Annotated in this window: 50 protein-coding genes and 1 pseudogene (1 of these 51 running past the window's edge); 15 read left to right on the top strand and 36 right to left on the bottom strand. The window is 41.4% G+C overall.

Features of this window, described 5'->3' with window-relative positions:
• Nucleotides 1–1,658, bottom strand: partial view of an ABC transporter ATP-binding protein gene (locus AY606_RS09020; RefSeq protein ID WP_067867267.1) — the 5' portion only. The gene continues 196 nt to the left of window position 1, outside the view; only the first 1,658 of its 1,854 coding nucleotides appear in the window; it begins with the start codon at nt 1,656–1,658; the stop codon falls past the left edge of the window.
• A gap of 206 nt (nt 1,659–1,864) precedes the next feature.
• Here AY606_RS09020 and AY606_RS09015 point away from each other — a divergent pair, with 206 nt between their 5' ends.
• Entirely contained in the window at nt 1,865–2,521 is a 657-nt protein-coding gene (locus AY606_RS09015; protein WP_067867265.1) for a division plane positioning ATPase MipZ, read from the top strand.
• 152 nt (nt 2,522–2,673) lie between these two features.
• On the opposite strand, the pseudogene AY606_RS09010 reads toward AY606_RS09015, so the two are convergent.
• Nucleotides 2,674–3,027 (bottom strand): annotated as a pseudogene (locus tag AY606_RS09010) (mechanosensitive ion channel family protein); the annotation flags it as partial.
• 758 nt (nt 3,028–3,785) lie between these two features.
• On the opposite strand from AY606_RS09010, the gene AY606_RS09005 reads away from it, so the two are divergent.
• Nucleotides 3,786–4,310, top strand: a complete 525-nt coding sequence (locus AY606_RS09005; RefSeq protein WP_067867261.1) for a hypothetical protein — start codon at nt 3,786–3,788, stop codon at nt 4,308–4,310.
• 944 nt (nt 4,311–5,254) lie between these two features.
• On the opposite strand, the gene AY606_RS09000 is transcribed toward AY606_RS09005, so the two are convergent.
• The 7 genes from AY606_RS09000 to plsB form a co-directional block, all read right to left on the bottom strand.
• The gene (locus AY606_RS09000) at nt 5,255–6,526 is read right to left on the bottom strand and encodes a mechanosensitive ion channel family protein (protein WP_067867259.1); all 1,272 of its coding nucleotides are present in this window, start codon (nt 6,524–6,526) and stop codon (nt 5,255–5,257) included.
• Between the two features lie 235 nt (nt 6,527–6,761).
• On the bottom strand, nt 6,762–7,298 hold the full coding sequence (locus AY606_RS08995; RefSeq protein WP_067867257.1) for a DUF2058 domain-containing protein: 537 nt from the start codon (nt 7,296–7,298) through the stop codon (nt 6,762–6,764).
• Between the two features lie 14 nt (nt 7,299–7,312).
• Nucleotides 7,313–7,987, bottom strand: a complete 675-nt coding sequence (locus AY606_RS08990; protein ID WP_067867255.1) for a YoaK family protein — start codon at nt 7,985–7,987, stop codon at nt 7,313–7,315.
• 33 nt (nt 7,988–8,020) lie between these two features.
• Nucleotides 8,021–9,214, bottom strand: a complete 1,194-nt coding sequence (gene sstT, locus AY606_RS08985) for a serine/threonine transporter SstT (protein ID WP_067867253.1) — start codon at nt 9,212–9,214, stop codon at nt 8,021–8,023.
• 312 nt (nt 9,215–9,526) lie between these two features.
• A complete protein-coding gene (locus AY606_RS08980; RefSeq protein ID WP_067867251.1) occupies nt 9,527–11,260 on the bottom strand; it encodes a SulP family inorganic anion transporter in 1,734 nt (577 codons plus the stop codon).
• A 101-nt stretch (nt 11,261–11,361) separates the two neighbouring features.
• On the bottom strand, nt 11,362–11,679 hold the full coding sequence (locus AY606_RS08975) for an ArsR/SmtB family transcription factor (protein ID WP_067867249.1): 318 nt from the start codon (nt 11,677–11,679) through the stop codon (nt 11,362–11,364).
• Between the two features lie 198 nt (nt 11,680–11,877).
• On the bottom strand, nt 11,878–14,379 hold the full coding sequence (plsB, locus tag AY606_RS08970) for a glycerol-3-phosphate 1-O-acyltransferase PlsB (protein ID WP_067867248.1): 2,502 nt from the start codon (nt 14,377–14,379) through the stop codon (nt 11,878–11,880).
• A gap of 254 nt (nt 14,380–14,633) precedes the next feature.
• On the opposite strand from plsB, the gene cysK reads away from it, so the two are divergent.
• Nucleotides 14,634–15,632 carry a cysteine synthase A gene (gene cysK, locus AY606_RS08965; RefSeq protein ID WP_067867246.1) on the top strand — a complete coding sequence of 333 codons (999 nt, stop codon included), beginning with the start codon at nt 14,634–14,636 and terminating at the stop codon, nt 15,630–15,632.
• An 82-nt stretch (nt 15,633–15,714) separates the two neighbouring features.
• On the opposite strand, the gene AY606_RS08960 is transcribed toward cysK, so the two are convergent.
• Nucleotides 15,715–17,145, bottom strand: coding sequence for a coniferyl aldehyde dehydrogenase (locus AY606_RS08960; protein ID WP_067867243.1), 1,431 nt, complete (start codon nt 17,143–17,145; stop codon nt 15,715–15,717).
• A 186-nt stretch (nt 17,146–17,331) separates the two neighbouring features.
• Nucleotides 17,332–18,939, bottom strand: a complete 1,608-nt coding sequence (locus tag AY606_RS08955) for a GMC family oxidoreductase (RefSeq protein ID WP_067867242.1) — start codon at nt 18,937–18,939, stop codon at nt 17,332–17,334.
• Nucleotides 18,940–19,235: 296 nt separating this feature from the next.
• On the opposite strand from AY606_RS08955, the gene AY606_RS08950 reads away from it, so the two are divergent.
• Nucleotides 19,236–20,171, top strand: coding sequence for a LysR family transcriptional regulator (locus tag AY606_RS08950; protein WP_067867240.1), 936 nt, complete (start codon nt 19,236–19,238; stop codon nt 20,169–20,171).
• Nucleotides 20,172–20,202: 31 nt separating this feature from the next.
• Here AY606_RS08950 and AY606_RS08945 read toward each other — a convergent pair whose 3' ends face one another.
• The gene (locus AY606_RS08945; protein WP_067867238.1) at nt 20,203–20,811 is read right to left on the bottom strand and encodes a TetR/AcrR family transcriptional regulator; all 609 of its coding nucleotides are present in this window, start codon (nt 20,809–20,811) and stop codon (nt 20,203–20,205) included.
• A 668-nt stretch (nt 20,812–21,479) separates the two neighbouring features.
• Between AY606_RS08945 and AY606_RS08940 the strand changes: the two genes are divergently transcribed.
• From AY606_RS08940 to AY606_RS08930, 3 genes are all read left to right on the top strand, one after another.
• Nucleotides 21,480–23,261: an acyl-CoA dehydrogenase C-terminal domain-containing protein gene (locus tag AY606_RS08940; RefSeq protein ID WP_067867236.1), complete on the top strand. Its 1,782-nt coding sequence runs from the start codon at nt 21,480–21,482 to the stop codon at nt 23,259–23,261.
• Between the two features lie 95 nt (nt 23,262–23,356).
• The gene (locus AY606_RS08935) at nt 23,357–24,526 is read left to right on the top strand and encodes a thiolase family protein (protein WP_067867234.1); all 1,170 of its coding nucleotides are present in this window, start codon (nt 23,357–23,359) and stop codon (nt 24,524–24,526) included.
• A 354-nt stretch (nt 24,527–24,880) separates the two neighbouring features.
• The gene (locus tag AY606_RS08930) at nt 24,881–25,036 is read left to right on the top strand and encodes a hypothetical protein (RefSeq protein WP_249409236.1); all 156 of its coding nucleotides are present in this window, start codon (nt 24,881–24,883) and stop codon (nt 25,034–25,036) included.
• A gap of 10 nt (nt 25,037–25,046) precedes the next feature.
• Here AY606_RS08930 and AY606_RS08925 read toward each other — a convergent pair whose 3' ends face one another.
• From AY606_RS08925 to AY606_RS08860, 14 genes are all read right to left on the bottom strand, one after another.
• Nucleotides 25,047–25,799, bottom strand: coding sequence for an HAD family hydrolase (locus AY606_RS08925; protein WP_067867232.1), 753 nt, complete (start codon nt 25,797–25,799; stop codon nt 25,047–25,049).
• 84 nt (nt 25,800–25,883) lie between these two features.
• Nucleotides 25,884–26,600 carry an SIR2 family NAD-dependent protein deacylase gene (locus tag AY606_RS08920; RefSeq protein ID WP_067867229.1) on the bottom strand — a complete coding sequence of 239 codons (717 nt, stop codon included), beginning with the start codon at nt 26,598–26,600 and terminating at the stop codon, nt 25,884–25,886.
• Between the two features lie 151 nt (nt 26,601–26,751).
• Nucleotides 26,752–27,528 (bottom strand): 3-oxoadipate enol-lactonase, encoded by a 777-nt coding sequence (gene pcaD, locus AY606_RS08915; RefSeq protein ID WP_067867227.1) that lies wholly within the window; start codon nt 27,526–27,528, stop codon nt 26,752–26,754.
• A gap of 88 nt (nt 27,529–27,616) precedes the next feature.
• Nucleotides 27,617–28,822 (bottom strand): 3-oxoadipyl-CoA thiolase, encoded by a 1,206-nt coding sequence (pcaF, locus tag AY606_RS08910; protein ID WP_067867225.1) that lies wholly within the window; start codon nt 28,820–28,822, stop codon nt 27,617–27,619.
• Between the two features lie 173 nt (nt 28,823–28,995).
• The gene (locus tag AY606_RS08905; protein ID WP_067867223.1) at nt 28,996–29,649 is read right to left on the bottom strand and encodes a 3-oxoacid CoA-transferase subunit B; all 654 of its coding nucleotides are present in this window, start codon (nt 29,647–29,649) and stop codon (nt 28,996–28,998) included.
• Nucleotides 29,650–29,666: 17 nt separating this feature from the next.
• The gene (locus AY606_RS08900) at nt 29,667–30,353 is read right to left on the bottom strand and encodes a 3-oxoacid CoA-transferase subunit A (RefSeq protein ID WP_067867221.1); all 687 of its coding nucleotides are present in this window, start codon (nt 30,351–30,353) and stop codon (nt 29,667–29,669) included.
• Entirely contained in the window at nt 30,350–31,591 is a 1,242-nt protein-coding gene (gene benE, locus AY606_RS08895) for a benzoate/H(+) symporter BenE (protein ID WP_067867219.1), read from the bottom strand. The genes AY606_RS08900 and benE overlap by 4 nt, the downstream gene beginning before the upstream one ends.
• Before the next feature lie 60 nt (nt 31,592–31,651).
• A complete protein-coding gene (benD, locus tag AY606_RS08890; protein WP_067867439.1) occupies nt 31,652–32,437 on the bottom strand; it encodes a benzoate diol dehydrogenase BenD in 786 nt (261 codons plus the stop codon).
• A gap of 16 nt (nt 32,438–32,453) precedes the next feature.
• Nucleotides 32,454–33,470, bottom strand: coding sequence for a benzoate 1,2-dioxygenase electron transfer component BenC (benC, locus tag AY606_RS08885; RefSeq protein WP_067867217.1), 1,017 nt, complete (start codon nt 33,468–33,470; stop codon nt 32,454–32,456).
• Between the two features lie 80 nt (nt 33,471–33,550).
• Nucleotides 33,551–34,042, bottom strand: coding sequence for a benzoate 1,2-dioxygenase small subunit (gene benB, locus AY606_RS08880; RefSeq protein ID WP_067867216.1), 492 nt, complete (start codon nt 34,040–34,042; stop codon nt 33,551–33,553).
• Nucleotides 34,039–35,424 (bottom strand): benzoate 1,2-dioxygenase large subunit, encoded by a 1,386-nt coding sequence (benA, locus tag AY606_RS08875; RefSeq protein WP_067867214.1) that lies wholly within the window; start codon nt 35,422–35,424, stop codon nt 34,039–34,041. The genes benB and benA overlap by 4 nt, the downstream gene beginning before the upstream one ends.
• 81 nt (nt 35,425–35,505) lie before the next feature.
• A complete protein-coding gene (gene catA / locus AY606_RS08870; protein WP_067867212.1) occupies nt 35,506–36,426 on the bottom strand; it encodes a catechol 1,2-dioxygenase in 921 nt (306 codons plus the stop codon).
• Between the two features lie 165 nt (nt 36,427–36,591).
• Complete coding sequence (gene catC, locus AY606_RS08865; RefSeq protein WP_067867210.1) at nt 36,592–36,882, bottom strand: muconolactone Delta-isomerase; 291 nt, start codon at nt 36,880–36,882, stop codon at nt 36,592–36,594.
• 15 nt (nt 36,883–36,897) lie between these two features.
• On the bottom strand, nt 36,898–38,007 hold the full coding sequence (locus AY606_RS08860) for a muconate/chloromuconate family cycloisomerase (RefSeq protein WP_067867208.1): 1,110 nt from the start codon (nt 38,005–38,007) through the stop codon (nt 36,898–36,900).
• Between the two features lie 115 nt (nt 38,008–38,122).
• On the opposite strand from AY606_RS08860, the gene AY606_RS08855 reads away from it, so the two are divergent.
• The 6 genes from AY606_RS08855 to AY606_RS16860 all read left to right on the top strand — a co-directional run bounded on the left by AY606_RS08855 (nt 38,123) and on the right by AY606_RS16860 (nt 43,022).
• The gene (locus AY606_RS08855; RefSeq protein ID WP_067867206.1) at nt 38,123–39,037 is read left to right on the top strand and encodes a LysR family transcriptional regulator; all 915 of its coding nucleotides are present in this window, start codon (nt 38,123–38,125) and stop codon (nt 39,035–39,037) included.
• Between the two features lie 321 nt (nt 39,038–39,358).
• The gene (locus AY606_RS08850) at nt 39,359–40,732 is read left to right on the top strand and encodes an MFS transporter (protein WP_067867435.1); all 1,374 of its coding nucleotides are present in this window, start codon (nt 39,359–39,361) and stop codon (nt 40,730–40,732) included.
• 77 nt (nt 40,733–40,809) lie between these two features.
• The gene (locus tag AY606_RS08845; RefSeq protein ID WP_067867205.1) at nt 40,810–42,054 is read left to right on the top strand and encodes an OprD family outer membrane porin; all 1,245 of its coding nucleotides are present in this window, start codon (nt 40,810–40,812) and stop codon (nt 42,052–42,054) included.
• Nucleotides 42,055–42,131: 77 nt separating this feature from the next.
• Nucleotides 42,132–42,542 carry a flavodoxin domain-containing protein gene (locus tag AY606_RS08840; RefSeq protein WP_067867203.1) on the top strand — a complete coding sequence of 137 codons (411 nt, stop codon included), beginning with the start codon at nt 42,132–42,134 and terminating at the stop codon, nt 42,540–42,542.
• Entirely contained in the window at nt 42,478–42,795 is a 318-nt protein-coding gene (locus AY606_RS16105; RefSeq protein ID WP_155858151.1) for a hypothetical protein, read from the top strand. The genes AY606_RS08840 and AY606_RS16105 overlap by 65 nt, the downstream gene beginning before the upstream one ends.
• An 83-nt stretch (nt 42,796–42,878) precedes the next feature.
• Nucleotides 42,879–43,022 (top strand): hypothetical protein, encoded by a 144-nt coding sequence (locus tag AY606_RS16860; protein ID WP_502692116.1) that lies wholly within the window; start codon nt 42,879–42,881, stop codon nt 43,020–43,022.
• Between the two features lie 338 nt (nt 43,023–43,360).
• Here the strand turns inward: AY606_RS16860 and AY606_RS08830 are convergent, their stop codons facing one another.
• The 8 genes from AY606_RS08830 to AY606_RS08795 all read right to left on the bottom strand — a co-directional run bounded on the left by AY606_RS08830 (nt 43,361) and on the right by AY606_RS08795 (nt 52,879).
• Nucleotides 43,361–44,770: a short-chain fatty acid transporter gene (locus AY606_RS08830; RefSeq protein ID WP_067867199.1), complete on the bottom strand. Its 1,410-nt coding sequence runs from the start codon at nt 44,768–44,770 to the stop codon at nt 43,361–43,363.
• A 132-nt stretch (nt 44,771–44,902) separates the two neighbouring features.
• Nucleotides 44,903–45,532: a CoA transferase subunit B gene (locus AY606_RS08825; RefSeq protein ID WP_067867197.1), complete on the bottom strand. Its 630-nt coding sequence runs from the start codon at nt 45,530–45,532 to the stop codon at nt 44,903–44,905.
• The gene (locus tag AY606_RS08820; RefSeq protein WP_067867195.1) at nt 45,533–46,240 is read right to left on the bottom strand and encodes a CoA transferase subunit A; all 708 of its coding nucleotides are present in this window, start codon (nt 46,238–46,240) and stop codon (nt 45,533–45,535) included.
• Between the two features lie 102 nt (nt 46,241–46,342).
• Complete coding sequence (locus tag AY606_RS08815; RefSeq protein ID WP_067867193.1) at nt 46,343–47,245, bottom strand: hydroxymethylglutaryl-CoA lyase; 903 nt, start codon at nt 47,243–47,245, stop codon at nt 46,343–46,345.
• A complete protein-coding gene (locus AY606_RS08810) occupies nt 47,242–49,236 on the bottom strand; it encodes an acetyl/propionyl/methylcrotonyl-CoA carboxylase subunit alpha (RefSeq protein ID WP_067867191.1) in 1,995 nt (664 codons plus the stop codon). The genes AY606_RS08815 and AY606_RS08810 overlap by 4 nt, the downstream gene beginning before the upstream one ends.
• A gap of 13 nt (nt 49,237–49,249) precedes the next feature.
• Nucleotides 49,250–50,050, bottom strand: coding sequence for an enoyl-CoA hydratase/isomerase family protein (locus tag AY606_RS08805; RefSeq protein WP_067867189.1), 801 nt, complete (start codon nt 50,048–50,050; stop codon nt 49,250–49,252).
• 13 nt (nt 50,051–50,063) lie between these two features.
• On the bottom strand, nt 50,064–51,665 hold the full coding sequence (locus tag AY606_RS08800; RefSeq protein WP_067867187.1) for a carboxyl transferase domain-containing protein: 1,602 nt from the start codon (nt 51,663–51,665) through the stop codon (nt 50,064–50,066).
• Nucleotides 51,666–51,706: 41 nt separating this feature from the next.
• On the bottom strand, nt 51,707–52,879 hold the full coding sequence (locus AY606_RS08795) for an isovaleryl-CoA dehydrogenase (protein ID WP_067867432.1): 1,173 nt from the start codon (nt 52,877–52,879) through the stop codon (nt 51,707–51,709).
• Nucleotides 52,880–53,025: 146 nt separating this feature from the next.
• Between AY606_RS08795 and AY606_RS08790 the strand changes: the two genes are divergently transcribed.
• Entirely contained in the window at nt 53,026–53,652 is a 627-nt protein-coding gene (locus AY606_RS08790) for a TetR/AcrR family transcriptional regulator (protein WP_067867185.1), read from the top strand.
• Nucleotides 53,653–53,752: 100 nt separating this feature from the next.
• The gene (locus tag AY606_RS08785) at nt 53,753–55,444 is read left to right on the top strand and encodes an AMP-binding protein (RefSeq protein ID WP_067867182.1); all 1,692 of its coding nucleotides are present in this window, start codon (nt 53,753–53,755) and stop codon (nt 55,442–55,444) included.
• 213 nt (nt 55,445–55,657) lie between these two features.
• Here AY606_RS08785 and AY606_RS08780 read toward each other — a convergent pair whose 3' ends face one another.
• Both AY606_RS08780 and AY606_RS08775 read right to left on the bottom strand, forming a co-directional pair.
• Nucleotides 55,658–56,095, bottom strand: a complete 438-nt coding sequence (locus AY606_RS08780; protein WP_416224582.1) for a DUF2147 domain-containing protein — start codon at nt 56,093–56,095, stop codon at nt 55,658–55,660.
• A gap of 626 nt (nt 56,096–56,721) precedes the next feature.
• Nucleotides 56,722–57,671 (bottom strand): electron transfer flavoprotein-ubiquinone oxidoreductase (locus AY606_RS08775; RefSeq protein ID WP_171255380.1); only part of this gene is annotated, 950 nt, incomplete at its 5' end.

Below are 57,671 nucleotides of genomic sequence, written 5' to 3'. Positions count from 1 at the left end.
ACGGTTTTGCCTTCCATTAAATCATCCAGACTGGATTGAATCGCAGCTTCCACTTCAGAGTCTAAAGCACTGGTCGCTTCATCTAAAATGAGGATAGGTGCATCTTTTAAAAATACCCGTGCAATGGCCACGCGTTGACGTTGCCCCCCAGAGAGTTTAACCCCACGTTCACCTACATAGGCCTCATAGCCAGTTTTGCCACGCAAGTCGGTTAGCTGAGGAATGAAATCTTCAGCTTTGGCTTTACGAACCGCCTCAAACATTTCTTCATCGCTTGCATGCGGACGACCATATTTAATATTTTCAGCCACAGTACGGTGCAATAAAGAAGTATCTTGAGTCACCAAGGCAATACTTTTACGCAAGCTGTCTTGAGTTACCTCTTCAATATTTTGACCGTCAATCAAAATGCGACCTTGGTTGAGAGTATAAAAATGCAACAATAACTGAATCAGGGTGGATTTACCTGCACCAGAGCGCCCCACGATGCCAATTTTTTCACCCGGTTTAATGGTTAAATTTAAATGATCAATCACATTTCTATTGTTATAGGCAAAACTGACATCTTCGAACTTGATTTCACCCTGTGGCACCAGTAAAGGCTGGGCATCTTTCTTGTCTTGAATGCTGATCGGGCGGCCCATAGTTTTCATGCCATCTTGAATGGTACCGACATTTTCAAACAAAGCGGATGATTGCCACATCATAAATTCAGCAATACTGTTGAGTTTTAAGATCATGGCCGTCGTGGCTGCAATAATACCAAGTTGAGCTTGCCCATTGATCCAGAGCCAAATAGCTGTCCCTAATACGCCTACATATAAAACCAAACTGAGTAAATTAATACTGATTTCATACTGCACTCCCAAGCGCATTTGCTTATAAACCGTGATCATGAAACCTTGCATAGATTCTTTGGCATACTGGCTTTCACGACCCGCATGGGCAAACAGTTTCACGGTCTGAATATTGGTATAGGCATCTGTTACGCGACCGGTCATCACGGCACGTGCATCTGCCTGTTTATTGGAAATCTGGCTTAAACGCGGAATAAAATAGCAAGCCGCCACAATAAACAGCACCAACCACAGCATCAGCGGCAAAATCAGTAGCGGGGAGATCGCACCCAGAACAACACTGATGGTGACAAAATAAATGAGCACGTAAGCCAGCATGTCACCCAAAATTACCCAGAATTCACGTATCGCAAGTGAAGTTTGCATCACTTTGGCAGATAAACGCCCGGCAAAATCATTGTGGAAAAAATCCAGACTTTGCAGCAACAGTAAGTTGTGAAAGCGCCAGCGTAGACGCATGGGGAAGGTACTGTATAAAATTTGATGCTTGATCAGGGATTGTGCACTGGCAAAAACAATGTTCGCCAGCAGGATAATAGTCAGTAATGTTAAGTTACTGGCATGTTGCTCCAGAAAAGTATCCGGCTGACTTTTACTCAACCAGTTTACTAAATCGCCAATTTTTGCATACAGTACCGCTTCAAAACTTGCCGCGCCTGCAGTAAATAATATCAGTAACAGCAAATATCGGCGTACGCCGTAGGCTGCCTGCCAGACAAAGGGAAAAAACTTGGTCGGTAAAGGTTGATTCAGGTTTTTGGTGGGATAGGGATCAACCAGTCTTTCAAGCCATCGAAACATTAACGTACTCTTATCATGCATTTTGCTTTGGAGTGATTATAAAGGATTCAATATTTACAAGTGCAGAATTGGGCGAAATCTCCACAAAATATTATCAAAATCAGACTTTACATTTCATCATAGATACGTAATTCTAAACTCATAATTATATTAAGATTTAAACCATTTTTCATAATGAAAAGAATTACACGTGAGAGAAATTGGATATGAGTATTTGGGTAGTGGCCAGCCGTAAACGAGGTTCAGGAAAAACCACGATAGCGGTACATTTGACTAAATCTTTACGTGGCCAAAGCTCCGTAATGCTGATAGATGCCAATCTTGAAGGTCATGATTATGAATGGGCGAATCAGTCAGATAAACTATTTTCTTTTGAGCATCTGGATATAGCAATGCAGGATGGTCATAGTCTGGATCATCGTCTGGAAATGGTAAAACAGCGTTTTGATCATATAGTCGTCGATATTGATGGCCAAGATACACCCGCCTTACGTTCAGTCCTGAAACATGCCGATAAGCTGATCATTCCCAATTCGATCAATCCAGAAGATATTCAGCTTGAAACCGAACTGGTGCAATTGGCGATTGGGATCGCACAATATAATACTCAATTAAAAGTTTATACTGTATTAAATAAGCTTCCTGATCAGCATCAACTTTCAGAGTTGATACAAAATCAGGACTTGCTTAAGAATATGCCCGGCACTCAGTTTTTGAATACGATAATCTATGAGGATCAGGCTTATCAGAACATGCTGCTCAACGGTAAAAGTATCTGGGAAGATCAGTCTGACCTCGGACATAATTTTCAAAGAATAATCCAAGAAATCATAGAGCTGCATCAATCTTCTCAAGCGGGCTGAGCGTATAACGCTACACATATCATCTGATGTTGGTGCGTGTTTAGCACTTTTTTATTTCTGTACTCATAATTTAAATTCTCAAGCAATAAATTTACACCATTAAAAAGCCTGAAACTGCATGCAGTTTCAGGCTTTTATTTTATTCATTGGCTTTAAGAAACATTCAATGATTCCTTTAAGTCAGCGCCTGAGGGTGCTTGATAAACTTTCAAACCAAACTCTGGAATAATCGCAATCAGATGATCAAAAATATCCGATTGGATCGCCTCATAATCTTTCCATACCGTGGTGTTTGTAAACGCGTAAATCTCAACTGGCAAACTTTCACTGGTCAATTGTAATTGGCGAATAATTAAAGACTGATTTTGCGCGATAACTAGATACTGTTTTAAGTAAAATCCCACATAGGCTCGAAATGTCCCTAAATGGGTTAAACCTCGCTGATTATAAGACGCCTGATTCGACAATTACTGATTAAAGCTTTCCAGTTCACTATGTTTGGTATTGAATTATTGAATTATTTGGTGGTTTGTTGCTTAAATCTTGTGATGCTTTTAGTAATAAATGTTAATAAATTTTTTAAGTTTTAATTATGGATCAAGAAGATAGATTTATAAAATTTACATTGAAGGAAATTGAAACAGATGAAGAATTGGTGCATGAAATATAAAGAGTAAAGTTAATAAATAAAGTCAGAATTTGGGCATTATATATCAAACTACCTATTGTAGGAGGTAAATATAAATGACGATGATTACTCAAGAACCAGATAAAGAAAACCCACAAAAACAACCAAATCAACAAAACGATCATCAACAAGAACATCCTGATAAACAACCCAAATAAAACTTTGATCTTCTGCTCGCTGAATATTAATTGTTATGCAGGGTTTATCTCGGGGTTCAAGGTTTTACCAGATTTATTGTTTCATTATTTATCAAAAGGGAAGAATAATATGAACTCAAAAGATGTAAAAATCATAATCGCTGTCATAGTCGTTGTAATTATTGCAGTTATTCTTTATTCCCTATATGAAAGAAATAAAAATGAAAATATGGGAGATTTAAAGAATAGGCAAAGTAATACACTGCTTAGCCCTCTGCACAAAATAAGCTCAAGTGCGTAGAAGCGGTACATTGATGTAAAAGCTGATCAACAGCAATACATTTAAATTAGACGTTTTTTGAAGATAAATCGTGAGAAGTGAAACTGGCTAGAACCAGCCATTTTCCCTAAACACCATAATGTGATAAGGAGAAAAAAGATGGTCAACCCTGATGATGATCGTAATAACAACAATCCAAATCAGATAAGAAAGGATTTAAATGCTGATACACACACTGATGAGCGAGATCCACATCCAGTGGGCACAGGTGTAGGGGCTGCAGGTGCAGCTGCTGCAGGTGCCGCAATCGGCAGTGCGGGTGGTCCAATCGGAGCTATTGTCGGTGGAGCATTGGGTGCCATAGTGGGAGGTATAGCTGGCAGTACAGCAGGTGAAGCGATAGATCCCACTGTTGAAGATACCTATTGGCGTGAAAACAGTGCTCATCAACCCTATTATAAGTCCTTGCAAAATACTTATCCGGATTTGGACTATGATCGCGATTATCGGCATGCCTATCGAGTAGGTTATGAGGATTTATCTACCTATGATTCATCCAAAAGGTTTGAAGATGTAGAACCCGATCTTCGGTCTAAATGGGAACAATCAAAAGCAGAATCACGACTCTCTTGGGAAGAAGCTAAACACGCTTCACGTGATGCATGGAATCGTTTACGTCCCTAGCAGCTATTCAATAATCTCAATTAAATTTAAGCCAGTCTTTTTAATTTTAAAAGGTTGGCTTTTTTTGCTTAAGTACTCAATGTAGAAGTTGAAACCTGTTTAATTAATCCTCATGTTTTTAGACTGGCTCTCAAGTGAGGGCTAATTTTTGCAAGCTCCACGTGATCATATTTACTAAATGATTTTTTCAACCGCCAGAGTTCTAATTTATACAGTCGTTATTTACTCGCTTTGATCTTAGCTGACATTTATTTGGAAGTCTCAGTATTAAATAATTCTGAACTTAATATAAGTGAAGTTATTTTTAATGCTGCTCTTAATATTAAAGACATGTGATTTTAGGTAACAATTGTGAACGTGATTTTAAAGGTTTAATTGGGAATCAGTAATATAAAGTGCTGTCGGTTTACAATGAAGTAAATTGACACAGAGTTAGCCTGAGATAAAGTAAAAAAAAGGGTAAATTGCTAGTGTTGTAATTGAGTTGATATAGATTCACAATCTGAAAAGACGGAATTAAACATGAATAACCAACCCCAAGATCCGCAACTGGATCAACCGAACCTACACATTGAATTCTCTCAAAGGCCGAACGATCAGAAGGGATATACGCCTCCTAATCCACAGCTTGATCAACCCAACCAGCATCTTCAATACTCAAATTTATTGAAGCAGCCTCAGTAAAAACTGGTAAATTCCTGAAATTAAAGGCTGATATATTTCCTGTTTAAAATCTTGAATTCAGGTCTTTAAAACTGTTGTTATTTAAAATAAGAAAAATAAAAGCAATAAAAACCCCTCTATTGAGGGGTTTTTTAAATCATAATCAGTTCGTCATTTAAAGTAATTACATCTGCTTAACGCTTATAAAAATATAACTCATAACTGATTTTCATAAATAAAGCATTGTTTTCAATTCCGACAACCACGCTTTATTTTAAAGCTTAAACCGATGAATGATTGGGTTGTGCTCTCGCCGCTGAAATAGCAGAGAATTGCTTAAAATCAGCACCAGAAGGCGCTTGATAAACTTTCAAACCAAATTCTGGAATAATTGCAATCAGATGATCAAAGATATCCGATTGTATCGCCTCATAATCTTTCCATACCGTGGTGTTGGTAAAAGCATAAACTTCCAGTGGCAAACCTTCACTGGTCGGTTGTAATTGGCGAATAATTAAAGATTGATTTTGCGCGATACCGGGATGCTGGTTTAAGTAAAATTCCACATAGGCACGAAATGTCCCTAAGTTGGTTAAACGACGCTGATTATATGAAGCCTGATTGGATAATTGCTGATTAAAGCTTGCCAGTTCATTATGTTTGGTATTTAAGTATTGATCGAGCAATAAAAACTCTTTGAGTTTTTGCAGTTCAGCTTCATTCATAAAATGCACGCTACTCTGATCAATATAGATTGAGCGTTTGATGCGTCGTACACCGGCAGAAGCCATACCACGCCAGTTTTTAAAGGTATCCGTCACCAGTTTATTGGTCGGAATGGTGGTAAAAGTCTTGTCAAAGTTCTGCACGGTAATGGTATGTAATGACATATCAATGACATCACCATCTGCATTCAGAGTCGGCATTTCAATCCAGTCACCAATACGCACCATGTCATAAGATGAAATCTGCACTGAAGCCACTAAAGACAGAATGGTATTTTGGAATACCAACATCAGCACCGCAGCCATGGCACCAAAGCCTGCCAGCAAGGTAAAGACATCTTTTTTCAGAAATGTGCCTAAAATCATCAAGCCACAGACAATAAAGATAATCATTTTAACCAGTTGTAAATAACCCTTAATCGGCTTATTTCTTGATTTTGGATTACGCTGATAGATCAGGTTGAAGATACTTAAAAATTCACTGATGGCCAACGCCAGAGTCAGAAAAATAAAGGCTTGTGCACCCATCTGAACCAAGGTGACCACTTTTCCTGAAATGTGCGGAATTGTCACGATGCCGTTCATAATGACGATTGCAGGCACAATATTTGAAATACGGCTGATGACGCTATGCTCAGCAAAAACACTCGAATTAGCCCATTTCATCTTTGAAACGAGCTTGCGAATACCCCGAACCACCACTTGCTTGGCAATAAAGTTTGCCAGAACCGCCAGTAAAATCAAGATACTTAAAGAGGTCAGCATCTCTAACCATGGATATTGATCTGACCAATCCTGAATATTCTGGATAAAAGCAAAATGCTGCAAAAGTACATCCTCAAGATAGAGATTTAAAAATTCTTTATAGTTTATAGAGTTATGCTTTTATCATTGTAATCGGTAACGTTTTAGCTACATGAACTCAAACTGAATTAACGACCTTTTAGAATGTTGAGATTAGACTGCGAGTATCTTTAACAATTTTTTTAAGTTTATTTTTAATTTTAGCAGCAATGCCAATAAACCTATTGGCATTGCTATTTTTAAGGCCAGATAAGCGAACTTACCACATCAAATCATCAGGGATCACATACGCTGCATATGGATCTTCTTCATCGGTAATTTGTTCATTCTTCTCAGAATTATTCACAATAATGAAGCCTTCCATTTTGTCATTAATCCGATCTGCCAAGGCTTTAGGTAAAACTGCATAAGATTCGCTTTCTTTGGCAATCACCAATGAACCTGAAACCAGCGCATTATAAATTTGCTGATTGAGATAAATCTTTTTGATTTTAGCTTCGTCAATAAACTGATAAGACACGTCGCCATCAATGTGGTGAATTTTATGCTGATTGATCATTTGAACAATGGCAGCTTTTAATTCTTTACCCTGCAACAGACGTTTTTTCTCTAAATCCAGAGCTTGATCTTTCGCGAGTTTTTCTTGCTTATCTTGTGCAATTTTCGCTTTCAATTCGGCTTCGTTGCTTTGTCCAGTACGTTGTTCATGAACTGCCTGTTTAGACAGTTTTTTAGCCTTTTTATTATCGACTAAACCGGCTTTTAGCAATTGAGCCTGTAATGCATTTTTGACCATAATAAATTCCGAAACTACTCTTGAATACGTCGATAACGAAAATAAATAATCCAATATACGATGCTAAGCGTCCAGCTCAGCAGCGCAGGGACAAGGAATGAATCTAATTTTAAATAAGGATAAATCATGCTGGCAACTAAACCACCGATGAAAAATCCAAAAAAAATGGCTAAATGCAGAATAATCCGTCTGCGATCTATCTCTAAACCACGTAAGCGATAACCTAACGCTAAACCTAAATCGGTCAAAACACCAGATAAATGGGTGGTCCGAATAATTGTGCCTTTATAATGACTGAACATGGCATTTTGTACGCCCATCGCCACACATGCCCAAAGCAAGGCATAGCGTGGAAAATAGGGCAATAGAAACCAGCACAGCAAAATGAACAAAGCCACCAGGCTTAAAGGCAAACCATAACGGCGCCCTAAGCTAAAGTGGCTATTTCCCAGTATCAATCCGCTATAACATGAACCGATCACATAACATAGGACAACCAGGCCCAAATAGACGATATGATCAGGTTGCCAGTGCAGTAAAGCCATGGCCAACATGCTGACATTGCCGGTCATATGCGAAACGGACTGATGCAAAACGGTCACCAGTCCGAGGACATTAATCATTCCTGCATTTACGGCAAGAAGAAAAGCACCTAATTGAACCCAAAGCGGTAAAGTTTGAAGAGGCATAATGTCATAAAAAAATTCTTAATAATGACTATCTTAATCTAAACCACGGTCTACAGCAGCAGTAAATAACACATCTGTAGAAGAATTTAATGCTGTTTCTGTTGAATCTTGCAATACACTGATAACCATACCAATGGCAACGACTTGCATCGCAATATCTGAACTAATGCCGAATAAACCGCACGCCACTGGAATAAGCAGCAGAGAACCGCCAGCAACACCTGAAGCACCACAGGCTGAAACAGTTGCAAGAACCGATAAAACCAGCATGGTAGTGAAATCAACCGGAATCCCTAAAGTATTCACAGCAGCCAGACTCAGCACTGTAATAGTGACTGAAGCACCGGCCATATTAATGGTCGCACCAAGGGGAATGGCCACATTTGCCGTAGATTCATTCACGCCTAAACGTCTGGCTAAATCCAGATTCACTGGAATATTTGCTGCTGAGCTTCGGGTGAAGAAGGCGGTAATGCCGCTTTCACGTAGACATTTAAACACCAGCGGATACGGATTTGCACGGGTAACAAAGGCGACCATAACCGGATTCACCACCAAGGCCACAAAGAACATTGTGCCAATCAGCACGGCCAATAATTGTGCGTAACTTTCAAAAGTACTTAATCCGGCTTCTGCAACGGTTACCGCCACCAGACCAAAAATACCTATCGGTGCAAAATTAATCACCAGACGAATCACGGTGTTTACCGCATTTGCAGCGTCGGTAAGCAATACTTTGGTGCTGTCACTGGCATGACGGAATGCGGTACCCAAAGCAACGGCCCAGGCCAAAATGCCAATAAAGTTCGCTTCACTGATTGCAACAACAGGGTTTGCCACAAAACTTAACAGCAGATTCTTTAAAATTTCAATCAAGCTGCCGGGTGGTTGCAAGTTGGTTTCTGCGGGAATATCCAGAAATAGGGTACTCGGAAAAATGATACTCGCAATCACTGCACTTAACGCAGCCAAGAACATACCCACAGCATACATCACGATAATGGGTTTGATTTTAGCGCCATGCCCAACTTTAAAATTAGCAATGGACGATAAAACCAAGACAAAAACCAATATAGGAGCAACAGATTTAAGCGCTTTAATAAACAAGTCACCCAACAGGCTTAAGTAGGGAGCCACATTGGGGAACAAGACAGCAACACCAATACCTAAAATAATGGCGATAATAATTCGGGAGACTAAACTCAAACGCATTAAAGCAGAGAACATAAGGGTGCCTTGTTACAAATACGAGGACTAAAAAAATTCACAAATATGCTCGCCATTTTATACCTAAAATAGTGGCTGCTAAAAAATAATTTTTATATAAAAACTAAATACTTATTTTTAAAGTTGATATTTCTATTTTTAAATATTTTTCTAAGGTCAAAACTTGAAATATATTTATCATCCAAAGGATTCAAAGCGTCATTATGGGGCTGAAATCTTCCTGCATTTCTTCACCTATCCATCACCATTAACCCAATTTACTCCAGTCAATGGTGATGGATAAACCTGTTTGATTTAGAGTGGGTATTGATCTTATTCATTTAGAAAAACTTCAGGGGAAAGTTCTTGCATGGCTTGAAAGTGAGAGAGAAAAATCTGACCACTTAAATGCTTTAACAGTTTTGAATGCTGTAATTTGTCCATCACTGGACCCTTGATTTCAGAAAAATGCAATTTGATATTGATTTTTATAAAGTCAGCATTGATATCTTCCAGCATCTCTAATGCACTCAGGTCAATTGTGCTAATACTCGAACAATTGATCACCACATGTTCTAAATTTTTATTTTGACTCACTGTATTAATTAAAAAACCTTTTAAAGTATTGGCATTTAGAAAAGTGAGGTTTTCATCAATACGGATGGAAATGACTTTTGAACAGGTCATTACCGGATGACGTTGTACATTTCTAAAATGCTGCGTACCTTCAACCAAGCCAATCACCGCAATATGGGGGCGACTAATCCGCCATAATAAAAGCATAAAGGTGGAGACTATACCGATGATTAAACCGGTAGAAATATCGATGCAGATCACGCCAAAAAAGGTAATCCACATGGCAATACCATCTGCTTTTGAATAACGCCAAGTTTCAATAAAAGGTTTGAAATCGACCAGCTTCCAGATAGAGACAATAATGGTGGCTGCCAAAATAGCCAAAGGTAAATCACGAAAAAAACCGGTGAAATAAAGACTGACCACAACAATCAGCAGCGAGGAAAATACCCCCGCCATTGGCGTTTTAGCACCCGAGTCCGCATTAACCACAGTTCGAGACAGACTGCCGGTGACAGGAAAGGCAGAGCTCAGACCGGCACTTAAATTGGCTAAACCTAAGGCAATCAGTTCCTGGTTGCTATTTAGATTACTACGCTGTTGTAAAGCAGTCGCTTGAGCGATGGATAAAGACTCGACAAAACTAATCATGGCGATCATCGCAGCACCCGGTAATAGCGTGATGACCAAATCCATATTCCAGAACGGCATCGTGATCGGCGGGAATCCTGAAGGAACGTCTCCGACGGTTTTAATCCCGATTTCTTGTAAATTCAGAAAATAAACGGCAGCAATTGAAACCACCACCAGTACCAATGGCAAGGCTTTAGAGATAAAAGCTGTAGAACCGATGCGGCTCTTGACGGCATTGGAACCTAAAACTTTAGGCAGATAGATGAGAAAGAGTAAGGCAAACATGCCAAAAATGAAGGTTTGAATATTGCTATAGCGAATGTATTGCCAAAAGCTGAACAGGAATTCAGGGATATTATTGGCTTTTAAAGGGACATCAACCAGAAATTTAAATTGACCTAAAGCAATCAGCAAAGCGGAAGCAATAATGAAACTTTTAATCACTGGATGACTAATCAATTGAATCAGAAAGCCAAATCTAAATATTCCGAGCAATAATGAAATCACTCCGACCATTACTGCAAGCAGACAGGCAGCTTGTATATAAACCGGAGAGCCGACTTCAAATAAGGGATTTAAAGTGGCAAAAGTCATCATCGAAATAATCGCCACCGGACCGATCGATAGCGTAGGGCTGCCACCGACCATGGCGTAAATGATCATCGGCAGAATGCTGGCATACAAGCCCATAATCGGCGGTAAGCCTGCAAGCATGGCATAAGCCATACCTTGCGGAACCAGCATTGCAATGACAATCAGTGCAGAAAGAAGATCTGATTTAAATTTAGCTTGGTTATATTTGTGCAGCCACTGCCAAGCAGGCAATAATCTTGTTAAGCGAGAATTTAAATCTGACATATCTAAAGCTAAATCACTATTTTAGATATATTATGCATAAAAAATGCTAAGAAGTCTTAGCATGATGGATTTATCTCTTTAATTTAATGATATTTATAGAATTAAATTAAAATTTTAGGGCAGTAGAGTTGATAGAGCGTATTTAAAACTTGAACCAGTTTTTCATCTTTAATGGAATAGAAAATCTGTTTACCCTCACGACGGGTGGAAACCACATCACTTTTGCGTAACATCATCAGCTGTTGAGATAGGGTGGGTTGATTAATTTGAGTCTTTTCTTCAATTTGCGAAACATTAAGTTCCTGTTTAGCCAGATGACATAAAATAACAAGGCGATCTGTATTGGCAAGTGATTTTAATATTGTGACAACAATATCGACAGAATCATGCATAGACGCAATTTCAAGATCGGTGTTCATACAGCATTTCCATACTACTCATCAGTAATATATGCAGTATAAGGGTTGTATAATTGAATACATTAGTAAAAAGTTATATTTTCAATGGTTTTTAATGAAGCTAAATATCAAATATTCTTATATGAATAAAATATATAAATAAATAAGGCATGGAGTTTAAACTCCATGCCTTATTTTATTGTAAAAAATAAATTAATCTTATTTTTTTATCGCTTGTTTAAATTGTTTTAATTCTTTTTCATTAAAATGAAGTGCTTGGATAATGGCTTGACGAGTATCAAGATTATACCAGTTAAAAATAGCTGACATTTTATCTTCAAAATCATCACTAATAACAAAATAGTCATCTTGAATTTTTAATAAACTGTTTTGTTTCAGTATAGAAATAAAACTTTTTAAGGTTGCACTGTCAAAATAATAGCCAGATTGAATTTTTTGAGTCTGGAAAAGTTTTTGCAATACTGCTTTACCCATTTTCTCTAACGCTTTCATGGTCAGCGATTGAGTAGGAGCGTACTGCTTGAGCAATCCTGAAATCATCATCATATTATTTAGGCTAGAATCAGACAGATGTGCCAATGATAACAACTTATTTTGCATCTGTTCATCTAATGCAATCGAGACTGTATTATCTTGTTTAATAATCCAGCCCAATTGTTCTAAACTATTTAAAATTAATACAATTTCACTTTCTAATTCTTCCAGATTCCATTTTAAGAAAAACTCTTCTTTAAAATAGGGATACATATTTTTAACGGTATCGATTAAATAATGACTTGAAATCTTTTTATAAGATTGAATTAGCTTGGCAATTAATGCCGGCATAATAAAACAATGCAGAATATTGTTACTAAAATAACTTAACAGAATTTTTTGGCTTTCAGCAACACGAATCCAGTTTTCATTATTTTGATTAAAAGTTTCAACCTGTTTTAATTTTTGAGCATATTGAATAATTTCAGCACTGGATAATTCCGTCATCATCATTCTTTGATCATATTTTGTTTTATTTAATAACTGACGATATTGATCAATCTGCGATATTAAAGCATTTTCAGTTAAAGCATGATTTTCAACATTAAGTAAAATCAATGAAATCAATGAAATCGGATTCACTACAACAGCTTTATTAATATTTTCTAAGATTGAACTGGCGACTTGATTGACAGTCTGAACTACGGGTTGCGGTAATTCATCATCAATATTTAATTTGATTTGATCTGCCTGATTCGCAGTTAATATTTTATCGAGAAAAATAGGTTCGCCGAAATTAACATGAACCTGTCCAAAAACTTTTTCAATTTTACGCGCTGAACTTAAAATGCCCCAGATCGATTCGGCTTCCTTGGGTTTACCATTGAGTTCATTTAAGTACGAGGTGCCTTCCATCAGCTTTTCATAACCAAAATAGGTCGGAATAAAAGCAATCGGTTTGGTCGCGCCGCGTAAGTGACTTTGAACCGTCATCGAAAGCATGCCTTTTTTAGGTGGCAACAATAATCCTGTGCGCGAACGTCCACCTTCAATAAAGTATTCCAAAGGTGTGTTACGTGATAAAAGACTGTGTAAATACTCTTTAAAAACTGAAGTATAAAGTTCATTGTCACTAAAGGTACGGCGAATAAAATAGGCACCGCCACCACGCATGATTTGACCCACAATCGGCAGGTTTAAATTTATTCCTGCAGCAATATGCGGAACCATGAGTCCACGGTTAAAAATCACATAAGATAGCAGCAAATAATCGATATGACTGCGATGGCATGGGGTATAGACAATTTCATAATCCTTGGCCAACTCCCGTACCGTATCGAAATTATGCACTTCAATCCCGTCATAAAGTTGCGTCCATAATTTGGTCAGGGCAAGTTCCGCAAAACGTAAAGTTGAATAGGAAAAATCCGAAACCACTTCGGTTAAATAACCTTTGGCACGATTTTCCGCTTCAAACATACTAATTTTATCATCAATACTTTCTTTGCGAATGGCATCCTGAACCGTTTCGGTTTTCATTAACTTATTAATCAAATTGCGACGGTCGGATAAATCGGGCCCTAAAATGGCTTCTTTGTGTTTATTAAAATTAGTATTGAGTTCTTTAACAATCGAATGGGCAGGAGAAAAGTTAGGATGCTCAATTTTGGCTTTTTCAATCGCTGATTTAAGAGAAATTGGCTTATGAAATTCAATGTAGTTTTCACGACTATATAATGAAATATTCAAGGCTTGTTTTAATTTGGATGGGGTGGACCAAGCATCGGAAAATAAGGCTTTAAACCAAGAACCCTCATATTCAGGTGAACGACCCCATAAAACGGTTACCGGCACCAGTTCAATATCGTATTCTGGGTAATTGTCTAAAACTTCAATCAGGCGAATCAGTTTGGCTGAATAATGATAAGCCTCATTTTTCGAACTCGGCACATTTAAAGCCAGAATCGAGTCATCTTCTTTAAACTGCTGAATCGTTAATGGCGCAAAAACTGAAGGCAGTTTACGTGCTTTCGCTTCAGTATCGATTAATACCGTATTGCTGAGTGAAGCATCTTGTAAGACATAACAAATCAATTTTTTATCAAGCTGATCTTCTATATTTTTTTCTAATTCTTCAGTATTGCCTAAGACTTGAGGAGTCACGATTTTATCGAGGATTTTCTGTGTAAATTGTCGATAGAATCGGCTATAACCCTTATTAGACATTTGCTTCCCTAAAATCAGTTTTCATTTGAGGGATATTGTGTGCAATAACAAGGATAAATACAAATCCTATTGATGACAAATAAGTCATTTAAGTTGTAACGATTTAAGAGAAACCACGGCGATATAATCTGGAAAAGTCTTTATTTTTTAGGACTAAAAAGAAAAAATTGAAATAGAAAAACTTATCTTCACGGTCTAAATGGCTTATGATAAATAAATGGCATTAAAATCAAAAGATCGCTCAAGGAGTTAAAATGAGTACAGATTCTGCATTTCAAACACCAAATAATCTAGGCATTGCGGTTTATAGTAATAATGCTGAATCAATTGGCAACACCCCATTAATTCGCATTAACCGTTCAATTTCTGCACCTGCCACGGTACTGGGTAAAATTGAAAGCCGTAATCCTGCATTTTCCGTGAAATGTCGTGTTGGTGCCGCTTTAATTGCAGATGCTGAAGAAAAAGGTTTGCTTAAACCCGGCATGCATATTATAGAGCCGACCAGTGGTAATACCGGGATTGCACTGGCATTCGTGGCTGCGGCAAAAGGTTATGACATTACGTTGACCATGCCTGCAAGTATGAGTGTTGAACGTCGTAAAGTGTTAAAAGCATTTGGTGCAAATCTGATCCTGACTGAGCCGGCTAAAGGCATGAAAGGTGCAGTGGATGAAGCCGTACGTTTGGCCACTGAACAACCGGAACTGTATTATTTACCGCAGCAATTTGAAAACCCGGCCAACCCTAAAATTCATGAACAGACCACCGGTCCTGAAATTTGGGAAGCTACTGGCGGTAAGGTTGATATTTTAGTTTCAGGCGTGGGCACAGGCGGGACCATTTCTGGTATTTCACGCTATTTTGAGCAAGTGAAAAATCAAGCGCTTTATTCAGTCGCAGTTGAACCGGCTGAATCTCCAATTATCGGACAAGCCAAACGTGGTGAAGCGCTGACTCCGGGACCGCATAAAATACAGGGTATTGGCGCAAACTTTATCCCAAAAAATCTGGATTTAGACTTGGTGGATGAAGTCATTGCAATTGACAGTTCAGCCGCGATTGAATGGGCGCGTAAAACCGCAACCCATGAAGGTATTTTGGTTGGAATCTCAAGTGGTGCGGCAATGGCAGCAGCAGCTCAACTGGCAGAACGTCCTGAAAATGCAGGCAAAACCATTGTGGTGATTTTACCGGATGCCGGTGAACGTTATTTATCTTCGGTTTTATTTGAAGATATTTCTGCCGATTAATCCAGCAAGAATGATTCTCATAATACCTAAAAGGCTGAAGTTGATCTTCAGCCTTTTTATTAGAGATATCCGAGGCAAAAAATTAACGGATAAACAGTTTTAAAATCAGTTTTTGAATAAATGTGCCATAAGGCGGATAGAACAAACGCATCAAGCTAAATTTCGGCCGGTCAAACACGGCTTTTGCATGACTAAAGGTAACAAAACCTTCATGCCCATGATAGTTCCCCATACCGGAGGTACCCGCACCACCAAAAGGCAGATCTTCCTGTCCGACATGCATCAGGGTTTCATTGAGGCAAACACCGCCACTATGAGTTTGCATCAGAACTTTTTGCTGATCGTGCTTGTTATAACCAAAATAATATAAAGCCAGAGGGCGAGGTCTTTGATTAATATAGTCAATCGCTTCATCAAGCTGCTGGTAAGTCACAATCGGTAACAAGGGACCAAAAATTTCATTTTGCATCACCTGCATATCATCTGTGACATTGCTTAAAACATAATGCGCTAAACGTCGTCCTGAAGAAGCATCGGTAATGATTTGAATCGTGGCATTTTTTGCAGCTGCATCTTCAAGATAGCGATTCAAACGATTGAGCTGACGTTCATTAATAATGGCGGTGTAATCAGGATTATCGACTAATTTTGGAAAAAATTCCTGAATTGCGTTGGAGTATTCTTCAATAAACTGGGTCTGTAATTGTGCAGGGATCAGCACATAATCGGGCGCAACACAGGTTTGTCCGGCATTCATGGCTTTACCAAAAGCAATCCGCCGTGCGCTCTCGCGTATATTGGCATCGGCTAAAACCAGCGCGGGAGACTTTCCTCCAAGTTCCAAGGTCACAGGCGTAAGGTTGTTGGCTGCTGCACGCATCACATGTTTACCGACCTCACTGGCACCGGTAAATAAAATATGATTAAAAGGCAATTGGGTAAATTGCTGCGCAACTTCTGCATCGCCATTCACCACACAGACCAAATCTTCCGGAAAGGCTTGGGTAATGAGTTGTTTAAACAGTGCAGAAAATTCCGGGGTATTTTCACTCATTTTCAACATTACCCGATTACCTGCAGCAAGAGCCTGACAAAGTGGGCCAATGGCGAGAAATAGCGGGTAATTCCACGGGACCACGATGCCTACTACACCGACCGGTTGATACAAGACATAACCTGTCGCAGGCTGAAAAAGAATGCCGATATGACGTTTGCTGGGACGCATCCATTTCTTGAGATTTTTTAACGCGTATTTGATGCCGAATACACTGGTCATCACCTCGAACATTTCGGTTTCAGAATGGCTGCGATTGGAAAAATCATGATTAATAGCCACATTAATCTCGGTCTTATTTTGCAGAATCATTTGCTGCAAACTTTTAAGCTGCTGCCTTCGCTGTTCTAGACTCGGATAACTGTTTTCAGTAAATGCCTGCTTTTGCTTCTCGAATAATTGTTGTAATTCGAACGAGATATTTTGATCTGTATTTTGATCCATTTGGTGATTCAACATCCTGCATATCCTTTGCCAGTAATAAGAGAGTAACTTGAAAAGAGAGTAACTTGAATTTTTCAGTATGATTCCGTGATTCTCACTTTGTTATATCTTTGAATATTTTAAAAATATTGCATAACAGGTTCAAATATATCCTCAAGTCGATATAAGTGAATCAAGAATAAACCGAGCTTGCTGTTTGAATTAAGCGTGCAACTGCTTGCTGCGTATCATATCCACCGCTTTTTCAGCAATCATGATGGTTGGGGCATTGGTATTGCCATTGACTACATTCGGCATGATCGAGGCATCAACCACGCGTAAATTTTTAATGCCATAGACACAAAGCTGCGGATCGACTACGGCCATATCATCAACGCCCATTTTACAGCTGCCGACAGGGTGATACACGGTATCGGCACGTTGACGCAAAATGTGCCGAATTTCATCATCGGTTTTGACCGAAGCACAAAACAGGTCTTTTTTATGCAGCATTTTCAATGCCGGTGAATGCATCAGTTGTTGCGTTATTTTATAGGCATCAATCATGTCTTCAATATCATCTTCATGATCCAAGAAATTCGGGTCAATCAATAAAGGATCATCGATACTTGGGCCACTGATTTGAATGCTGCCACGACTTTTCGGATTTAGCAGGCAAACATGACAGGAAATACCGTGACTGGCATGGAAGGTGCGCGCATGGTTATCAACCAAGGCCACCACAAAATGCAACTGTAAATTCGGAATGTCTTTTTCAGGGGTGCTTTTTAAAAAGCCGCCACATTCGGCAAAATTGGTACTGAGCATGCCACGGCGTTCTTTGCGGTAGCGCGAAATTTGTTTGATCAGGTCAACCGTACCGGCCAGTGAAACCCCAAAAGTACCGGCAATATCGCTGACGGTATAACTAAAAACAAAGTCAGGATGATCGTGGAAATTTTTACCCACACCCGGTAAATGCTGAGCCACATTAATACCATACCCAAGCAATTCTTTTTCGTCCCCAATACCGGATAGCATTAAGATTTGCGGCGAATGCATTGCCCCTGCGCTTAACAGTATTTCTTTGTTGGCATGTAGCTGTTTGATTTGTCCCGCATGTTTAACCTCAACGCCCACTGCAACATTATTTTCAATTAAAATACGCTGCGTAGAGGCATGGGTGAAAATGGTCAGGTTGGGACGCTCTAGATGTGGAAATAAATAGGCACGTGCCGCACTACAGCGCTCACCATTAATATGCGTGACCTGATATACCCCTAAACCTTCTTGTTCCGAGCCGTTAAAGTCATCCAGAATTTTATAACCTTGTTCTTTGGCTGCCGTAATATAACGTTCATGCCATGGACTATCGGTGCGCAAATTCGATACCGATAAAGGTCCGGCATTGCCATGGTATTCATTTTCAATGTCGTGATTTTTTTCCGAACGAATGAAGTAGGGCAGAACCTCCTGATAGCTCCAGCCATGATTCCCCAGTTCCGCCCATTGGTCATAGTCTTTTTGATGACCGCGCACATAAATCATTGCGTTAATGGCAGAAGATCCACCTAAACATTTCCCGCGCGGTTGATAACCTTTACGACCATTGAGACCTTTTTGCGGCACAGTTTCAAAAGCCCAATTGTTGATTTTGCTGGGTATGCTGATCACGGCTGCGGCGGGGGTATTTACCGTCCAGGTATTGCCATGACTGCCAGCTTCTAACAAACACACTGAAATTTCTGGGTTTTCTGATAACCGTCCAGCCAGTACACAGCCGGCACTGCCGCCACCAATGACTATATAATCAAATATCTGGTTTTCCATAGAGGATCTTGTTCCTGTGATTTATTCTTGAATGTCATTTTTGTTTTAAGTGATATTTCTATTTTTTTTATCACCTATTGAAACTGATCTTACCGAAGCTTTAGATGAAAAGATATACAGTTTAAAGCTTGATTCATAAAATAAAAAAACATTTTATTGTTATTCATCCGTATATGATCGGCATTCATTTAATTACAATTCCAGGCCATATTCGGTATAAATCAACATTGGAAATATGTCGAAAAAAGCAGATGATAGAACAGATTTAAACAATAGAAGATTAGGGATTTTGATTCGTGTTTGAGCTTGACTGTAAATTACTCAGTGTTTTTCTTTATATCTATAAATATAAAAGTGTTTCAGTCGCAGCAGAAAATCTGTCGATGAGCCAACCGACGGTCAGTAATATCCTGAATAAGATTCGTCAACATTATAACGATCCACTTTTTTTAAGAATCGGCAACGAGATGGTTCCGACAGAACTGTCTAAACAGCTTTTCCCATTGGTCAGTGAGGCACTCAGTAAAGTCGAGATTATTAATAATTTCACCATTAATTTTGACCAGTCCACCTCGCAGCAAAAATTTACCATTGCCATGACCGATGTGTCACATTTGGTGTTATTGCCTAAAATATCCCAGTATTTAAAACAACATGCGTCCAACATTCGTTTAAATGTGCGTGCGATCACCTCTGAAACCAGTTATCAAATGGCGAATGGTGAAATTGATTTGGCGATTGGTTTTTTACCGAATCTGGAAAATGGTTTTTATCAACAAAAATTATTTGAACAATATTATGTGGTGATTGCTTCTAAAGATCATCCAAGGCTGAGTGGAAACAGTTTAACGACTGAACAATATATCAGTGAATCGCATATTGATATTGATGCGGGAATGGGGCATTACCATATTGAAAACGAGTTATTAAATTTAGAATTAAAACGTAATATCCTGATGCGTCTGCCGAGTTATTTAGGCGTGGGGTTGGTGGTGCAGGAAACTGATGCGATTGCAACCGTGCCTTATTATTTAAGTAAAGTGTTATTGTCGCGCGGCAATTTGCAAATTTTAGAAGCGCCGATCACCTTTCCAAGCTATGCGGTAAAACAATATTGGCATATGTCCTGCCACCATAAAACCAGCCATCAATGGCTACGTCAGATGTGCCATGAATTATTCAGTCATATGAATGAACTGGATGGTTCAGCTCACGGCATTATTCATCCATAATAGCAACCAGAAACTCAATCATGGATGATGATTAATGTACTGAAGATATTTTATCAGGTGTCATCAGCGCCTGATTAATATACAGCTTGATTAAACGTTCACGTGAACCAATGGACTTTTGATAATGGGTTGAATTGAGAAGTAATGATGCACCATAAGTTACCGTCCAGATATAAGATAAATAATCCCGAATCGACATGGCGCTATCTAAAGATTTTAAATATTGGTCGGTCATGTCCTTGATTTCAATAATCCGCTCTTCACGTACCTGATATAATTCTTCAAATAATTCTTTTAATTTTCTTTCATTGTTGGTTAATCGGTCTTCAATCACGTGTAATAAAATAGTCCGGTTAGAATTTAACATGTTGTAAAGCATGTACTGCGAAACATAGGTTTTAATATTATTTTTATATTTCTTTGAAATTTCTAACAGTCTTTTTTCATTTAAAATAATCAGTTCTAAATACAGCTGATTCTTGCTTGTAAAATGCTTATAAATGGTGCCTTTAGCTATATCCAGTTCAGAGGCCAATTCTCCAAGCGTAATATCCTGATTGTTATCCAGCAACAGCGTTTCCGCCATGGCTAAAATTTTCTCTTTACGCAATAGAAAATTTTGTTGGCGTACTGTATTCATGGCAATCGTTCCAAGCAAACATTAAAAAAAGCGTCTTCAACATATACCGATAAAATCCTGATGACCATTCCACCATTGTCGGGTAGGGGTAAAATTAAGATTTAAAATATATATTTATATTTATATTTATATTTATATTTATATTTATATTTATATTTAACCCCATTTTTAATTTTATAACGCTCAATTGCATAGCGAAAATTAAAAGTCAATAAATGAGAACCTGCGAGGTCAATAATCGACAATAAAATTCCAATTGGAGAATAATTATTTTATTGTCATTTGGCTGTAAAAGTGAATTTACTGAATAAACGCAAACAGAATAATGTTCTGATCAGACAGTATTTCAACCGGTCATTTAAAGATGAGGTTTCAAGATGGATCCTTTAAGTCAAAGTAAATTACAGAAAAGAGGTTTTATTTCGCAAGCATTCAAGTGAACATCGGATGAACACATTTTGATGCTTAAATCCTTTTAGAAAATCTTTCAAACGCGGTTCTGAGTTCAATTCCATTTCTCCTGAGGGTAATTGAAAACCGGTTTAAACGCCCAAACTCTATTTAAATAGATGGCGGTTGAAATACAGCTATTTATTTCAGTTTAGGTTCTTACAACTTAAAAAAGCACTTCACGGTTTAATGCGAAGTCTTCACCCAAGGAAAGCAATATGCCTATTTATAACGCACCTCTTAAAGACATGGATTTTATTTTAAATGACGTATTTAAGGCTGAAGATTTTTGGCAGGGTAATGATGACTTAGCCCACATTGACATGGCAACGGCCAATGCCATTTTAGAAGAAATGGCGAAATTTTCTAAAAATGTCATTCTGGATTTAAACCGCTCAAGTGATGAAGAAGGTGGTGCTCAATTTAGCAATGGTGTAGTCACCACGCCTCAAGGTTTTAAAGAAGCATTCAAGCAATACGCAGAAGGTGGCTGGATTGGCTTGGGCACAGAAGAAGAATGGGGCGGTCAAGGCATGCCAAAAATGCTGACTGTTCTTACTGACGAAATGATTTGGGCAACCAATCCCTCGTTTATGCTTTACCCGCTACTTTCCGTGGGTGCAGGTATGGCCTTGAACAACTATGCCTCTCAAGAGCAGAAGCAAACCTATTTGCCTAAAATTTACACTGGTGAATGGTCGGGAACCATGTGTTTAACTGAACCGCATGCAGGAACCGATTTAGGTATTATTAAAACCAAAGCGGAACGCAATAATGACGGTTCTTATAATATTACCGGAACCAAAATTTTTATTACCAGCGGTGAGCATGATCTGTCAGAAAACATTATTCACTTGGTCTTGGCAAAAACACCGGACGCACCTGCAGGTTCACGCGGTATTTCCTTATTCATCGTGCCGAAATTCCTGATCAATCAAGATGGTTCATTGGGCGAACGCAATAGCATGGGTGCCGGTTCTATTGAACACAAGATGGGTATTAAAGGTTCTGCAACCTGTGTGTTGAACTTTGATGGCGCCAAAGGTTTCCTGGTGGGTAAGGAAAATGAAGGTCTGGCGGCCATGTTTGTGATGATGAACTATGAACGCCTGTCGATGGGCATTCAAGGTCTGGGCGCATCTGAGTTTGCCTATCAAAATGCAGCGCAATATGCCACAGACCGTTTGCAAGGGCGCAGTGCCACCGGGGTGAAATCTCCAGAAAAGCCAGCCGATTCGATTTTGGTCCACGGTGATGTACGCCGTATGCTCCTTAACGCGCGTGCCAACAATGAAGCATCGCGTGCATTTGCGGTGTATGTGGGGCAGCAACTGGATATCACCAAATTCTCTAGCGATGCGGAAGCGGTGAAAAAAGCCAATGATCGTGTGGCCTTGTTAACCCCAATTGCCAAAGCCTATTTAACCGATACGGCATTAAATGCGGTGCTGGATGCCCAAATGGTGTTTGGTGGTCATGGATATATTCGGGAATGGGGCATGGAACAATGTGTGCGTGATCTGCGGATCTCACAAATATATGAAGGCACCAATGGCGTACAAGCTCAGGATTTAATCGGGCGTAAAACCATTCGCAACAATGGTGCAAATATGGCGGAATATATCACTGAAATTCGTGAATTTGTCGCTACATTAGAGGATTCACTTGCCATTAAAGCCGCAACTTTAAATGCTTGTAATGAAGTAGAAGCCATCACCCAGTTTATTTTGCGACAGGCGAAAGGCGCGCCGGATTTTGCCAACGGTGTTGCGGTAGATTACTTGCATGCAGTGGGCTTGCTGAGCTTTAGTTATATGTTTGCTAGAATCGCACAAGCGGCTCAAGCTAAAACCGAAGCGTTCTATCAAAACAAAATTATTTTGGCGCAGTATTTTGCACAGAAAGTATTACCCGGCATAACTGCACGTATTGCCCAAATTAAAGCCGGTTCAAGCTTAATGATGCAGTTGCCAGAAGATTACTTTACGGCTCAATCTTAAGTCTAAGACCAGTGCTTTACTTCAAAAGGAAATGACATGGGCAGAGTATTCTGTTCATGTCAGTGAACAAAATCTATAAATGAGGATGGAAAAGAATGATTGTTATTGTGAATGCTGTACGTACAGCGATGGGTGGTTTTCAAGGCTCGCTTTCAGCATGTACAGCACCCGATTTAGGTGCAGTGGCCATTAAAGAAGCAGTTGCACGTTCAGGCTTACAGCCAACTGATATTGATGAAGTGATTTTTGGTTGTGTCTTGCCTGCAGGCTTAAAGCAAGGTCCGGCACGTCAGGCCATGCGTCAGGCAGGTTTACCTGATTCGACCGGTGCAACCACCATCAATAAAATTTGTGGTTCGGGTATGAAAGCGGTGATGCAGGCTGCAGATGCAGTTAAAGCCAGTTCTGCACAAATCGTGGTTGCCGGTGGTATGGAATCGATGAGCAATGCGCCATATTTACTTGAAAAAGCACGTGCCGGTTACCGTATGGGACATGGTAAAACCACAGATCACATGTTTCAGGAAGGTCTAGAAGATGCGGAAACCGGTTTGTCCATGGGCATACTTGCCCAAGAGATGGCCGATAAAAAAGGTTATACCCGTGAGCAGCAAGATACTTTTGCAATCAGCTCTTTAAATAAAGCAGTGACGGCAATTCATAATGGTTATTTCAAGGCTGAAATTGCGCCTGTAATCGTATCTGGCCGTAAAGGCGAGGTGATTGTTGAGCAAGATGAGCAACCACTCAATGCCAAAGCAGATAAAATTCCGACCTTACGTCCAGCGTTTAAAAAAGATGGAACCATTACAGCGGCAAATGCCAGTTCAATCAGCGATGGTGCATCTGCACTGGTGATCACTTCAGAAAAAATTGCAGCTGAACGTGGACTTGAACCTGTGGCTAAAGTTATCGCCTATGCAGGCCATTCACAGCACCCTGCTGAATTTAGTATTGCTCCGGTGGGCGCAATCGAGAAAGTCTTGAAGCAAACTGGCTGGACGGCTGCTGAGGTTGATCTTTGGGAAATTAATGAAGCCTTTGCGATGGTGACCATGGCAGCCATGGATGCTTTTAATTTAGATGAAGCCAAAGTCAATGTGAACGGTGGTGCGTGTGCCCTAGGTCATCCACTGGGTTCATCGGGTTCACGTATTATTGTGACCTTGATTCATGCACTGCAACGTACCGGTGGCAAGAAAGGCATTGCCGCATTATGTATTGGTGGTGGTGAAGCGACTGCTATTGCGATTGAGTTAATTTAAACTGGCCCAATGAATCCATATCAGTAAGTCTAACAAACACCATCATTCTAGTGCGCTAGGAGGATGGTATTTGTTATTTCTACTCTCTGAACTGGAAAATAATATTCGTCATCATAATTTACTGCGTACTAATATGGCTGTTATCGCAGCATTCTCCTTCACTAAAGATCGTTATTCCAACCGGTTCATTCAGTCACTGGGCCTAACTTTTTTACTGAAATGGAGGAGCAGGTCATTATTCAGATTGATCCAAAGCACCAGATGATCAGGGCACTTGAAAAATGCTTTAGAAAATTCAAAATTGAAAGTTCACTTTTGATGAGCAAAAAAATATAAAATTATTTTATTAACAACATGTTAAAAGACAAAGCCACCAGTAAAACTGAAAAGGAAAATCCTATTCCTGCCTCCGTCAGCAAGAATGGATTACTTGAGGTGAATGCAAATAACGGTGTGATTGATGAGACAAGCGGAACTCTGGTAGATTCAAACTCATTTTATAAAAAGTAAAATAATTGAATCACATACCGTGATTTAGTTCAGTCATGGCATTTTTTTCTATCCCATTAATAGAATTTAATAACTCGGCATAATCCTGTACAAAATAATTTGCCTGAGCTTTAATTTCCTCTAACTCATGTGCCGAATGTTGGTCATAAATGGCGATAACCTCAATGCCGGCTTGTTTCGCTGCCTCCACACCAATGAGTGAATCTTCAATAATTAAACATTCTTCCGCTTTAAAGCCAAAATGCTGAAGTGCGGTTAAATAGACTTCAGGATGTGGCTTGATATTTTCGACATTTTCTCGGGTTAAAATCAGTGAAAAATCGTTCGTGAAATCAATTTTGCTATTGATGAGGGTGTTGTTGTCTTGATAACGCTGAATATTGGACAAACTGGTGGTGGTGGTTATCGCTAATTTAATTTCTCGTTGTTTAAGCGTTTGAATCAATAGGCTGGCTTGTGGTTTAAGTGGAACGACATGATCCAGAAAATAATGTGAAATGCTATAACGTCTTGATTTGACTTGTGCTTTGGTTAATCCAAAAGCATAAAATTCGTTAAGATAACCACAATATTCCAAATATGGATCAGCAGATTGTCTGAAATTTTTCAGCTGGATATCCCGCTGCTGCTGAATGGTATTCAGATCCACTTCAATATTGGATAGCTGCTGAATCAGGGCGGCATCGACTTGATTCCAGATTCCCACGGAATCAATCAGGGTGCCATCTAAATCAAAACAAATTAACTTTTTCCCTTGAAACATTTTCATCTGACATTTTGTTGGAATAAGCTGAATTATATCTCGTCTGAATATGCACAGTGAGATGAATAGAAAATATTTCTTGTTTTAACTGTGGTTTGAAAATCGTTCTTCAAGCTGGGTAAATAGCATCTGCATACCTTGAGTCGCAGTTTGGGGGATTAAATGATATTGCTTGGGTACACGAAGGTGATCAGCTTTAGGGTCAATATAATAGGCTTCACATGTTTCAGGTATTTCATGAATCAGTCCGGCAACAGGGTAAACCACCAAACTGGATCCAATGACGATAAAAATATCGGCATCTTGAACCAGTTGCATGGCGTGTTCATAAGCAGGGACGGCTTCGCCAAACCAGACCACATGCGGACGCAGCGGATAACCTTGCGGACATTTGTCGCGTTCCAGATTTAATTCCCAGCCTTGAACTGGATAGAAAGTCTCAGAATACTCGGCACCCGGGGCAGAGCTTTTGGCCAAGCGAATATTGCCATGTAAATGTAAAACATGCCGGCTTCCAGCGCGTTCATGCAAGTCATCTATATTTTGGGTAATTACTTCACATGCTGCAAAATGCTGGATTTTGGCAATCAGTTGATGTGCTAAATTTGGTTGTGCTTCCAGAACACTGTTGCGCCGTGCATTATAAAAGCGTTGCACCAATTCTGGATTTCTTTGCCATGCCTGCGGTGTCGCGACATCTTCAATCTTGTGATTTTCCCACAGTCCATCATGGTCGCGAAAGGTATTAATTCCACTTTCTGCACTCATTCCTGCACCGGAAAAAATCACGATTTTTGGCATTTGTATCGCTTCGTTGTCTTTGGTTTAGATAAACTTATCATAAATTATTCAGGTTTTTATAAGTTTTACATCACACTTTAATTTTACTTTTAAGCAGCTATCAAACAAAAGCCCCCACAAAGTTGTGAGGGCTTTTGGTGTTATTTTTCTATCAAGCAATAAACTGTTGGACCGCCTGATTAAACTCATCTGGACATTCAATATTTGAAATATGCGAGGCATTAATTTCAAATAAAGCACTATTTTTAATCTGATTAACCATAAATTGGCCATCAGCCACTGTGGTCACGGGATCTTGCTGACCTGCTACAACCAATACTGGCACCGCAATGTCTTTAAGTTGTTTGCGTAAATCTGCTTTTGCCAAAGCTTCGCAACAACTTGCATAACCTTCAGCGCTGCCAGCTGCCAGACCATTTTGCAACTTTTCAACTTCTGCTGCATTGTCTTGAATAAATTTTTCCGTAAACCAGCGCCCGGCTGCAGTTGAAGCGATCGGTTGTAAACCTTGCTCACGAACTAAAGCTGCACGCTCATTCCAGGCTTGTTCCTGACCAATTTTCGCTGCAGTATTACAGACAATAACTTTGTTAAAATGCTTGGCCTTGTGAATGGCAAGCCATTGACCGGTTAAACCGCCCATCGAAATACCGCAAAAAACAGCTTTTGCAACATTTAAGTGATCAAGCAGATTCACGACATCCTGACCTAATTGCTCAAGCGTATAGGGACCTTTTGGAGCAGAAGAAGCACCATGACCACGTGTGTCATAGCAAATCACAAAGAAATCATTTTGAAAATGATTAATCTGAGGTTGCCACATTCCATAATTCGTTCCGAGCGAATTTGAAAAGATGATCGCCGGTTTAGTGACATTACCAAAGGTTTGGTAATTGATTTGAGCACCATTTGAATTAAAAGTTGGCATGAAAATTTATTCCTTTATTATACATATCCCCTAAATCCCCCTAGCAAGGCGTTAAGCCGAAATGCAAGAAGGGGGACTATACTGAGGATTAAACGCGTTGAATAATGAGTGCGATGCCTTGACCGACACCAATACACATTGAACACAGCGCGTAGTTGCCACCTGTTGCTTCAAGTTGATTCAGTGCCGTGGTGATCAGACGTGCGCCAGATGCACCGAGTGGATGACCAATCGCAATCGCGCCACCATTCGGATTGACTTTCTCGGAGCCGTCTTCCAAACCTAAATCACGTGTCACCGCCAGGGCCTGTGCTGCAAATGCTTCATTCAGTTCGATCACATCCATCTGCTCAAGGGTTAAACCTGTTTGAGCCAAGAGCTTTTTAATTGCAGGCGCAGGACCAAAGCCCATGATGCGAGGTTCAACACCAACCACGGTTGCGCCAATAATCTTGGCGCGTGGTTTTAAGCCATACTGTGCCACCGCATCATCGGATGCGATCAGCAGCGCTGCTGCACCATCGTTAATGCCTGACGCATTCCCGGCAGTCACGGTACCATCGGCTTTCACCACCGGTTTTAGCTTGGTAAGCGCTTCAAGGGTGGTCGATGCACGAGGATGTTCATCTTTTGCAATAACAACTGCATCGCCTTTACGCTGTGGAATGCTGACCGGAATCATTTCCTGATCAAAGAAACCACGCGCTTGTGCTGCTGCGGTACGCTTTTGGCTTTCCAGCGCAAACTGGTCTTGATCGGCACGGTTGATGTTGAACTGCTCAGCCACGTTTTCCGCGGTTTGCGGCATGGTTTCCACGCCATACATTTCTTTCAGCTTCGGATTGATAAAACGCCAGCCCATGGTGGTGTCTTCAAGTTTCTGACTGCGGCCATAAGCACCTTCAGATTTACCCATCACCAGAGGTGCGCGTGACATGGATTCTACACCACCGGCAATAATTAGCTCTGCTTCACCGGCTTTAATGGCACGTGCGGCCATCGCTACAGCATCCATTGATGAACCGCATAAACGGTTTACCGTGGTTGCAGGCACCTGATACGGCAGACCGGCAAGAAGGGCAGACATACGACCGACATTACGGTTGTCTTCACCGGCCTGGTTGGCGCAGCCATAAATCACGTCATCCACTTTTGCAAAGTCAACTGATGGATTGCGTTCCATTAAGGCTTTGATGGGAAGTGCACCGAGGTCATCGGCACGAACAGGTGCCAGACCACCGGCATAACGACCGAATGGAGTACGAATGGCATCGATAATATAGGCGTTTTTCATTATTTAATCCTTTTAGCTCCTTTAATCCCTCCTGAAACAAGGGCGACTTACCGGGCTTCAAAATGATTTGAGCTTGGGGATAAGTCGTCCCTTGGTTGCGTAGCGACTTAAAGCAATGCTTAAGTCTCGCTCAGGGGAATTAAAGGGCAGATTTAAAATTTTGTTAAAGCGTATTAACCCTGTGTGGCATCAATCAGCTTTGCACCGGTCAAAGCCTGCAATTCATCAAAAGTTAAACCTTCAACTTTCTCAATCACTTTCATGCCATCGCTGGTCACGTCAATCACGCATAAATCGGTATAAATGCGATCGACACATTTCAGGCCGGTTGCTGGGTAGCTGAGTTCCGCGACAATTTTCGGTTCGCCTTTTTTAGTCACATGATCGGTGGTGATAAAGACTTTTTTCGCACCCACCGCCAGGTCCATGGCACCGCCCACAGCAGGAATCGCATTCGGTGCTCCGGTATGCCAGTTGGCCAGATCGCCATTTTCAGCAATCTGGAAGGCACCGAGTACCGCAATATCCAGGTGACCGCCACGCATCATCGCGAACGAGTCGCCATGATGGAAATACGCGCCACCCTGTAATAAAGTCACAAACTCTTTACCGGCATTGATCAGTTCCGGATCTTCTTCGCCAGCAGCCGGCGGTGGACCGAAGGCCAAAAGACCATTTTCAGAGTGTAGAAACACATCTTTGTCTTTTGGTAAGTAATTGGAAATCTTGGTCGGCAAGCCAATGCCCAAATTCACATAAGCACCATCGGGAATGTCTTGTGCAACACGTTCTGCAATTTGATCACGACTAAGTTTAGTGTAGCTCATCATATTTTCCTTATTCGTTATTGATCTTTGCCTGGGACAGATGGAGTGACTGCCACCACATGCTGTACAAAAATTCCCGGGGTGATGATATGTTCAGGATCGAGCGCACCCAGTTCAACCACTTCGGACACCTGAACAATGGTGACATCGGCGGCCATCGCCATGATCGGACCAAAGTTGCGTGCCGACTTGTTGTACACCAGATTGCCCCAGCGGTCGCCTTTATGCGCTTTAATCAAGGCAAAATCGGCCTTGATCGGGTTTTCCAGCACAAAGTCTTTGCCTTCATAGTTCAGGGTCGGCTTGCCTTCCGCCAATAAGGTACCAAAACCTGTAGGCGTGTAAATTGGACCGAGGCCCATTCCAGCCGCCTGAATACGGCAGGCCAGATTGCCTTGCGGTACCAGTTCCAGTTCAATCTTTCCGGCACGGTAGATTTCATCGAATACATAAGAGTCGGACTGGCGCGGGAAAGAACAGATAATCTTGCGTACTGCACCGGTTTTTAACAGTTTGGCCAAACCATAGTCGCCATTGCCGGCATTGTTATTCACAATGACCAGGTCTTTTACACCAAGTTCGATTAAACCATCAATCAGTTCTGCCGGTTGTCCAGCTGTACCAAAACCGCCAATCATGATGGTGGCACCATCTTTAATGTGGGAGAGCGCTTCAGTGAGAGACGCTGTACTTTTATCAATCATAGTTTTTCCTGACGCAATAATGGCGTTTCTTGATTAGACATTGAATGAGGAGGTGGGGTATCTGCTTTTTTACTCAGCATGACATGGGCAATTAAGCCAATACAAATTCCCCAGAATACGGAACTGAGTCCTAAAAAATGCATGCCTGAAGCTGTAGCTAAAAATGTGATTAGTGCGGCATCTCGCTGATGTTCATCTTTCATGGCAGTTGTAATATTTATACCAATTGCACCCAGCAAAGCCAAGCCCGCCAATGCAGCGACCAGTTCTTTAGGCAGTAAGCTGAACAACATGACAATACTGCCGGCAAATAAACCACCTAGAATGTAAAAAATGCCGTTGGCAATCCCGGCGATATAGCGTTTTTCTTTCAGTTCATGCGCATCTTTACCCATACACAAGGCTGCAGTAATGGAAGCCAAGACAATGGTGATTCCTCCTACGCAGGCCACCGCTAATGAAGCGATACTGGTAGCCGTAATGATGGGTTTGGCCGGGGTGTCATAACCGCTAAGTTTCATAATGGCCATACCCGGTAAAAACTGTCCAGACAAGCTGACCAAAATTAAGGGAATGGCAAAATTCAGCATGCCATTCAGCGTCCATTCAGGCGCAATAAATTGTGGAATGGCCAAGCTAAAGCTCATTTCAACCGGATTCATTTTGCCCAGTACCAGACTTAAAATGACACCCGTGATCAAGACCCAAAGCATGCTATAACGCGGTGAAATCCGTTTAGAGACTAAAAACACCAACAGCATGCTAAAGACAATCCAGGGCATAGTGTCTGTGGCTGTAAAGAGTCCCAAACCAAACTGAAACAAAATTCCTGCCATCATCGCGGCAGCAATGGATTGCGGAATCCAGTGCAGTAATTTGTCGAAGTAACCACTTAAGCCAATGAATAAAATCACTAAAGCAGCCGTAATGTAGGCTGCTATGGCTTCATTTAAACTTAAACCGGGAAAAAGGGTCACCAACAAGGCGGTCCCGGGCGCAGACCATGCGGTAATTACAGGTACTTTGTATTTGATGGATAAAAAAATACCGGCAACTGCAGCACCGATGGAAATACCCCAGATCCACGAGATCATCATCTCGGAGGAGACATTGGCTTTTTGTGCAGCCTGAAAGAAGATGATGAGTGGACCTGAATAGGAAATCAGCACAGCCAGAAATCCTGCGACTGTTGCTGACAGTGACCAATCATCTTTTAAAGTTTTAAACAGGGATGCCATTGGGCTATTGCCTCCATGCGTAGATTTCAATGATCCTGTTGAATTCTGATGAGATCAGGTTTAACCCTGATCGCCACCACCTACAGGAACCACAGTTCCTGTCATATATGAAGATTCATCTGAAGCCAGAAATACGATTGCATTGACTTGCTCTTGAATGGTGCCGTAGCGACCCAAGAAAGTACGATCAATGGTTTGATCAACCACTTCTTGCATCCAGGCTTGTTCAGATTCAGTTAATGGATTGGCATTGCGTGGCACTTTACGTGGTGGAGCTTCGGTTCCACCTGTAGCCACTGCATTGACACGGATACCATCTTTGGCATGCTCAAACGCAAGAGCAGCGGTTAAACCATTTACGCCGCCTTTAGAAGCAGAGTAAGGCACACGGTTAATACCACGGGTGGCAATAGATGACACATTTACAATTGTACCTTTCTGATTTTTAATCATTTCAGGTAAAACTGCACGGCAACACCACATCGTCGGGAACAATGAACGATTCACTTCCTTAAGAATTTCTTGTTCAGAAAATTCCTGGAAAGGCTTCATCCAGATTGCGCCACCGACATTGTTAATCAGGGCATCAATACGACCATAAGTCGCTAATGCTTTTTCAACGACCGATTGTGCACCTGCAAAGGTTTCCAGGTTTGCATTGATGGTCACAGCATCACCACCGGCAGCTTGAATTTCAGCTAAAACTTCTTCCACATAAGGAGAAAGGTCTGCCATGACCACTTGCGCACCTTCCGATGCCACCTGTAGGGCAACACCGCGACCAATGCCTTGAGCGGCACCGGTTACAATCACGACTTTATTTTGAAATCTTTGACGATCAGACATTTGATGGATTCCCGAATTAGTTTGCAGAGAATTTTTCAAATAAGAAGCTTGCAGGTTTAACACCTTCCGCATCTAACCAGCCACGAACAGCTTCCACCATCATGACAGGACCACACAGATAGATATCGACATCACCTGCATTTAACCAGTCATTTTCAATATGACTCGTTACATAGCCTTTACGTTCATGCGCAGATTCTGGGTTGGCAATGACTGTGCGATATTCAAACCAAGGGAATTTTTCTTGAAGTTCATTTAGTTTTTCAATTGCCACCAAGTCAAAGTCATTGGTTACACCAAACACTAAACGTACAGGGTGTTCTGAACCTTTTTCTTCTAACACTTGCAGCATTGACATGAACGGTGCAATACCTGTTCCACCTGCTAACATAAGTACAGGACGGGTCACAGGGCGTAAGTAAAAACTGCCAAATGGACCGGCGAAAGTCATTTTGTCACCGACTTGGGCAGTGGCACTTAAAAATTCGCTCATTTTGCCATTCGGCACGTTACGTACGACAAAACTTGTTAAACGGTTACCCGGTTTAGAACTGAAAGAATAAGAACGGGTTTCGTCAGTATTCGGCAGTCCTACATTCACATATTGACCTGCGAGGAAGTGAATGTCAGGTTGACCTTCATCTAGCTGAATATCAAAAGTGATGGTTGAGTCGGATAATTTTTCAACACGCTCAAGCGTACCTTGGAACTGGTGAATTTCTGTTTTACATACTTCAGATGATGCCTGAATTTGAAATACTGCATCAGAAGTCGGGCGGCATTGGCATGCCAAGATATAACCTTCAGCGGCTTCTTCAGGCGTTAACGCATCTTCAATATAAGTTTCTTCAGGCATGTCAAACGAACCTGATTCACAAAACGCACGACACGTTCCGCAAGCACCATCACGACAGTCCAAAGGGATATTAATCTTTTGACGGTATGCAGCATCAGACAAGGTTTCGCCTTGAACGACATTAATAAAACGTGTAACGCCATCTTCAAATTGAAGTGCAACATTTAGGTTTGACATGGCTAGAATCCTATAAATATTTAAAACGGGTGATAACCTTCAGCCAATATTCCATTTAGCTGAAGGCATGTTGCAGGTTTTTAGAGGTGGTAAATATCAATGACTTGATTGATATAATCGTTTTTCAGCACCACGTATTTGTTTAAGATTTTGAACTGCTCGCTTGAGCAATCAATCACATAACGTGACATGCCGAAGTAGCTGTAATTGGTTTTATAACGGAAACTTAGAGTATTCCAGTTAAAACGCACAGTCACTTGATCACCGTTTTGCTCAACAATTTCAATGTTACAAATGTTGTGGCTGGTACGGGTATCGGGCATGGTTGCAGAAGAACGTTCAGTCTTGATACGGAATACACGATCTTCTAAACCTTGACGGTCAGGATAATAAATCAGGGAAATTTCAGACTCAGGGTCTGAAGTCAGTTTATCATCATCGTCCCAAGACGGCATCCAGAATTCTGCTGATGGGGCATAGCACTTTAACCAGTCATCCCATTGTTCATCATCCAGAAAACGAGCTTCTTGATAGAGGAATTGAGCGATTTTTTCTAAACTAATCGTGCTCATACATTTTCTCCTTCAGTTGCAGCAAGTTCTTTTTCAGAAGTAATCGCGTCTTTCATCAGATGTAACCAGTGTTCATGCTGAGCAAGATACAAACCTTCATCTTCAGTTTTAATGCCTGAAAGTTTTGGTTTTAAACCAATTTCATTGGCTGCATCATCCGGACCTTGAATCCAATGCTTAGAACCGCGGCTCATATCATTCCATTCAAGCGCAATACCTGCATATCCGGCTTGGCATGCACGGAATTCTTCCAAGTCATCTGGAGTTGCCATACCTGAAGCATTGAAAAAGTCTTCATATTGGCGAATACGGCGTGTACGCGCTTCTTTGTCTTCACCCACAGGTGCGATACAGTAAATGGTGACTTCAGTCTTAGAGGGAGATAAAGGACGAAGTACACGAATTTGTGAACCGAACTGATCCATGAAATAGACGTTTGGATAAATACACAGGTTACGAGAGCGCTCGATCATCCATTTCGCCATGGCAGCACCGAATTTCTCGGTATATTCTTCTGCTTTCGGGAAGTTTGGACGGTCTTCAGGATTGCCCCATTGTGTCCAAAGCAGCATATGACCATTGTCAAAGCCGTAAGAACCACCGCCTTGTTTGCCCCAAGAGCCGGCACTCATTGCGCGAACATTATCACCAGCTTCTTTTTCTTTACGCTGTTGAGTTGTAGCTGCATAGTTCCAGTGAACGGCAGAAACGTGGTAACCATCGGCACCATTTTCGGCAGTAAGCTTCCAGTTACCTTCATAGGTATAAGTAGACGCACCACGTAAAACTTCAAGACCTTGATCAGACTGATCAACAATCATATCCATAATTTTGGTTGCTTCACCAAGATATTCTTCTAGCGGTTGAACATCTGGGTTTAAGCTGCCAAACAAGAAACCTTTATAGTTTTCAAAACGGGCCACTTTCTTAAGATCGTGGGAACCTTCTTTGTTAAAGCAGTCAGAATAGCCTGCATCAGCAGGATCTTTTACTTTTAACAATTTACCCGAGTTGTTAAATGTCCAACCGTGGAATGGGCAAGTATAAGTTGCCTTGTTGCCTTTCTTATGACGACAAAGTTGTGCGCCACGGTGTGAACAGGCATTGATCATTGCATTGAGTTCACCAGCACGGTTACGTGCGATGATGATCGGTTGGCGACCCATATAGGTCGTGTAATAATCATTATTATTCGGAATTTGGCTCTCATGTGCCAAGTAAACCCAATTGCCTTCAAAGATATATTTCATCTCTAAATCAAATAAGGCTTGATCTGTGAATACTGAACGATGAAGCTTAAATTCACCTGTTTCATAATTTTCAACCAGTAATTCATCAATGCGATCAAGATGGCTGGTGTTAATTACAGGAATACGAGGCATGTCCGTTCTCCGACTTTCCAAATTTAGGCAAGTTGCCGAGATGTCATTAAATTGACATCTCGGCTCCTTATGATGAGGTCATTAAGCGCTTGCGCGACGACGATCAATTTCAGTGTTAGGTGCAGCTGCTTGTTCTTTCACAAGTTCAACATTGAACTGAATGTGTTTGAATGCTTTATTCAGACCACGTTTTGCAATTTCAGTTTCGTCTGTTACATCTACAGCTGTTGCAACTAAACCGTCGCGAGTTGCGAATGCAAAGTCGTCCCAAAGGTATTTGTCGCCTTCAATGTTAAATTGAGTGGTCAACTTACGGTAGCCTGGTGCAGAGATGAAATAGTGCACGTGAGAAGGGCGGTTACCATGACGGCCAAGTTTGTCTAAAACAAATTGAGTCGTGCCTTCAGGAGGACAGCCATAACCTACTGGCATGGTAGTTAATGCGGTATATTGACCATCGGCAGCTGTAATGATGCTGCGACGCAAGTTAAAATCAGATTGTGCTTTATCAAAGAACGAGTAGTTACCTAGGCTGTTAGCATGCCAAATTTCAACTTTAGCACCTTCAACAAGGTTACCTTGGGTATCTGTTACTGTACCTTCAATGATTAAGGTATCGACTTTATCTGATTCAGAACCGTCATCCATACGAGCAAAGCTTACCGATTCAGGTGCGCCAGCTACATATAAAGGGCCTTCAATGGTACGTGGTGTACCACCAGTAATACCTGCTTTGGCATCTGCTTCGTCTGCACGTAAATCTAAATAATGCTCTAAGCCTAAACCAGCCGCTAACAAACCAAGTTCATTGGCTTGACCTGCATCAGTAAGATACTCAAGACCTTTCCACAATTCAGTTTGTGAAATATCAAGGTCTTCGATCGCTTGGAAAAGATCACCCAATAAACGTACAACAACCTGTTGTACACGTTCATCTACAGGACCTGTCGCTGTGTCGACATTCATTTTTTTTACAAGTGCATCAATTTCTTGGCGATTCATACTATTGCTCCTGAAGTATGTATACATTTTTGAGTGGCAGGCTTTTTAGCATTTATTTTGGCTGGCTAAAGCTGGCTGGCCACAATCCTTGTCAATTGCCTTTTAAGGGGCGGTGCGCTTCTGCAGAAGGTGAATAAACTCTCACCATGTTGCATATTATTAAGATTAGCGATCGTCTTCATGAATAGAAGAAGGATGACGGTTCAGCGGCATGACTTCAATATTCATATATGGATATAGCGGAAGACCTTGTAAAATATTGTGGAGTTCTTCATTGCTCTCAACATCAAAAATACTGATGTTTGAGTACTGGCCGGTAATGCGCCAGATATGACGCCATTTACCTTGACGCTGTAAATCATGCGAATAAGCCTTTTCAACCGCTTTAATTTCGCTGGCTTTATCAATCGGCATATCTAGCGGAATATTTACATCCATACGTACTTGGAAAAGCATATCTAATTCCTTCAATTACTGACGACGTAAGTTGTCAATTTTGTCTAAATCCAGTTCGATACCTAAACCTGCTACAGTTGGCAGAACCAACTCAAAGTTTTGATATTGAAGAGGTGTTTTTAAAATTTCTTCAGTCAGTAGCAATGGACCAAATAACTCTGTGCCATAGGCTAAGTTTTCGAAAGTTGAAAACACATGCGCTGAAGCAATCGTACCGACTGGACCTTCAAGCATGGTGCCGCCATATAGATCAATGCCTGCAAGTTTGGCAATTTTTCCAACTTCGCAACCTTCAATCAGACCACCTGACTGTGCAACTTTGACTGCAAATACCGATGCACCATTGTTGCGGGCAATTTGATACGCACTCTGCGGACCGTTTAATGATTCATCCGCCATAATGGCAATATCAAAACGACGGGTTAAACGCTGCATGGCATCCAGATTTTCAATGGCACACGGTTGTTCAATCAGGTCAACACCGCCATCTTGTAACAATTGAATACCTTTAATCGCTTGTAGTTCTGACCAGGCACGATTGACATCGACACGGATCGAGATATCAGAACCTAGGGCTTTTTTAATTGTCAGCACATGCTCGACATCCGCTTCAACAGAACGCGAACCGATTTTGAGTTTGAATACGTTGTGACGTTTCAGCTCAATCATTTTTTTCGCTTCGGCAATATCTTTATCAGTATCACCTGACGCCAATACCCAAAGTACAGGCACGCTGTCACGTAGACGACCGCCTAAAATTTCACTGAGCGGTAAACCTAAACGTTGTGCCTGAATATCCATGAGCGCAGTTTGAATCGCGCATTTAGCAAAACGGTTACCGTTAATATGACGTTTTAGGATTTGAATGGTTTGAGCGACATTTAGACCTGAAAGTGATTTCAGTAATGGGGCAAAATAAGTTTCAATATTGGTTTTAACGCTTTCCGGACTTTCATCCCCATATCCCAATCCGCCAATCGTGGTCGCTTCGCCCCAACCGGTAAAACCGTCTTCAGTCGTGACTTTCACCAACACTAATGTTTGGGTTTGCATGGTTGCCACCGCCATCTTATGCGGACGGATGGTTGGAATTTCAACAAGCAATGTTTCTATGGATTTGTACATCTTTAAGCTTCCCAATCTTGCTTTGTCTATCTCATGTGGTATACCTTAAAAGAATAAAGATATGCTGTCTAAGATCAAATTTGCATTTTAATATGCTTTAAAGGTATGGCTGATTATGGAATTAAGACATTTACGATACTTTGTTGCCGTCGTTGAGGAACAAAGCTTCACCAAAGCGGCTGAAAAACTGTTTATTGCCCAGCCTCCTTTAAGCCGTCAGATACAAAACCTAGAAGCAGAGCTCGGTATTCAGCTTTTTGAGCGTGGAAGTCGACCTTTAATGACAACTGAAGCAGGACAATTTTTTTATCAACATGCTGTTAAACTTTTGTCTAATGCTGAAGAGATTAAGGCGATGACCCAACGGGTGGGGATGGTCGAAAAAACTGTTACGATGGGTTTTGTTGGTTCTTTATTGTACGGTCTATTGCCAAAAATCGTGTATTTATTTCGTCAGCAACAACCGCATTTGAAAATTGAACTGATTGAAATGAGCACCAAAAATCAAATTCAAGCACTTAAAGAGGGACGGATAGATGTAGGCTTTGGTCGACTGCGCATTTCTGATCCTGCCGTAAGACGGATCCTTTTGCGCGAAGAGCCCCTCATGGTGGCGGTACATTCTAGCCACCCACTGGCCATGCAAAAGCAAGGTGTTTTTCTTACAGACATTGTCGATGAGAACCTGTTTTTATATCCAAGTCATCCCAAACCTAACTTTTCTACTCAAGTCCGCTCTCTTTTTTCCGAATACAGCTTAGATCCAAAAAGTCTAAAAGAAGTTCGCGAAATTCAGTTGGCTTTAGGCCTGGTTGCTGCAGGTGAAGGGATTTGCGTGGTTCCGGAAAGCGCTAGAACCATACAGTTACCGCACTTGCACTATATTCCGATCCTGGATGATGCTGCAGTTAGCCCGATATTTTTGGCGATTCGCAGTATGGATGAAAGTGATGATATCCGTTCATTATTTGACTGTATTTATCAGGTCTATGATTTAGAAGCGATTGGTTACGACCGTGCCGTGATTTAACAGATCAGAACTAATTTCCCTATATTCATTAGAATTATTATCCTAAAAATTACTCGACTATTTTTAATAACATGCCTGCTGATCAATATTTTATATTTGATCAGCAGGCATTTTTTTCAGCACAACAAAGCTTGAAATAGAAAATAAAATATCATAATCAACCTTATATAGTTTCTGCATATCTATAAAGTATTGTTTTGGCTTTTAATATGGCTCGTCTTACTTTTAAGGTATGAATATATATGCAATCGGTTTTGGACAATAAAATCACTTTGCTGCATTGTGGCTACAAATCTAAAGATTCATATGCAGGAGCGCAAAGTGAATACCAACAAATTGAACATAAATACTTTAGTGGATGAAGCCAAATTTACGCCTTTTCATTGGGGAGTGCTGATTTGGTGTTTAATGATTATTATTTTTGACGGTTATGATCTAGTCATTTATGGCGTCGTTTTACCTATTCTAATGCAAGAATGGGCACTCACTACAGTACAGGCAGGTTTACTCGCCAGTACCGCATTATTCGGCATGATGTTTGGTGCAATGAGTTTCGGCACTCTCTCAGACAAGCTGGGTCGTAAAAAGACCATCATGATCTGTATCAGCATTTTCAGTGGCTTTACATTTCTAGGTGCATTCGCAACGACACCGACCGAATTTGGAATTTTACGATTCTTGGCCGGACTAGGCATTGGTGGGGTTATGCCAAACGTGGTTGCGCTGATGACCGAATATGCTCCTAAACGTATTCGCAGTACCTTGGTTGCCATTATGTTCAGTGGTTATGCCATTGGTGGTATGGCTTCAGCATTATTGGGTGCTTGGTTAGTACCCACTTATGGCTGGAAAATCATGTTCTATCTTGCCAGTATTCCTTTGTTTACTTTACCGTTGATTTGGAAATTTTTACCAGAATCATTGATGTTCTTGACCAAAAAAGGTGAAACAGAACAGACTCGTGCAATTGTGAAAAAAATTGCTCCTGAACAAGAGATTGGCCCACAAACGACCTTTATTCTGAATGAACCTACGGTGGGTGATGAGGCACCATTACGTGCTTTATTTCAACAAGGCCGCATGTTCAGTACCTTAATGTTTTGGGCAGCCTTCTTTATGTGCTTGCTCATGGTCTATGCATTAGGCAGCTGGTTACCGAAATTGATGATTCAGGCTGGCTATTCATTGGGTGCAAGTCTGATGTTCCTGTTTGCCCTGAATATTGGCGGCATGATCGGTGCAATTGGTGGCGGAGTTCTAGCAGATAAATTCCATTTAAAACCCGTGCTCACCACTATGTTTACTGTCGGTGCGATTGCTTTAATCTTGCTTGGTTTTAATAGCCCACAAGCGGTTCTTTATGTTCTGATTGCCATTGCTGGTGCAGCAACCATTGGTTCACAAATTCTACTTTATACCTTCGTTGCACAGTTTTATCCAACCGCAGTTCGCTCGACAGGTATGGGATGGGCATCAGGAATTGGACGAATTGGCGCTATTGTTGGGCCAGTCTTAACCGGTACTTTATTAACCTTTGAATTACCGCACCAAATGAACTTTCTAGCCATAGCGATTCCAGGAATTATTGCAGCGATTGCTATTTATCTGGTGAATTTGAAAGCTTCTGTAGATGGAGCACAAAACGTCAAAAAAGATTTAAATCAAGAAACTTTAGTTAAAAAAGTTGCGAACTAAATTAATGGAAAACTGACTAAAGCTTAAAACCTTTAGTCATAAAATTAATAAATAAGGATTAAATTCAAGGGAATATTATGAATCTTAAATTAAAACCTCTTTTGGCTATTATGATTGGAAATATGGCGCTGTGTAATGTGGGCCATGCTGAAAGCAATGAAAACCAATTTAAATTAGTGTTAAAGAATGCTTTTATTGAGCGTAATTTTGATAATGAAAACCTTAAAGATCCAGGAAGTTGGTCGCAAGGGATTTCAGGATTTTATCAATCTAAATATATTCCTACCGTTTTAACTATTGCAGACAAACCGATTGAACTTGGTCTAGATGCTTCACTGCAATATGCTGTACGTTTAAGTGGTGATCGTCATATTGATGATACGATTCTGCCCTTTAACAAAAATACTCAAACGCAAGATCGTAACTTCTTTAAGTATGGTGGAACATTCAAAGCCAAATACGACACCACTGAACTTAAAATTGGTGAATTGTGGCTAGATCTACCGATTACTTCTGTCGATGGAAGTCGCCAATTACTCAGTTCGTATTGGGGTGGACAAATAAAGTCCAAAGTAAACGATAAACTTGCACTTGAATTAGGCCGTGTTACTCAGGTTTCACCGCGCTATGAAGAAGGGTTTCATGAATTTTCAGTGACCACAAATGGTGTTAGAAATTATTCAGATGCACTCAATTATGTTGATTTAAAATATGATGTTACGCCAAACGTCAAAGCAGAATATTACTATGGTGATTTAGAGGATTTGTACGACAAACACTACCTTGGCTTAGAGTATTCATGGAAAAATGATTATTTAAAATCTCAAACACGGTTAAAATATTTTAGATCTCAAGACTCAGGTGATGCTAAAGCAGGGGAAATTGACAACCACAATATAGGATTACTAGAGAAAGTTTCTGTCGGAAATCAGACGTTGGGATTAGGCTATCAGCAAATTTTTGGTGATACCGGTTATCCTTTACCTGATGGTTTCTTGCCAGAGTTATATTTTATTAACTGGAATACGACAGGATTCTTTAAAAAGGATGAGAAGTCAGTTCATTTGTTATATGGCTATAATTTCAAAGACTATGTACCTGGTTTAAATACATTAGTTAAATATGTATATGGTACAGGTTTTAAAGATGCACAAGGTCGTGATAACCATGAATCAGAAACTAACTTTATTTTGTCTTATGAAGCGCAAAATCCAAAATTAAAAGGCTTGGCATTCCAATGGTTATATATCAATTATGATGTTGAACATGGCAACTCTTTCCAAGAAAATCGCGTGCTAACAACTTATACAAAGAAATTTTAATCAGTCCTATAACAGATTGATTGTATAAAAAATCCCAGTTTTCACACTGGGATTTTTTATACACAAATACTGCACGCATGGCTGTAAAAAACATCTTTAGCCATCCCACTTTAGATCTTTCCCACCAGTCTTATGCCATCTTGGCTTTAGGTGATAAACCCTATACGCATTTTTGCCGTTTTGGACAAGCCTTAGCTCAACATCTAAAACAGCATCAGGCGAAAGCTTTATTTAAAATCGTCTGTGTCGACCATTTGAAGCAAGCAGATTTAAAGCGCTGGACACAAGGTTTAGAACAGCTCACGCAGCAACAATTCACTCCTGTTGAACAAGCGCAAAACTGGTGTGCCTGTATGTTAAAAAATCGGGTGTGCTTAAATACAGGGAGCCAAGGCAAGCCGATTTATCACATTCAACTGTCTTATGCGGAAACCACAACCTGGTCATCTGGCGATATTACTAGAAGTTCAATGTGGCAATTGGCTTGAAGATAGACAGGCCTTTTTACAGGCACAGCAACAAATAGTTAATCAAGATTTATTCGCGGCATTACAGTTGAAAAATTTAAGCCAAATGCCCAAAAAGTTGCCGAATGAATCTTTTAATGATTGGATTCAGCGTTGTGATCTGTTGGCCATTCGTGAATATTCAATCGCCAGTCTTCCTCAACAAGGACGTGTTGAATTGGTGATTAGACAGGAAAAAACGGCAACTGGCTTAGGTTTGGGTGGGGTTGGCTGACTGAATATGCGACGGGGGGCCAAAACATACTGGCCAGAATTCGTTCTCATCCCGCCTTCCATTTAAAACCCACCCAAAAACCATTGATTTTAATTGGCAATGGGACAGGCATCGCAGGCTTGGTCGCTCATTTGTCGCAAAGACAGCAATGGAATGAACCGCAAAACTGGCTGATTTTTGCTGAGCGACAACAGCAGTTCGATCATCTTTATAAGGAGCAGATTTAACTGTGGCAAGCGCAAGGTTTTCTGCCTGAAGTGGATTATGCATTTTCCCGTGATCAGGCTGAAAAAATCTATATGCAGCATATCTAGCAGCAAAAATCGGCACAGCTTTTAAGTTGGGTTGAAGCGGGTGCCACCATATATGTTTGTGGCAGTTTAAAAGGCATGGCGCAAGAAGTGGAGCAAACCCTGTTAAGTGTTCTCGGTGCTGAACAATTAGAGCAGCTAAGAATCGAAGGGCGTTATCAACGGGATATCTATTAAAGTCAGGTTTATTGAGTGAATCCAATGAGTCATGCAAAAGGGCATGTTGACATGCCCTTGATTTCTATATTGTAGGATTAAAAAGTAGGGGGCATATAGGTGAGGGTTCGCCCTAAGATCCATAATAAAAACAATACCAGGGGAACATGGAAAATTAGCTGGGTCACGGTAAAGCCAATCACATCTTTGGCTTTGAGTTTTAAAATGCCCAACATGGGTAACATAAAAAACGGATTGATTAAATTGGGCAGGGCTTCAGCGGCATTATAAATTTGTACTGACCAACCCAGATGGACTTTTAAATCATGCGCTGCCTGCATCACATACGGCGCTTCAATAATCCATTTTCCGCCCCCAGAGGGAATAAAAAACCCGAGAATGGCTGAATAGATCCCCATCACAATGGCAAAAGTTTCTTTAGAGGCAATCGAGACAAAAAATTCCGCAATATAGTGAGACAGGGACAAATCTTGTGCATTCATCGCACTGGTCATAATGAAAGCAATACTGCCATACAACGGAAATTGAATCAGTACACCCGATACCGCAGGTACGGCCTTGGACACGGCATTTAGGAAATTTCGGGGGGTGCCATGCAAGGCAATTCCGAGCATTAAAAAGATAAAGTTATAGGTGTTCAGACTAGAGATCGCGATAATCGGATTGCTTTTGGTAAATTCATTAAACATCCAGATCAGACCCAACGCGACAATGAGAATACTTAAAATGGGAGAATTTTCCAGCCAGTCTCCTGGTCGTTTGCTTGTCTGAACTTCTTTCTTCTCATCTTCAAACTGAATAGGAAAATCATCCAGAGTCTTAATGCTATTGCCTTTTGGCGCTGACCAGAAGGCAATCGCGATCGAGACAACAATTAGTACGCCAGTCATAATCATCGACTGCGGCAAAAAGATGGTTTCAGTGAAAGGAATCACGCCGGTTAAGTTATAAATTGGCTCAGGCAAACTGGCTTTATTGGCTTGTAATTGTGCGGCGGATGAACTGATGCCCAGTGCCCAAGTCGCGCCCATGCCTATAATGGCAGCAGCGGCAGCCGCGCGATAATCCATATTCAGCTCTTTGCGCTTTGCCAAGGCAATCACCAAAAGAGCGGTCAACACTGTACTCATGGCCCAGTTAATTAAAGAAATACATAAACTGACAGTGGCGACCATGACAATGGCATTACGACCGGAAGTCGGAATCTGCGCCATTTTTTGAATGAGCAGTTCTACAGGTTTGGAGACGGAAACCACATAACCGACCACGATCAACATACACATTTGCATGGTAAACGGAATCAGGCTCCAAAAACCGTTACCGAATGAAATGGCCACATCTTGCACAGATGCACCGATACCCATGGCAGCAATCGCGACAATCACCACACCTAAAAGCGCAAAGATATAGGAATCGGGAAACCATTTTTCTGACCAGTCACTGACTTTCAGGGCAAAGCGTTGCAAGATGTTTTGCGAGTTATCCATACTTTTAATTTCCTTTTATAGTTGAAACTCTTGTTTTTAAAGCAGGCAAATCTATGCCAGAAATAATTACCCCTTAAAACTTTGATCAGCTTTAAGGGGAGAGTGAGAATAGAAGATCACAGCAACACAGCATTATTGAAGCAGTGGGACACCGGTGACTTTTTGAATATCGTCAAAGCTGACCTCTTTTGCCAGTTCAACCAGTTTGACCCCGTCAGCGGTAATATCCAGTACACCCAAGTCACTGATAATCCGGTGTACCACGCCTTTACCGGTCAGTGGCAGGGCACATTGCTGCACAATTTTTGGCGTGCCATCTTTGGCGCAGTGTTCCATCAACACCACTACTTTTTGTACACCTGCGACTAGATCCATGGCACCGCCCATACCTTTGACTTTTTTACCCGGAATCATCCAGTTGGCCAAATCACCCGTTTGGGAAACTTCCATGGCACCTAAAATGGCAATGTTGACATGACCGCCACGAATCATGGCAAAAGAGTCCGCGCTGGAAAAAAACGCCGCACCTTTACGCGCAGTGACGGTTTGTTTGCCGGCATTGATCAGGTCGGCATCTACCGTTGCTTCAGTTGGAAATTCACCAATACCAAGTAGGCCATTTTCCGACTGTAACCAGACATCCATATTTTCAGGAATATAGTTTGCGACCAGTGTCGGCAAGCCGATGCCTAAATTAACGTAGAAACCATCTTCCAGTTCCAAAGCGGCACGCTGTGCCATTTCATTGCGCGTCCAAGCCATTTATACCGCCTCCGCTTTTAATGTCATTTGTTCGATGCGTTTTTCAGGATTACGATTTAAAACAATCCGATTAATATAAATGCCGGGAAGATGAATTTCATCGGGATCCAAATCACCAATTTCTACAATTTCTTCCACTTCAGCAATGCTGATTTTACCGGCCATGGCACAGACCGGATTAAAGTTTTGTGCAGTTTTACGGAAAATTAAATTACCGGCTTTATCTGCTTTATAGGCTTTTACCAAGGCAATATCGGCAGTTAAGGAATTTTCCATGATAAATTCTTTGCCATCGAATTCACGAACTTCTTTGCCTTCGGCAATTAAGGTGCCGACACCGGTTTGAGTAAAAAAGGCCGGAATACCGGCACCCCCAGCACGAAGTTTTTCAGCCAGTGTGCCTTGCGGAGTCAGTTCGACTTCCAGTTCGCCGTTCAAATATTGACGTTCAAATTCCTTGTTTTCACCGACATAAGATGAAATCATTTTTTTAATCTGTTTGGTCTCTAACAAAAGCCCCAAACCAAAACCATCTACACCGGCATTGTTGGAAATACAGGTCAGTTGTTTGGCACCGGTGTCTTTAAGCGCTGCAATTAAAGCTTCCGGGATACCACATAAACCAAAACCACCGACCGCCAAGGTTTGACCGTCTTTGACAATATCTTGTAATGCCGCTTGTGCACTTTCATAAACCTTATTTGGCATTTGATCCCTCTTTTTTATTCATGGTCAGGCCGTGTATGACCGAACTTTAATTTTTTATAAACGTCCTGCATGATTTTTGGCGATGAGAAAATCATGCAGCGTTTAAGCACAGTTGTTTTGCCAATAGGCATGGGCATAATTCGATGGATTGTTGCGCGTTAACACCTGACTGATGTTTCGGCTGGCCTGCATTAAGGCATCCAGATTAATCCCGGTCTCAAAGCCCATCTTGGACAACAAATAGTACAAGTCTTCCGTGGCCACATTACCCGAAGCACCTTTGGCATAGGGGCAACCACCTAAACCGGCAATCGAAGAATCAAAAACCCGAATGCCTTGAGTAAGCGATTGATAAATATTGGCAATCGCCATACCGTAAGTATTATGAAAATGTCCGGCTAAAACCTGGCTGTCCAATTCGGCCAAACAAACCTCCCATACTTTTTTAATCCGATCCGGAGTCGCAGTACCAATGGTTTCACCCAAAGACACTTCATAGCAGCCCATATCCAATAGTCGCTTGCTGACTTTGACCACTTGCTGAGGATCAATGGCCCCTTCATAAGGACAATCGACCATACAGGAGACATAACCACGCACTTTAATATCATTGGCTTTGGCTGCGGCCATGACATCGGCAAATTTTTCAAAGCTTTCATCAATGGAACAGTTGATGTTCTTGCGGGTGAAACTTTCAGAAGCTGCGGTAAATACCGCAACCTCTTTACAACCAACCGCTAAAGCCGACTCAAAACCTTTTAAATTCGGAGTGAGCAAACTGAACTGAATATTGTGATCCTGTGGTAACTGGTTAAACAGCACATCACTGTCTGCCATTTGTGGCACCCACTTTGCCGAAACACAAGAACCCACTTCAATCGACTTTAAGCCTGTTTGCATCAAGTCAAGAATAAAGTCTTTGCGTTGCTCAAGCGTCAAAGGGATCTTTTCATTTTGTAGACCGTCGCGCGGACCGACTTCTACAATTTTGACAAAGTCATTCATGCAACTTCCCCCGCCAGTGCTTGAAATTCCACCAGTTCATCACCGGCTTTGACCTGGTCACCGGCTTGGAAATACGAAGCTGCAATGATGCCGTCATATGGTGCGCGAATTGAATATTCCATTTTCATGGCTTCAAGGGTCATTAGCACATCGTCTTTTTTTACCTGATCATTGGCGGCAACCAGAACTTGGGTAATCACGCCCGGCATGGGTGCTTTTAGATTGCCTTCAGTACTTTGTGCATCCTCAGAACTAAATTTCTGATTCAAATAACTGAACTTGTGGCTTTGACCATTTTTGAAAATGGTGAGGCCATGTGCATTTTGGCTAAACGCAATTTTGTCCTGTTTGCCATTAATATTGAAATGTGCGCTATTGCTATTTAAAAGCTGCCCGGAAATATGGAATTTTTCACCTTGATATTCAGCAACAAAACCTTGTTTTTCAGCGCTTAAATTGACTTGGATAAGGGTCTCGTCTAACTTTAATTTAATCGCATAACTTGGGCTGATATTGACGCGCCATAGTGTTTCACTTTGCCAGACCGGATTGCTTGCCGGTTTATTCTTGCTAAAGCGGAGCAATAGCTCAGTCAATGCTGCTGCAACCACCAAATCAGGTTGTAATGATGGAATATTCTTAAACAGGAATTCATCTTCACGCTGAATCAGGTTGGTATCCAATTCGGCATTTTTAAATGAATTACAGCGAATAATACGGTCCAAGAAGGCAATATTGTTGCCCAAACCATCGACGTGGAACTGACCCAAGGCATGGTGCATTTGCAATAAAGCGGCTTCACGATTTTCGCCCCAGACGATCAGTTTGGCAATCATTGGATCATAATAGCTGCTGATTTCATCGCCTTGAACAATACCGCTGTCGACACGGACATGCTGATTTTGTTCAGGGTAGTGTAGATAGCTGATTTGCCCAATCGCAGGAATAAAGCCTTTTTCCGGTTCTTCGGCATAAACACGGGCTTCAATGGCATGACCGTGAATCTTTAACTGATCTTGCTGTTTTGGTAGTGGCTCACCAAAAGCAACACGCAATTGCCATTCCACCAGATCAACCCCGGTAATCATTTCAGTGACCGGATGTTCAACCTGTAGACGGGTATTCATTTCCATGAAATATGCGGTGCCGTCTTGCTCGACAATAAATTCGACCGTTCCTGCACCGACATAATCGACCGCACGTGCGGCATCAATGGCGGCTTGGCGCATGGCATCAAGTTTGTCTTGCGAAACCAATGGCGCTGGGGCTTCCTCTAACACTTTTTGATGACGGCGTTGTACTGAACAATCGCGTTCAAACAAATGCACGTAGTTACCGTGTGAGTCACCAAAGACTTGTACTTCAATATGACGCGGATTAATCACATAACGTTCAATCAAGACTTCGTCATTACCAAAGCTGGATTTGGCCTCGCTTTTACAAGATGCCAGTGAACCCAGAAAATCTTCACTGCGTTCAACCAGACGCATGCCTTTACCACCGCCACCGGCACTGGCTTTAATCAGTACCGGATAACCAATTGCATCGGCCTGTTGCTTTAAAAATTCAGCCTCTTGATTGCTGCCATGATAGCCCGGGGTCAGCGGAACACCGGCTTTTTCCATCAGGGTTTTCGATGTTGCTTTTAAACCCATAGCCAAAATAGCGGCTACCGGTGGACCAATGAAGATAATGTTGTTGGCTTGGCAGGCTTCGGCAAACTGGTCATTTTCAGACAAGAAACCATAACCCGGATGAATGGCTTGAGCACCGGTCTTTACCGCAGCCTGAATAATGCGCTCTATCTGTAAATAACTTTGTGCAGCAGGGGATTCGCCAATATAAATCGCTTCATCGGCCAGTTTGACATGTTGCGATTGGGCATCGGCATCTGAATAGACCGCCACCGTTGCGATCCCGAGTTTTTTTGCGCTACGAATCACACGGCAGGCGATTTCACCACGGTTTGCAATTAAGATTTTTTCAAACATTGTATGATCCTTATTATTGTTGTGCTGTAGAGATAATCCAGGAAGGACTTTGCTTATCCAAAAAAGCACTCAAGCCATTCTTCGCCTCTGATCCTTGGCGTACATGAGCAATATGCTGGGCGGTCTGCAGCAATAATTCTTCGGTTAATACCTGTTGGTCGACCATTTGAATCAGTTGTTTCGATGATGCTTGTGCTTGAGGGCCACCCAAAAGCAAGGCTTGAACCATTTCGTCAATCTTGCTATCCAGTTCTTCTACCGTTGTAACCTCATGAACCAGACCGATTTTTTGCGCTTGCTCGGCGGTAATCCGTTCTGCAGTTAAGAAGTAGCGCGAAGCCTGACGGGCACCAATGGCACGAATCACATAGGGGCTAATGGTCGATGGCGCTAAACCTAAACGAACTTCAGACGTGGCAAACTTGGCATCCATGCTGGCAATACAAATATCACAGGCTGAAGCCAGTCCCATGCCGCCACCAAACGCAATTCCATGTACACGAGCAATGGTCGGTTGTTTTAAAGTCGCCAGACTTTGCAACATTTTTGCCAGCTTTAAGGCATCGGCTTCATTTTCCGCTTGAGATGCTTGTCCGGCCTGTTTCATCCAGTTCAAGTCGGCGCCGGCAGAAAAACTTTTGCCACGTCCGCCCAAAACCACCACACGCACATCATCACGACTGTTTAATGCAGTAAAACAATGCTGTAATTCTTCAATAACGGTGGTATTAAAAGCATTGTGCAATTCAGCACGGTTAATCCAGACCGTAGCGACCTGATTCTGTTGTTCGAGTTGTAAAAATTGATAGTTCATTATTTTTTACCCCCTACATGCGGAACACGCCAAATTTGGTGGGTAAAATGGGCGCATTTAGCGCAGCTGCCAAACTTAAGCCCAAGACCTGACGCGTTTGCGCAGGATCAATCACACCATCATCCCAAAGACGCGCTGAAGCATAATAAGGATGACCTTGGCGCTCATATTGATCACGAATCGGTTGTTTAAATTGATCTTCCTGTTCGGCTGACCAGCTTTCACCTTTTTGTTCAATCTGGTCACGTTTTAAGGTAGACAATACGCTTGAAGCTTGTTCACCACCCATTACCGAAATACGCGAGTTTGGCCAAGTCCACAGAAAGCGTGGAGAATAGGCACGACCGCACATGCCATAGTTGCCGGCACCAAATGATCCGCCTATTACTAAAGTCAATTTCGGTACATTGGCATTGGCCACCGCCATCACCAGTTTGGCACCATTTTTGGCAATGCCTTCATTTTCATACTGGCGACCGACCATAAAACCGGTAATGTTCTGAATAAAGAGCAGGGGAATGTTACGCTGGATACACAGTTCAATGAAATGCGCCCCTTTTTGTGCAGATTCCGAAAACAGGATGCCGTTATTGGCAATGATGCCGACTTTCATACCGAAAAGTTCAGCAAAACCGGTAATTAGCGTGGTACCAAAACGGGCTTTAAATTCGTCAAAACGTGAACCATCGACAATACGGGCAATCACTTCTCTTACATCAAAAGGCTTACGTGCATCACTGGGCACCACGCCATAAAGTTCTTGAGCATCAAATAACGGCGCTTCAATTTCATCAGCCGTTTTATTGGGTTTTTTATTTAAATTCGCCACAATATTACGGGCTAGGGCAATCGCGTGTTCATCACTTTCAGCCAGATGATCGGCCACACCAGAAAGACGGGTATGCACATCACCACCACCTAAGTCCTCGGAACTGACCACTTCACCCGTCGCAGCCTTCACCAAAGGCGGGCCACCCAGGAAAATGGTGCCTTGATTACGCACGATAATGGTTTCATCCGACATGGCCGGGACATAAGCACCCCCTGCGGTACAGCTTCCCATTACTACGGCAATCTGCGCGATACCTTGGCTCGACATACGCGCCTGGTTATAGAAAATACGACCGAAGTGATCACGGTCCGGGAACACCTCATCCTGCATGGGTAAATATGCGCCGCCTGAATCGACCAGATAAATACATGGCAGATGATTTTGTTCGGCAATTTCTTGAGCGCGTAAATGCTTCTTTACCGTGAGCGGATAATACGTGCCGCCTTTTACCGTGGCATCATTGGCGACAATCATGCAGGTCACGCCATTCACCTGACCAATTCCGGCAATCACGCCGGCAGCCGGCACATCATCTGGATAGACTTGATAAGCCGCCAGTTGCCCAATTTCTAAAAAGGCAGTTCCAGCATCAATCAGATGATCCACCCGTTCACGCGGTAACAGTTTGCCGCGGGCCAAATGTTTTTCGCGCGCTTTTTCACCGCCGCCTAAAGCAATTTGTTGCGCTTTTTGTGTTAAGTCATCGACCAAAACCTGCATGGCAGTCTGGTTGGTTTTAAAATCTTCACTTCGAATATTAATTTTGCTTTGTAATATATTCATGTTCAAACGTCCTTGTAATTCAGTATGCGTATGATCGTGATTTAAGCTGTTTCATTAAACAGTTCACGACCAATCAGCATGCGACGGATTTCAGAAGTTCCCGCACCAATTTCATACAGTTTGGCATCACGCCATAAACGGCCTGCTGCAAATTCATTGATATAACCATTGCCGCCTAAGGTCTGAATGGTTTCACCCGCCATCCAGGTGGCTTTTTCAGCGGCATATAAAATTGCACTGGCTGCATCTTTACGTAAGCTGCGGCTATGATCAGCCTTGTCACATTCAGCGCCCACAGCATATACCAGCGCCTTACAAGCCAGCCAAGTCGAATACATATCGGCAATTTTGCCTTGCATCAACTGGAATTCACCAAGTGCCTGACCAAACTGTTTACGGTCGTGAATATAAGGAATCACCGTGTCCAGACAGGCATCCATAATGCCTAGCGGGCCAGCACTTAAAACCGCACGTTCATAATCCAAACCGCTCATTAAAACTTTGGTGCCATTGCCGACACCGCCCAGCACATTTTCTTTTGGCACTTCTACATTGTCGAAGAAAAGCGGGTAGGTGTTTGAGCCGCGCATGCCCAATTTATCTAAATGCGTGCCGTGACTGAAACCCGGCATGTTTTTTTCAACCAGAAAAGCCGTCATGCCTTTAGAACCGGCTTGCAGATCAGTTTTGGCATAGACCACCAATACGTCAGCATCGCCACCGTTGGTGATCCACATTTTTGAACCATTCAGCAGGTAATGATCACCTTGATCTTCGGCTTTGAGTTTCATGCTGACCACGTCGGAACCTGCATTGGGTTCCGACATTGCCAAAGCACCGACAAAATCGCCGGAAATCAGTTTAGGTAAATATTTTTGTTTTTGTTGTTCAGAACCATTGCGATTAATTTGATTGATACATAAGTTAGAATGAGCGCCGTAAGACAAGCCAATAGAGGCGGATGCACGGGAAATTTCCTGCATCGCAAGAATATGAGCCAAATAACCCAGGTTCGTGCCACCGTATTCCTCGCTTACAGTCAGGCCAAGCAGCCCCATATCACCAAATTTTTTCCACAGGTGAGCGGGGAATTCATTGTCTTGATCAACTTGCTGAGCAATCGGTGCAATCTCCTTTGCACAGAATGCTGCGATTGAATCTTTAAGGGCAATTAACGTTTCATCCAAACCGAAATTTAAGCTTTGTAGATTCATTTCTTCATTCATCCTGATGGTTATATTTGTTGTTCCAAAAGCATTTTTGTTGTGCTTGATTTTTACAATACAACTTTTTTTTAAAAAAGTGAATATAAATTCACAAAATGATTTACAATTCATTTTAGTTGGATGAGAATAAAATTATGAGTTATAAAAGATCATCATTGATGCAGGAACGAATGGAGCAAAACCGTCAAACGATTTTGCAGTCTGCGCGTGAACTGATTGCTCTAGGGGGCTTTAAAGATGCGCAAATACAGGCGATTGCTGATCGTGCAGGAGTATCCAGTGGTCTGGTTTATCGTTATTTCGATAACAAAAGTCAGGTGTTAATCGAAGTATTGTCAGAATCCATTCAGTATGAAGTTCAAATTTTGAACACCATTGCTGCAAGTGATCTTTCTGCAACTGAAAAATTACACAAGGCAGTGACGACTTTTGTTAAACGTGCATTGAACAGCCCCCAACTTGCGTATTCGCTGATGTTTGAACCTGTTGATCCTTTACTCGAACATGAGCGTTTTCGCAGCAAGCAACTGATTAAACAAAGCATTAATGAAATACTTGCCGAAGGTAAAATTAATGGTGAGTTTGGATTTGAAGATTTAAATACCGCAGCCTTGTGTGTGGTGGGTGCCATGACTTTTGTGGTGATTGAACCCTTGAATCCTTCTAAAAGTGTCAGGTTTGATCAGGCGTATAAAGACTATTTTGTCAAACAGATTGCCGATTTTTGTGTGAGTGGCGTTTATTTAAAGGAGGGTGAGTGATCAGTTAAACACAAAAATAAGACTGTTTGGAAAAGTCGTCTGAGTCAAAACAATTAAAGTGAAAGAATCATAATTACAAAGAATCAAGGAGAGCGATTCAATGACACAAGTACGGTTAAGTTATGCCTATGGAACAAGCAGTCAGCCTTTACTTGGGATGACCATTGGTGAAAATTTTGATCAGGCATGTCAGCAATATGCTGAACAGGATGCTGTGGTCAGCGTGCATCAAAATGTACGCTTAAGCTATAAACAGCTGCAGGATCAGGTCAATGCATTTGCTTGTAGCCTGCTTCAATTGGGCTTGGAAAAGGGCGACCGAATTGCGATTTGGTCGCCAAATTGTGTGGAGTGGACCATCACCCAGTTTGCAGCCTTTAAAGCCGGCATAATTCTGGTCAATCTGAATCCAGCCTATAAAAGTAGTGAACTTGAATATGTACTGAATAAAGTGTCCTGCAAGGCATTGGTCATTGCAGCACAATTTAAAACCAGTAATTATCAGGAAATTTTAACTAAAATTGCCCCTGAAATTACCGAATCGGTAGATAAACGACTTTCTGTAAAACGCCTGCCGCATTTAAAGCACGTGATTAAAATTGACCATGAACAGCATATCGGTATTCATCGTTTTGCTGACTTGTTGCCAGAACCGACCACTGTTCAGTTAGAGCAATTACAAGAGATTGGCGCTGATTTACAATTTGATGAAACCATTAACATTCAATTTACCTCTGGCACGACAGGTAATCCGAAAGGAACCATGCTGACGCATAATAATATTTTGAATAATGGTTATTTTGTCGGTGAAGCGATTCATCTAACCCCACAGGATCGGGTCTGCATTTCGGTGCCGTTATTCCACTGTTTTGGCATGGTAATGGGCAATTTGGCCTGTATTACCCATGGTTCAACCATGGTTTATCCATCGGCGGTTTTTAATCCGCTCGACACTTTAAAAACCATTCAGCAAGAAAAATGTACCGCAGCTTACGGCGTTCCGACCATGTTTATTGCCATGCTTGAGCATGAGCAGTTCGATGCGTTCGATCTTTCCAGCCTTCGTACCGGTATTATGGCGGGCAGCCCATGTCCGCGTGAAATTATGCAGCGCGTGATTGACCGTATGCATATGGCCGAAATCACTATCTGTTATGGTATGACTGAAACTGCACCTGTGAGTGTGCAAAGCTCGACTGCAGATTCGGTCGAACGCCGTGTCGGAACTGTTGGTCGGGTACATCCACATCTGGAAATCAAAATTGTTGATGAAAATGGCAAAGTGGTACCGCGTGGAAAACTGGGTGAACTCTGTGTACGTGGTTATTCGGTCATGCTGGGTTATTGGGAAGACAACGACAAAACTCAGGAAGTGATTGATGTTGCCAAGTGGATGCACACCGGTGATATTGCCGAAATGGATGAAGACGGCTTTGTGAAAATTAAAGGCCGAATTAAAGACGTGGTGATTCGTGGCGGCGAGAATTTATTTCCCAAAGAAATTGAAGATTTTCTGTATACCCATCCAGATGTTTCCGATGTGCAAGTGATTGGGCTACCGGATGCCAAATATGGTGAAGAGTTGTGTGCCTGTATTATTTTGCATGACGACCATCAAACCGATGAAAAGACCATTCGTGAATACTGCGCTGAACATATCTCTCACAATAAAGTACCGAGATATGTGCGCTTCTTTACCGAATTTCCAATGACGGCTTCAGGCAAAGCGCAAAAGTTCAAATTGCAGGAATTGATGCGTCAGGAACTGAATTTAGTGGAAGATATTGCTTAAGATTGATTGCTTGTTTCTCTCACAATCTGCATTCCTCCCGATAGTATGCTAAATAACGGGAGGAGCAGAAATTTGAGAAAATTAAAAATATTAAAAGTATTCAGGTTTGAATAACACCGATATTCATTGTTATGACAGTTGATTATTAGCGGTTATGCATACCAATAAAAAAGCGACTTGAATCAGTCGCTTTTTTAAATACTTCAATCAGGATTAGTTGACACGAACCCAGGTTTGGTTACGTCCTAAAGCAGAAATACCAATATATCCACGACCCGCCAAAGTTTTACCATCTTGAGATAGCTTGGCATTAAAACTATATGTTTTACCATTTTTAGGGTCGGTAATTTTTCCGTTATCATACACATTGTTTGCAGTCTTTTTCAGACCTGAGACAATCTGTATACCTTTAAGTGGTTTGTTATGGAATTTACCCGCACATTTTGTGCATTTTTCACTTTCACTCGCTTCCAGTACATCCACGATTTTTGCAGAGAGCACACCGTTAGAGGTTTCAGTAAACTGCACAACTGATAATGGTTTTTTAGTCACATCATCAATGGTTTTCCATTTAGTGCCATGTAAGGGATCGGAAGCTAGAGCTAGGCTAGAAACTAAAGATAGTCCTAATACGCTTAGAGTTGTTTTTATCATCATTAGACCTCAACTGATTTTGAGTAAGTTTTTCTTCAAAATTTATAGAAGTTGTGTAGTACAGCTACAAGACTTCTACTCGGAAAACATGCATTGAAGAACTATGTTCAGACAGGATTATGCTAAATAAAATAGTATTTATTATGGATTTTTCATATATTTGTGTTTTTAACGTATATCAAGATAAATTAATAAGTAAGTAAATACAGTCATTTGATATGATTTTATATGGATTAAGATATAATTTGTATCATCTAATATATTTATGATATCAACAAGATAGTAGTGCGAGTTCAGAAGATTTCAGCACCATATTGATAAAGCGTTTTTATAAAAATTTATTTACATGAGTTTTTATAATTGTCTTAATTTATGAGGTAAAAAATTCATCCTGAAAATTATCAGTCAGCGTCAAATAAGCAGTTTTATTGAAATGAATCACATTTAATTTTTAACTCATGTGAATAGTAAGTGAAAATATTTTTAATCTGAGCCTCCTGGGAGACTCAGATTACCTAAAAAAATAAATGAAGGCGTTATTTAAACGTCTGCATTGTGGGTAGGATAATGTTTAGGCATTTTTTTGTGAGATGCTAAACATTATCTTTCCAAACGTGACCAAATTACATATTCGGATAGTTCGGACCACCACCGCCTTCCGGCGTTACCCAAGTGATGTTCTGGGACGGATCCTTGATGTCACAGGTCTTGCAGTGCACACAGTTGGCTGCATTGATCTGAAAACGCTTGGAACCGTCGTTATTTTCCATGATTTCATAGACCCCGGCCGGGCAATAGCGCTGTGCAGGCTCATCCCATTTCGGCAGGTTCACATTCACCGGAATCGAGGCATCGGTCAGCTTCAAATGCGCTGGCTGGTTTTCTTCATGTACGGTATTGGATACAAACACCGAAGACAGACGGTCAAAGGTCAGCTTGCCATCCGGTTTTGGATAGGTCGGCTTAAAGGTTTCTGCTGCCTGGGTTTTTAGTACCGCATAGTCCAGAACCAGATCATGCAAAGTGAACGGAACTTTAAACACGTTCTGATCGATAAAGTTAAACGCACCGCCCATCCATTGACCAAATTTGTGCATCGCCGGGCCAAAGTTGCGCGAGTTATATAGCTCTTCTTTTAACCAGCTGTGGTTGAACTTGTCGGTATAAGCAGTGAGTTCTTTGACGAAGAAATCTTCGCCCTCTACAACACGGGCAACTGCCAGATCACCGCCTTTTTCCACACCAGCCGCAATCGCTTCAAACACCGCTTCACCGCAGAGCATGCCGGATTTCATCGCAGTATGTGAGCCTTTGATCTTGGCAAAGTTTAGGAAACCGGCATCATCACCAATCAAAGAGCCGCCAGGGAAAGTGAATTTCGGTAGCGAGTTAAAACCGCCTTTGGTTACTGCACGCGCACCATAAGAAATACGCTTGCCGCCTTCCAGATACTGCTTGATTAAAGGATGGGTTTTCCAGCGCTGCATTTCCATGAATGGATACATGTGCGGGTTGGTGTAGGACAGATCGACGATCATGCCCAAAGTTACCTGATTGTTGTCAGCGTGGTACA

Source organism: Acinetobacter sp. SFB (assembly GCF_001647545.1).
Lineage (GTDB): Bacteria > Pseudomonadota > Gammaproteobacteria > Pseudomonadales > Moraxellaceae > Acinetobacter.
Note: the sequence above shows the minus strand (reverse complement) of the source record. Positions and strands in the feature narration are given on the sequence as shown.

What these genes read in the sequence shown, in the direction of transcription:
- AY606_RS08790 (WP_067867185.1), top strand. Translation starts at nt 53,026, where the DNA reads ATGAGTTATAAAAGATCATCATTGATGCAGGAACGAATGGAGCAAAAC.
- AY606_RS08905 (WP_067867223.1), bottom strand. Translation starts at nt 29,649, where the DNA reads ATGAGCTACACTAAACTTAGTCGTGATCAAATTGCAGAACGTGTTGCA.
- AY606_RS16105 (WP_155858151.1), top strand. Translation starts at nt 42,478, where the DNA reads ATGCGGAAACCACAACCTGGTCATCTGGCGATATTACTAGAAGTTCAA.
- benB (WP_067867216.1), bottom strand. Translation starts at nt 34,042, where the DNA reads ATGAGCACGATTAGTTTAGAAAAAATCGCTCAATTCCTCTATCAAGAA.
- benA (WP_067867214.1), bottom strand. Translation starts at nt 35,424, where the DNA reads ATGCCTCGTATTCCTGTAATTAACACCAGCCATCTTGATCGCATTGAT.
- AY606_RS08935 (WP_067867234.1), top strand. Translation starts at nt 23,357, where the DNA reads ATGATTGTTATTGTGAATGCTGTACGTACAGCGATGGGTGGTTTTCAA.
- AY606_RS08830 (WP_067867199.1), bottom strand. Translation starts at nt 44,770, where the DNA reads ATGGATAACTCGCAAAACATCTTGCAACGCTTTGCCCTGAAAGTCAGT.
- AY606_RS08920 (WP_067867229.1), bottom strand. Translation starts at nt 26,600, where the DNA reads ATGCCAAAAATCGTGATTTTTTCCGGTGCAGGAATGAGTGCAGAAAGT.
- AY606_RS08930 (WP_249409236.1), top strand. Translation starts at nt 24,881, where the DNA reads ATGTTAAAAGACAAAGCCACCAGTAAAACTGAAAAGGAAAATCCTATT.
- benE (WP_067867219.1), bottom strand. Translation starts at nt 31,591, where the DNA reads ATGGCATCCCTGTTTAAAACTTTAAAAGATGATTGGTCACTGTCAGCA.
- AY606_RS08945 (WP_067867238.1), bottom strand. Translation starts at nt 20,811, where the DNA reads ATGAATACAGTACGCCAACAAAATTTTCTATTGCGTAAAGAGAAAATT.
- AY606_RS08840 (WP_067867203.1), top strand. Translation starts at nt 42,132, where the DNA reads ATGGCTGTAAAAAACATCTTTAGCCATCCCACTTTAGATCTTTCCCAC.
- catA (WP_067867212.1), bottom strand. Translation starts at nt 36,426, where the DNA reads ATGAATCGCCAAGAAATTGATGCACTTGTAAAAAAAATGAATGTCGAC.
- AY606_RS08785 (WP_067867182.1), top strand. Translation starts at nt 53,753, where the DNA reads ATGACACAAGTACGGTTAAGTTATGCCTATGGAACAAGCAGTCAGCCT.
- AY606_RS08820 (WP_067867195.1), bottom strand. Translation starts at nt 46,240, where the DNA reads ATGCCAAATAAGGTTTATGAAAGTGCACAAGCGGCATTACAAGATATT.
- AY606_RS08800 (WP_067867187.1), bottom strand. Translation starts at nt 51,665, where the DNA reads ATGAATATATTACAAAGCAAAATTAATATTCGAAGTGAAGATTTTAAA.
- benC (WP_067867217.1), bottom strand. Translation starts at nt 33,470, where the DNA reads ATGTCAAACCTAAATGTTGCACTTCAATTTGAAGATGGCGTTACACGT.
- AY606_RS08795 (WP_067867432.1), bottom strand. Translation starts at nt 52,879, where the DNA reads ATGAATCTACAAAGCTTAAATTTCGGTTTGGATGAAACGTTAATTGCC.
- AY606_RS08995 (WP_067867257.1), bottom strand. Translation starts at nt 7,298, where the DNA reads ATGGTCAAAAATGCATTACAGGCTCAATTGCTAAAAGCCGGTTTAGTC.
- AY606_RS08940 (WP_067867236.1), top strand. Translation starts at nt 21,480, where the DNA reads ATGCCTATTTATAACGCACCTCTTAAAGACATGGATTTTATTTTAAAT.
- catC (WP_067867210.1), bottom strand. Translation starts at nt 36,882, where the DNA reads ATGCTTTTCCAAGTACGTATGGATGTAAATATTCCGCTAGATATGCCG.
- plsB (WP_067867248.1), bottom strand. Translation starts at nt 14,379, where the DNA reads ATGTCTAATAAGGGTTATAGCCGATTCTATCGACAATTTACACAGAAA.
- AY606_RS08815 (WP_067867193.1), bottom strand. Translation starts at nt 47,245, where the DNA reads ATGAATGACTTTGTCAAAATTGTAGAAGTCGGTCCGCGCGACGGTCTA.
- AY606_RS08825 (WP_067867197.1), bottom strand. Translation starts at nt 45,532, where the DNA reads ATGGCTTGGACGCGCAATGAAATGGCACAGCGTGCCGCTTTGGAACTG.
- AY606_RS08980 (WP_067867251.1), bottom strand. Translation starts at nt 11,260, where the DNA reads ATGTCAGATTTAAATTCTCGCTTAACAAGATTATTGCCTGCTTGGCAG.
- AY606_RS09005 (WP_067867261.1), top strand. Translation starts at nt 3,786, where the DNA reads ATGGTCAACCCTGATGATGATCGTAATAACAACAATCCAAATCAGATA.
- AY606_RS08925 (WP_067867232.1), bottom strand. Translation starts at nt 25,799, where the DNA reads ATGTTTCAAGGGAAAAAGTTAATTTGTTTTGATTTAGATGGCACCCTG.
- AY606_RS09015 (WP_067867265.1), top strand. Translation starts at nt 1,865, where the DNA reads ATGAGTATTTGGGTAGTGGCCAGCCGTAAACGAGGTTCAGGAAAAACC.
- AY606_RS08960 (WP_067867243.1), bottom strand. Translation starts at nt 17,145, where the DNA reads ATGTTGAATCACCAAATGGATCAAAATACAGATCAAAATATCTCGTTC.
- pcaD (WP_067867227.1), bottom strand. Translation starts at nt 27,528, where the DNA reads ATGCCAACTTTTAATTCAAATGGTGCTCAAATCAATTACCAAACCTTT.
- sstT (WP_067867253.1), bottom strand. Translation starts at nt 9,214, where the DNA reads ATGTTCTCTGCTTTAATGCGTTTGAGTTTAGTCTCCCGAATTATTATC.
- AY606_RS08990 (WP_067867255.1), bottom strand. Translation starts at nt 7,987, where the DNA reads ATGCCTCTTCAAACTTTACCGCTTTGGGTTCAATTAGGTGCTTTTCTT.
- AY606_RS08805 (WP_067867189.1), bottom strand. Translation starts at nt 50,050, where the DNA reads ATGAACTATCAATTTTTACAACTCGAACAACAGAATCAGGTCGCTACG.
- AY606_RS08955 (WP_067867242.1), bottom strand. Translation starts at nt 18,939, where the DNA reads ATGGAAAACCAGATATTTGATTATATAGTCATTGGTGGCGGCAGTGCC.
- AY606_RS08855 (WP_067867206.1), top strand. Translation starts at nt 38,123, where the DNA reads ATGGAATTAAGACATTTACGATACTTTGTTGCCGTCGTTGAGGAACAA.
- AY606_RS08845 (WP_067867205.1), top strand. Translation starts at nt 40,810, where the DNA reads ATGAATCTTAAATTAAAACCTCTTTTGGCTATTATGATTGGAAATATG.
- cysK (WP_067867246.1), top strand. Translation starts at nt 14,634, where the DNA reads ATGAGTACAGATTCTGCATTTCAAACACCAAATAATCTAGGCATTGCG.
- AY606_RS08900 (WP_067867221.1), bottom strand. Translation starts at nt 30,353, where the DNA reads ATGATTGATAAAAGTACAGCGTCTCTCACTGAAGCGCTCTCCCACATT.
- pcaF (WP_067867225.1), bottom strand. Translation starts at nt 28,822, where the DNA reads ATGAAAAACGCCTATATTATCGATGCCATTCGTACTCCATTCGGTCGT.
- AY606_RS08810 (WP_067867191.1), bottom strand. Translation starts at nt 49,236, where the DNA reads ATGTTTGAAAAAATCTTAATTGCAAACCGTGGTGAAATCGCCTGCCGT.
- AY606_RS08860 (WP_067867208.1), bottom strand. Translation starts at nt 38,007, where the DNA reads ATGTACAAATCCATAGAAACATTGCTTGTTGAAATTCCAACCATCCGT.
- AY606_RS08975 (WP_067867249.1), bottom strand. Translation starts at nt 11,679, where the DNA reads ATGAACACCGATCTTGAAATTGCGTCTATGCATGATTCTGTCGATATT.
- benD (WP_067867439.1), bottom strand. Translation starts at nt 32,437, where the DNA reads ATGTCTGATCGTCAAAGATTTCAAAATAAAGTCGTGATTGTAACCGGT.